This window comes from Terrabacter sp. RAF57, assembly GCF_052113925.1.
In the GTDB taxonomy this organism is placed as follows: domain Bacteria; phylum Actinomycetota; class Actinomycetes; order Actinomycetales; family Dermatophilaceae; genus Terrabacter.
This window is the reverse complement of sequence record NZ_JBFRDT010000002.1, coordinates 620,341-662,080: the sequence shown is the minus strand read 5'-3', so window position 1 is coordinate 662,080 and position 41,740 is coordinate 620,341. Positions and strand designations below refer to the sequence as shown.

Genomic DNA, 41,740 nt, shown 5'->3' with positions numbered 1-41,740 from the left:
CTCCTGCACCCGCGCGCTGGTGGGCTCGCGGGCGGCGAGGAGCCGGGCGCCCTGCAGTTGGATCGCGGCGCCGGACAGGCAGTGGGCCAGCACGTCGTGGAGCTCGGCGGCGATCCGGCTGCGCTCGGCGAGGGCCGCGGCGCGCGCCTGCTCGTCGCGGGCGTCAGCGAGCTGGGCGAGGAGAAGCTCGGTGTGGTCCTGGGCTGCGCGCGCGGCGCGCACCACGTACGCGACCAGTCCCAGCAGGGCGTTGAGGAGGGTGGCCGCCAGCACGGCCGCGGTGGTCGCGCCGCCACGCAGCGCGGCGATGGCCTGGCCTACGGTGATGGTCGCGCCGACTACGACGCCCAGGGCCAGTGGCAGACGGGTCATGGCCATCCACACCGCGGCGCCGACCGCCAGCCCGGTCGCACCGCGCGGCTGGAGGGCGACCAGGGCGACCCCGGCCACCCCCATGACGGCGAGGAGTACGACCTGAACCGTGGGCGGGCGGTCGAGGAACCGGCCGCTGATGGCGACCACGGTCGTGGCGGCATACCCGACCAGGGCCAGCGTCACGCCGCCGGACGCGCCGCGTAGGCCGGGCGTCGGCGTCGTCGTCAGGGCGGTTGCGGCGACCACCGCGATGACGGCCCATCCCAGTGGTCTGAGCAGGTCACGCTGGTGGCGCAGTCGTTGGTGCGCGGCTGCATGGGCCTGCCCGGTCCTGCCACCAGCGCTTGCTGCGCGTGTCGTCATGGTGGTCACCTCGCTGGCCGTGGGCCGTGGCGGTCCTGGGATCGCCTAGGACTCCATGGAACCTCCTCGAGCCCGCGCAAGCGAGCCCGAGGAGAGACACGAATGAGAAAGGGGGACAGCTCAGACCACCCGGTCGCCCGACAGGGTGATACCGGCAGGGTGGCGCGGGGCGAGCCGCTGCCCGCGAACCTGCACGATGACCAGGCGGGCGGTGACCTCGCACAAGGCCATGGAGACCAAGGCCAGTGGCCAGGCAGCCGCACTGATGTGGTGGACGATGCTGAAATCGCGGATGGCCGGGCCCGCGCCGTGCTCGAGGGCGAACACGAAGATCAGTCGAGCGCTGATGCCGATCAGCAGCAGTGTCGCCGCGACCGGGCCGACGCGGGCGAACCGGGAGCCGTCCGCGTCGGCTCGGACGCGCGTGGCGTAACCACACAGGACACCCAGGAACAGGCCGAGCAGGGTCAGGGCGAGGGCCAGGGTGAGGTCGGAGCCGCCGGTGGGGATGGTGTGGACGTAGTGGGTGGCGACGAAGACCACGAGGGCCATCGGCGCAATGATGCTGCGGGCGTCCAGGCGCCGCTCCCGGGCCTGGCGAAGCACGACGAGAAGGAAGATCGCGTTGATGAGGTAGTCGGTGAAAGTCATGCCTCAAGGCTGCGCGGCACGCACGCGCCACGTCGTCGGAGCCAAGGTTGATCCCGGGTTGAATCGCCAGTCAACCCCAGTCCGATGGACACGCCCACAGCGGCAACGTCGGACGTCCACGTTTCCGGATTCGGCTATGACTTCGGGATCACGCGCCGGGATGGCAGAGACGTCACCAGGCTTGCCGGCGACGTGTGTCGGCCTGCCTTCGAAGTGATCGCCGAAGTCTACGGGGCGGTCGGGGGACCCGCCGGGATCGTCCTTCCCGCACCGGGCGCAACGCCGATCCTGTCCACCGCCAGAAGAGTGTTCCACGCCCCATTTGTAGCGAAGGTTGAGGCGACAGGGCAGCGGCTTGCACGGCCCAGTCGGGCTAGTAGTCATGTCGTTCTCTCTCGATCGCATCCACGCAGGCGTTCTCGTCGTCAGGGCGGCGGGCTCACGTGCACTGCTAGGGGCCGGTGCGGCGCCTCCCTCAGCAGACATCCTGTGGCGCAGGAGCCCCCTAGTGACGCTCGCGACCCTGCCGGACGCCCGATCGCGCGCCTCGCGGCTCTATCGAGACGTGGCGTCCCGAGCCCGGCGCGTCAGCGCTTTGCGTAGTCGGCGAAACCCTGCCAGTCGATGAAGACGCAGGGCTCGTCCCCCACGACCCAGGCGTCGTGGCCCGGCGCCATGGCCGCGAAGTCGCCCGGGCCGTAGTCCGTCTCCTCGCCGTCGTCCATGACGACCTTCATGCGGCCGGACACGAAGTAGCCCAGGTGGGCCGCCTGGCAGCTGTCCGTGCCGGCGATCGGTTTGACGTGCTCGGACCATCTCCAGCCGGGCAAGAACGTCGCCCGGCCGACGATCCCTTCTTGCGTGTTCACTAGCTGCAGCTGGCCCGTGTCCCCTTCGAAGGGGCGCGTCTCTTCGGGCGAGTCGAGGCTCTTGCGCACAAGACCTGACATCGTGACCTCCAACGTGACTGCTGGTCGCGGAAACGGTTGCACCTTTCAGGTTGGCATCGCCGCGCAGGGGTGTCAGCGTTTCTGGCCAACCGCACGTGGGCAACGCCTCCCGTTCGGCAAGCGGCGTGACGTCCGTGGCGTAGCGTCCGCGGCCGGGGGTAGCGGCCCAGAGCGGACAGGTGTCTCAGCCATCAGGATCGGTGATCAGCATGAGACGGCATGTCAAGGCTGGCGCCGCGGTTCGACGAGGGGGGCACTCCTTCAGGGCATCATGAGCGATTCCGCTACAGGGCCGAAGGGCAGCCACTAGGCTAATGCGGTCTCAGGGGAGCAACCGATGCGCCGCGTGCCCGGGTGTACAGGGGTCGAGTTCACGCGGCCGGTCCATGGAGGTGGACGCACTGTGAAATCGCCCAAGCACCCCGTTCGGACACTCACCATCGCCTGTGGCGCCGTGGCGCTTCTCCTGTTCGCCCCCGCCGCGGCGAACGCGCAGCCGAACGCCAATGTCATCCGCGTCGCCGGATACCCCGGCGACGTGGAGGACATTGGCGCCTGCGCGTTCCCGGTCGCCAACCATCCGTACCAGGAAGGCACGATCTCGGTTCGACAGACCGCCAACGGCACGCTCTTCGAGGTCAGCCTCCGCGAGGTGGACACGTTCACGGCCAACGGAGTCAGCCTGACGTCGACGCCGTACTCCTTCCACTTCACTGGGGAGCTCGACCTGCAGGGCAACATCGTGCGTGAGACGACCGCAGGCGTGCTTGTGAAGGTCCCGTTGCCTGATGGCTCGACGTTCTTCTCTGCCGGTCGGGTCGATCAGCTTGCGTCCGGGCTCGCGTACGTGGTGCTGCCGGACGTGGGGACGAGCCGGGGTCTAGACGCGTTCTGCGCCGCCCTCGCTGGATGAGTCCTCTAGGACTCAGCAACGGCCGCCTCGAGGCGTTCCGACCAGGGTTCTCTGTGGAACGCAGCAACTCATGGCGGACAGCGTTTGATGCCTACCTGCCCATCGGAGACCACACGACGGTGACCAACTCGGCATGACACGACGCTCATTACCGCCTCGCAAGGAGGGTTAAGAGTCAGGGGAGTCAGGCGGCCAGAGCCGACCGCTAGGAGCCATGAGGGTCTGGTCGGGCTCGGTCGGCGGGAGCAGGAGGTGAGAGTGATGGACGCGCCGAATAGCACGCAGATCGCACGGCGACATCGGGCATGTCGGTCGCGACCTTGTTTTCGCAGGTCGGTGCTTGTTTTCGCCTGGGAGTCCCTCGGCGGCTTGTAAACAGGCGGTTAGGGGTTCGAGTCCCCTCGCCAGCTCCACCGTGACGTGCGAGTCCGGCTGACGGGGCCGCATCTGCGTGCCCACGGCGAGAGGCTCATCCCCGGCGGATGACGCGGCACGGACGAGCGGCTCCTAGCGTTGAGATCGGTCCCCCATCGGACGCACCGACCATCGGACGCACCCCAAGGAGAAGATGACATGACTCTCAACGTCGACGAGCTCGGTCCGGTGGACTGGATCGTCGTGGAGTTCGAGGGCAGCACCCTCAACGGCAAGATCGCCCCGATCCTCAAGGACTACGTGGACCGCGAGCTCATCCGGGTCCTGGACCTGCTGTTCTTCAAGAAGGCGGAGGACGGCAGCTTCGAGGCCTTCGAGGCAACCGACCTGGAGGACTCGGAGATCGGCGAGCTCCGTGCGTACGAGACCGAGCTGGCCATGCTGCTCAGCGAGCAGGACGTCGCCGACCTGGCCGACACCATCGAGCCCGGCAGCTCAGCGGCCGTCCTGGTGTGGGAGAACCTGTGGGCGGCTCCCTTCGGCGCGGCGGTGCGCCACGCCGGCGGCCAGCTCGTGGCCAGCGGGCGCATCCCGATCCAGGCCGTCATCGCCGCCATCGAGTCCGATCAAGAGGAAGGAGCCTGACATGCCACTCGCAGCCAGGCGTAGGAGAAGGACAGTGGCCGCCGTCGGCGGCGCCGTCGTCGTCGCGCACGGGATGCACCGGCGCGGTGAACGCCGTGAGGACCGGCGCGACGATCGCCGCGATCGCCGCTGACGCGTGACCCGGGCCGTGGGGCCCTCTCAGGGCTCCACGGCTCCTTGCGCTGCCCTACGCCGTCGCCGGCTCCGGTCGGAACGACGTGACCAGCAGGTGCAGGCTGAGGAGCAGGACCCACAACGGGAAGAGCAGGACGGCCCAGACCGTCCGCGGTGGTGCGAGGAGCAGGACCAGCGCCACGACGAAACCCACGGCCACGAGCCAGCGCGGCACGATCCCGGTGCGACGGCCGAGGTTCGTGACGACCATCGTGAAGACCGCTGCCATGCGGATGCCGAACGTCGTCAGGAGGGCCGTGCTGACCGCCCCCACCTGCCGGACGTACTCCGGCGAGACGCTGTCGGGCCCGTCGTAGAGGGCGAGCAGCGCTCCGACGTCTGCAGATGCGGCGAAGAGCATGGCGACGAAGAGCAGCCCCGACCCGAGGAAGGCTGTCGCGAACAGCTTGTCCTCGCGGTGCCCGAGACGGGAACGGATCACCCCGATGAACCACAGGAAGGCGATGCCCGCGTACGGGGTGAGCTGCATCGCCAGCGTGACCCTGCCGCGGCGCTCCGCATCGGTGATCCACGTCGAGCGGCCGCCGGTGCCCGGGAGCGCCAGGTACATGAGGATGACGACCGCCCCCAGGAGCACGGCGAAGGCGATCCCGGCGATGGCAGCCGCCCGCGGTGTGCGGATCTCGTCGAGCACCCGCCCCCGTGGTTCGAGGTCGGCCGGTGACTCGTCCCGGCCACGCTCGTCCTCATGCATGCTCATGCTCCAGCCGTGGGCCTGTGCGGCCTTCGTCGGGACCGATCGTGTGACGACCGTGCAGGTCAGTGGCGGTTCACTCACGCATCAACATGCCCTGCGCCTCACGTTCCAGGTCGACGTAGGGCTCGCCGCTCACGTCGACGGCGACGCGCCTGATGGTGCCTCCCGTGAACCGGTACGGGCGCTMGCCGGGGTAGTCCTGCGTGACCGGGTCGCCCATGTCGCGCCCCACCGCCAGTCCCTCCCCGGCGATCATGTAGCTGCCGGGCTGGAGCTTGATCTGGCCTTCTCCGACCACGGTGTCGCCGTGGTAGAGCGACAGGGTGCCGGTGGCGACGGGGGTCTGCTCCGCGCCGTCCTTGACGAACGACGCCGACAGGATGAGGTTCTCGCCCGTGGGCAGGTCCTCGGTCGCGACGACCTTCTGCTCGAACAAGCCCACGAAGCTGTTGACGTAGTGCAGCCGGTTGTCCTTGACGTAGAGGCTGTGTCCGCCGAACCTCGACCCCTGGGCGAAGAGCACGCCCTGGGCGCCCGGCTCGGGGATGTCGACCAGCGCGCCGATGACGAATGACCGGCCGCGCACCACGACGGCCTGGGCCTCGGGCACCTCGGCGTGGTTGGGGTAGTAGACGTACCGGTCGCGCGGGGCCGACAGCTGGGGCCGGGGGGACACGAGGATCTCCAGCGCCGAACGGTCATCGAGCGGGAACCCCTCGTTGGCGCCCGCCTGGGCGTACCAGAGGTTGACCATCTCACGGAGCTTGTCGGGCTGCTCCGCCGCCAGGTTGTGCAGCTCGGAGCGGTCGACCTCGACGTGGTAGAGCTCCCACTCGTCGTCGTTGAAGTGCGACCAACCGCTGATCGTCGGGTGCGTGGTGATGGCCTTCCAGCCGTCGTGCCAGATGCCCCGCGAGCCCAGCATCGAGTAGAACTGCGTCTGCCGCCGCCCGGGTGCCTCGGGGTCGTCGAAGCTGTAGCGCATGCTGACGCCGTCGAAGTGGCTCTGTGTGTGGCCCTTGATGGTCTCCGGGGCCTCGATGCCGAGGGCGTCGAGGACGGTGGGCACCAGGTCGATGGCGTGGTGGTACTGCTCCCGGATCTCACCCTTGGCGGTCATGCCGGCCGGCCACGAGATCACGCACGGGTCGGAGGTGCCACCGTTGAACTCGTAGCGCTTCCACATCTTGAAGGGCGTGTTGAACGCCATCGCCCACCCGTTCGGGTAGTGGTTGTACGTCTTGGGCCCGCCCAGCTCGTCGAGCATGGCGAGGTTGACGTCGATGTCGTCGGGGATGCCGTTCATGAACAACATCTCGTTGACCGACCCGTCCGGGCCGCCCTCACCACTCGCACCGTTGTCCGAGACGAGGATGACCATGGTGTTCTCCCGCTGGCCCGTCTCCTCGAGGTAGTCGAGCAACCGACCGATCTGGGCGTCGGCATGGGACAGGAAACCGGCGTACACCTCCGCCATCCGGGCGAAGAGGCGCTGCTCCTGCTCGGACAGCGAGTCCCACGGCCGCGTGGTGTCGACGGCCGAGAACGGCTGGCCGTCCGGGCCGGTGCGCGTCTCCGGCGTGCCGATCGGGTTCATCGGTGGGAGCTCGGTGTTCGCGGGGACGATGCCCATCTCGACCTGACGGGCCAGGGTGGCCTCACGCATCGCCTCGTAGCCCGCGTCGAAACGCCCGGCGTACTTCTCGATCCACGCCTTGGGCGCGTGGTGCGGCGCGTGCGCGGCACCCGGTGCGTAGTAGAGGAAGAAGGGTTTGTCCGGCGCGACGGCCTTGGCGTCCATGATGAACTCGATGGCCTTGTCGGTGATGTCCTCACCGAAGTGGTAGCCCTCCTCGGGCGACCTCGGCTGGTCGACCGGATGGTTGTCGTAGGTGATCTCCGGGTACCACTGGCTGGTCTCGGCCCCGAGGAACCCGTACCAGCGCTCGAAGCCACGCCCGGTCGGCCAGTTGCGACGCGTCGAGGCGAGGTTCATCTCGACCGTGGGGCACAGGTGCCACTTGCCGACCATGTAGGTGTTCCAGCCCCGCTCGCCGAGGATCTCCGGAAGCATCCCGTTCTCGGGCGGGATGGTGCCGCTGGCGTTGGCGAAGCCACTGGCCCCTTCCGTGATGCACGCCATGGAGTTCCGGGTGTGGTTGCGTCCGGTGAGCAGGCACGACCGGGTGGGCGAGCACAGGGCTGTTGTGTGCCACTGGGTGTAGCGCACCCCGTCGCCGGCGATCTTGTCGATGTTCGGGGTCTCGATGGGGCCGCCGTAGCAGCTCATGGCGGAGAACCCGACATCGTCGAGCACGATGTACACGACGTTGGGCGACCCTTCGGGTGCCTTCGGCGGGGCGAACGGGGCCCAGTCCTCCACCGAGTCCCTGATGTCGACGTTGACCACACCACGAAACGGTTGCGCCATGTCATGACTCCTTGCTCGCGACTGCTCACGATCGTCGGCGCTCGCCGATCCGACGAAGGGACGGGTGCTCCTCAGGCGGGGCTCCGCCCAGCATGTGACGGGGACGGTGCCCTGTGCCTCACCCTCGGCGGATGAAAAGGTCGGCGCTCAGGAGAGCCGTGGTCAGGGGCGCGCGTCATCGCTCGTGCCGGCACCATGGCAGTCCGCCCACACGGCGCCACCGAGGCATGAGCAGGGGTCACCCGGGTGGCGCTCGGCGTCGCGGACGGCATACCACTCCCTCAGCCCCGTGGCGTCCCGGCCTCGACGCAACAGGGACGCCATGACGCGCATGGGTGCGTCGACGTGTCGGAAGAAGAGCTGGTAGCCCTCACAGAGGTAGTGCAGGCCGGCCTCGCCGTCGGGGGCGGTGAGGAAGCGGTCCTTGGGGCAGCCGCCGTTGCAGGCGAACCGGACGTCGCACGAGCGGCAGTAGGCCGGCAGCGTGTCGAGCTTGGCCTGCCCGAAGGCGCGCTGCTGGGGCGAGTCGACGAGCTGGAGCAGCGTTCGTCCCTGCCGGATGTTGCCGAGGAGGTAGCCCGGCTCCACGTAGTGGTCGCACGAGTAGAGGTCGCCGTTGTGCTCGAGCGCGACGGCGTCCCCACACGTGCGGGCATGGACGCACAGGCCGGCTTGGTCCATGCCCATCCAGTGGGCGAGGGCGGTGTCGAACATCGAGACGAAGACGTCGCCGACGTCGTGGCGGGCCCACTCCTCGAAGACGTCGACGAGGAAGCGGCCGTACTGGTGTGCACTGACCGTGCGGTGGGTGACGAGGCTGCCGTCCTGCACGTAGAGCGGCCGGTCACCGGACCGGGCGCCCCATCCCGACTCGGCAAGCGGGAGCAGCTCGGGCGTCACCCGCTCCACGATGGGGATGAGCTGCACGAACGTGGCCCCGAGCTCGTCGCGCAGGAAGCCGTAGACCTCGCGGCCGTGGTCGCCGTTGGCGGCGTTCACCGTGGTGAGGGCGTTCCACTCGACCCCGTTGCGCTTGAGCGCCTCGAGACCCCCGATGACCCGGTCGAAGGTGGGTTTGCCGCCCTTGTCGACACGGTAGGCGTCGTGCATCTCGCGCGGTCCGTCGATCGAGACGCCGACGAGGAAGTGGTGGTCGCGCAGGAAGGCGCACCACTCGTCGTCGAGGAGCGTGGCGTTGGTCTGCAGGGTGTTGAGGATCCGCTGCCCCGGCGCGGCGAGACGTTCCTCCAGCTCGAGCGTTCGTCGGAAGAAGTCGAGGCCCATGAGGGTCGGCTCGCCGCCCTGGAACGCCACCACCACCTCGTCGGCGCCGCGCTGGGCCGCGAGGAGCTGGCCGATGTACGCCTCGTGGACCTGCGGGTCCATCCGGAAGCTGCTGCCCGGGTAGAGCTCGTCCTTGGACAGGAAGAAGCAGTACTCGCAGTCGAGGTTGCAGATGGCGCCGGTGGGCTTGGACATGACGTGGAAGGACCGCGAGGCCGTCAGGGGCGCCGCGGCAGCTGTCCGCCCGTCAGGAGCCGCGGCCGGGGTCACCGTCACCCACCGTCCACGGCGGAGGGGCAGCCATCCCCGGACCTCATCCTCGTCATCGACACTCCCTGAGCGTGACACCGAGCAGGCTGCTGCGGATCATCCGGACGGGGTGAACGCACCCGCGTCCGGTGGCCCGCTCACGGGAGCGGTGGACATCCGTAAGGGCGCATCCCTGACGAGGTCTGGACACGGCGGAGCGTCCGGTGCCACGGTGAGCGGCACAGGCCGGGACCGGCGGCCTGGGGCGTCGACTCGCGAGAGTCCGGGATCCGACCAAGGGAGACACGTGAGCGACAGCGTGTTCGTGCTTCACACCGGTGGGACCATCGGGATGGTCGACACCCCGGACGGCTACGCGCCCGTGGCGGGTGCGCTCGCTCCCTATGTCGACTGGATCGTGGAGAACTCGAGAGGGGAGCTGCCCCCGATCGTCTTCGAGGAGCTCGACCCACCCATCGACTCCGCCAACGCGACGCCCGACGACTGGTGCGCCATCGCTCGAGTCCTCTACGAGCGCCGCAGCCGTCACCGGGGCTTCGTCGTCCTGCACGGGACGGACACGATGGCCTACACGGCGTCCGCGCTCTCGTTCCTGCTCCCGTCGTTCGGCAAGCCGGTCATCGTCACCGGGTCGCAGATCCCGGTCGCCCGCACCCGCAGCGACGGACGGCAGAACCTCATCGGGGCGCTCCAGGTCGCGGCGCGGTCCGACGTCCCGGAGAGCTCGCTCCTCTTCGGCGAGGTGCTGCTGCGGGGCAACCGGGCGACGAAGGTCGACGCCTCGGGCCTCGACGCCTTCGACTCGCCACGCTTCCCACCGCTCGCCGCGATCGGCATCGACATCGACGTCCGGGACTCCCTGGTGCGCCCCGCCGACGGGGAACCCGAGCTGCGGGCCGGGCGGCTGGGGGAGGTGGCAGCGGTGCGGCTCTTTCCCGGGTTCTCGGCCTCCATCCTCGCGAACCTGTGTCGACCGCCGCTGCAGGGACTCGTCATCGAGGCCTACGGGGCGGGCAACGGACCCTCGAACGACCGGGAGTTCATGGCCGTCGTCGAGGCCGCCACGGCCGAGGACATCGTCGTGGTCGTCGTCACCCAGTGCGTCCGCGGATCGGTGCAGCCGGGGGCGTACGCGACCGGGTCGGCACTGATGCGGGCCGGCGCCGTGCCGGGCTACGACATGACGTGCGAGGCAGCGCTCACCAAGCTCGCGGTCCTGCTCGGCCAGGGCCTCGACACCGGTGTCGTCGCCGACATGATGCAACGCGACATCGCCGGTGAGCTGACGAGGAAGGACGACGTCGAGGTTTCGCCGGTGGGTGGGGCGACCTGAAAGCCCTCGGGTCGCCGCTCAGGCGCGCGGCGTCGTCAGGGCGCGGGCAGGCGCGACCGCCGACTGCGGGTCGAGGGCGTCCGCCGGTGCGAGCCGGCGCCGCCTGACCAGCTTGCCGAGCTCGACGACGGCGGGGAGCGCGGCTGCCAGGGCTGCGCAGACGAGCCACTGGCCCGGCGTGAGCTCGGAGGTCAGCAGTGCCTGCTGCAACGTCGGCAGCTGGGTCGCCAGGAGGAGCATCCCGACCGGAATGAGGGCGATCGCCAGCGCCCTGAGGATCGGGGGTGTGAGTCCGCTGGTGGGGTCGCGCCGGTTGACCACCGCGTTGAACGCGGTGCCCAGGCCCATCACCACGAACGTCATCGTCATCGACACGGATGCTCGCGTGGGGCTGGGCTCGTCCGGCCCGAGCACCAACGGCATGAAGGCGGCGACGAACAGCACCGCCGCGTAGGCCAGCCACATGACGACGGCCGACCGGTTCGTGATGGTGAGGCCGGGGTCGCGGGGCGGCCGGCTCATGACGTCGGGGTCACCCGGGTCGACGGCGATGACGATGACACCGACGGCCGTCGCGAAGAACAGCAGGAAGAGCACCATGGTCGGGGTCATCGCGACACCCCGGTTGACGTCGAACACGGTTGCCGCGAGGAAGAGGAACACCAGCGAGAGCAGCTGGGTCATCTGGTAGCGCACGTACGAGACGACCTTGTCGTACGCGCGCCTCCCGATCTCGACGGCGTGGACGAGCGTCCCGAAGTTGTCGTCCGTGAGCACCATGCGTGCGGCCTGCTTGGTCACCTCGCTGCCGCTCCCCATCGCGACGCCGATGTCTGCCTGCTTGAGGGCGGCGGCGTCGTTGACGGCGTCGCCGGTCATCGCGACGATCATCCCCTCCTCCTGCATCGCCCGAGCCAGCCGGAGCTTGTCCTCGGGCGTGACGCGGCCGAACACGTGCAGCATCGGCAGCTGCTGCTTCAGCTCCTCGTCGCTCAGCGCCTGCAGATCGGCGCCGCTGATGGCCCCCGGACCCAGCCCCAGCTCCTGGCCGATCGCCTGAGCCGTGACGGCGTGGTCACCGGTGATCATCCGCACGTCGATCCCGGCCGTCAGGGCCGTCGCGACAGCGCTCCTCGCCTCGGTGCGCAGGGGGTCGATGATCCCGGCGAGCCCGACGAAGGACAGGCCCTGCGTCAGAGCCATGGGGTCGGCGTCCATGGTTGCCACCTCGTCGTCGGTGACGAGGCGAGCCGCGAACGCGAGCACGCGCAGTCCCTTGCCGCCCATCCGCTCGTTGGCCTCCAGGACGCCGTCGAGCGCCTGCCCGATGGGGACCTGCGAGCCACTCAGCGGACCACCCGCCAGGGTGCATCGGGCGATGACCACGTCGGGGGCGCCCTTGACGAGCTCGATGAGGTGCTCGGCCCCCTCGAGGGTCACCCGGTGGAACGTGGCCATGAACTTGTACTCGGAGTCGAAGGGCACCTCGGCCAGGCGCGGGTAGGTTCGGCGGGTCTCCTCGGCGTCGATCCCGAGCTTCGCGGCGAGCACCACCAGCGCCGCCTCGGTGGGGTCCCCGATCACCGAGCCGTCGTCGCCGACCACCGCGTCGCTGTCGAGGCACAACCCGAGGCCCAGGCGCGTGAAGTCGGGGACCGGTGTGCCGGCCACGGCCCGGATCGCCCCGCTCTTGCGGTAGCCCTCGCCGTCGACGGTGAACCACGACCCGCTCGCGTACAGCGTGGACACCATCATCTCGTTGAGGGTCAGCGTGCCCGTCTTGTCGGTGTTGATCGCGCTCGTCGACCCGAGCGTCTCGACGTCGGTGAGGTTCTTGACCACGGCCTTGGACGCAGCCAGCTGCTTGGCGCCCATCGACAGGAGTCCGGAGACGAAGGCCGGCATTCCCGTGGGGATCGCGGAGACGGCCATCGCCGTGCCCAGCAGCAGCAGGTCCTTGGCCGGCGTCCCGCGGACGAGACCGACGACGACGATGACGGCGACCGCTCCCCAGGCGATGACGCCCAGCACCTTGGTGAGGGTGTCGAGCTCCTTCTGCAGCGGTGAACGCTTTCGCGTGACCGAGCTGAGCATGGTCGCGATCTGGCCCATCTGCGTCCGCTGCCCCGTCGCGGTGACCACGATGGTGCCGGTGCCGCGAGTGACGGACGTGTTCTGGAAGAGCATGTTGGTCCGGTCGCCGAGAGCGACGTCCACGGATCCCAGAGCGGAATGGTCCTTTGCTATCGGCACGCTCTCCCCGGTCAGCGCGGCTTCCTGGGCCTCGAGGGTGGCGGAACGGACGATGCGTCCGTCTGCCGGGACGATGTCGCCTGCCTCGACCTGCACCACGTCCCCGGGCACGATCTCGGTGGCGGGGACGAGGGAGAGGGCGCCGTCACGGACGACCCGCGCCTGCGGTGTCTGCATCTTGGCGAGGGCGTCGACGCTGGCTCGGGCCGTCAGCTCCTGCCGGGTGCCGAGGGCGAGGTTGAGGACGATGAGCAGACCGACGATCACGCCRGTCGACACCTGGCCGATGGCCAGGCTCACGACCACGACGGCCACCAGCATGATGTTCATCGGATCGCGCAGCTGGCTCGCGGCGATGGCCCAGACGGACGGCGGTCTCTCGGCGGCGATCGCGTTGGGGCCGACGGCCGCCAGGCGACTCGCGACCTGAGCCCCGGTCAAACCGGAGTCCGTGTCGGAGCCGGCTGCGGCCACGACCTCGTCGGCGTCCAGCGCGAAGGGTGGGGTCTCGGTGTCCGCGCTCGACGCCGACGTGCCGCTCTCGCTCATGGGTCGTCCCCCGCTCCGGCTGCCTCAACCTCAGCGCTTGTCAGGCTAGTACCAACGAGCCCCTGCGTGGCAGGTCTGCGGCGCAACGTCGTCCGATGATCCGCTGAGCGGCCGCCATTTCCGTGCGAGCCTTGTCCGCGTGACGAGTCAAGATCCGCATTCGGTGCGCGTCGCCGGGGTCGACCTGGACCTGGAGCGGCTGACCTACGCGACCATCGTCGTGATGGCCGTGCTGTCCGCCTACTCCGGCTGGTCCGACCTGTCGTTCCCATCCGCTGCTGTCGTCGTCGTCTCACCGATCGTGGCCGTGTGCCTGGCGCACGCGTTCTCGGAGGTCCTCCATGAGCATGCTGCGGAGAAGCGGAGGCTCACCACCGCGGAATGGCTGGCAGTGGCGCGCCGGCAGGTGCACCTCCTGCTGGCGGCCGTGCCCCCGCTCGCCGTCCTGGTCATCGGTCGGGTGACAGCGCTGGGGAACGCCGACACCCTTCCCGCCGTGGAGCTGACCGGGCTGCTCACCCTGGCCTTCCTGTCGGCGGTCGCCAGCAGGCGGGCCGGCCTGCGGGGACCGTGGCTGGTCGCCGGCGCGCTCGCCGGGGGACTGGTCGGGCTCACGGTCATCGCTCTGCAGATCGTCCTGAAGCCGCACTAGTGCGCGGTGCTCCGGATCCCTCGCTGTCGATCGCGCCGGCTCCCGCCGCCGGGCGGGGCGTCCGGCGGAGCCCGATGGGCCACCAGATGCGGTCGCCGAGGTCGTAGGACACCGCCGGGACGAGCAGGCTGCGCACGATGAGCGTGTCGAGCAGGACGCCGAAGGCGACGATGAAGGCGATCTGGACGAGGAAGAGGATCGGCAGCACCGCGAGGGCCGAGAAGGTCGCAGCGAGGACGATGCCCGCACTCGTGATGACACCGCCCGTCACCGCGAGGCCCACGAGGATGCCGGGCCGCGTGCCACGGGTGCGCGACTCCTCACGGACGCGCGTCATGAGGAAGATCGAGTAGTCGATGCCGAGTGCGACGAGGAAGACGAAGCCGTAGAGCGGCGTCGACGGGTCGGAGCCCGGGAACCCGAAGACGTGGTTGAAGGCGATCGCGGAGACGCCCATCGTCGCGGCGAACGACAGGACGTTCGCGGCGACGAGGACGAGCGGCGCCACGATCGAGCGCAATAGCAGCATGAGCACGACGAAGATGACGGCGAGGATCGTCGGGATGATGACCTTGAGGTCGCGCTCGCTGGCGAGGCGCACGTCGAGGTTCGTCGCGGTGGTCCCTCCCACGAGCACGTCGGAGCCGACCCGGTCGAGGGATGCGCGCAGCGTCTCGATGGTGTCCTCGGCCGCGACGCTGTCGGCGGCGGCGTCGAGCGTGGCCTGCACGACGACCTGGCCGTCGACGACCTTCGGCGGCTGGCCGGGGACGAGCCCCACCTGTGGGCTGCTGACCCCGTCGGTCGACTCGAGCACCGCGACCACGGCATCGGCCTTGGCCTCGGGGGCGGCGATCTGGACGGGGGAGCCGGACCCGGCGGGGAAGTGGCGCGCGAGCACCTCCTGCCCGGTGACGGAGTCCACCTGGGTGAGGAAGAGGTCGGACTGGGCGATGCCCCGCGCGTTGAGCGTCGGGAGGAACGCCGCGCAGGTCGCGAGGGCGAGGAGGGTGACCACCCAGGTGCGCCGGGGGTGGCGCCCGACCATGCCGGCGACCCGGCCCCAGATGCCGCGGGTGCCCACCGCGTCCGCGCTGTGCACGTGGTCGACGTGGGGCACCTGCGGCCAGAAGACGCGTCGGCCGATGAGGAGCAGGAGCGCGGGCAGGAAGGTCAGGGACGCGACGAAGGCGCCGACGATGCCCAGCGCGCCGACGGGACCGAGACCCTTGGTGCTGCCGAGATCCGACAGGCGCAGGCAGAGCAGGCCGAGGACGACAGTGGCGGCGCTCGCGGCGATCGGCTCGAGCGAGGCCCGCCACGCGATCTTCATCGCCGCCCACGTCGACTCCTCGTCGTGCAGCTCCTCCTTGAAGCGCGCGACGAGGAGCAGGGCGTAGTCGGTCGCGGCGCCGACGACGAGGATCGACAGGATGCCCTGGCTCTGGCCGCTCAGGCTGATCGTGCCGTTCTTGGCGAGGGGGAAGACGACGAGCGCCGCGAGGGACAGGCCGAACACGGCCGAGATGAGCACGGCGAAGGGCAGGATCGGGCTGCGGTAGACGATGAGCAGGATGAGGAAGACGACGCCGAGGGCGACGAGCAGAAGGATGCCGTCGATGCCGCCGAAGGCGATGATGAAGTCGGCGAAGAAGCCGCCGGCACCCGTGACGTGGACAGTCAGGCCGGACGCACCCAACGTCGACGCAGCGGACTCGCGCAGGGCCTGCGCGACGGCATACAACGCGGTGTTTCCGGCGATGGTGTCCTCGGCCTTGTCGGCAAGGAAGGCGACGGGGACGAGCGCAGCCTGCTTGTCCTGGCTGGGGATCGCGAGGGTCGGGGGCGACTGCAGGAACTCGCCGACCGTGCGCCCGGGGTCGGCGAGCTTCAGGCCGGGGATGCCGTCGACGTAGCGCTGGACGGCCGCGAGGTCCGCCGGGGTCAGCCCGCCCTGCCGCTCGACCACGACGAGGTAGGGGAGTGTCTGGGTGTCGGTCGTGCGGCCCACGAGCTTGCTCACCGACGTCGACTCCGCCGACGGGGGAAGGAAGTTCGCGTTGTCGTTGGTGGCGACCTCGGACAGCCGCCCCACGAGGGGACCACCGACGCCCCCGATGGCGAGCCAGGCCAGCACCGCCAGGGCGGCCACCCACCGGACGGCGGCACGGCCCTTCGGCCTGCTCGACCCGTGCCTGCCCGCGGATGCGTCGCTCATGGACTCATCATGGGGCAGGCGCGCGCCACAAGGTTGGACAGTCGGCGAAGCACGGTCAGGCGGGCACGTCGGCGCCCGTCGGGTCCGTGTCGGTCTTCGAGACGGCCGTCTCGAAGTACGGGGAGGCGAGGGCCGCGATGGCACCGCCGATGAGCGGCGCGACGATGAACATCCACACGTGAGCCAGCGGCTCGCCGCCGTTGAGCAGGGCAGGACCGATGGACCGGGCCGGGTTGACCGAGGTGCCGTCGAGCGGGATGCCGACGATGTGGATCACGGTGAGCACGAGTCCGATCGCGAGTCCGGCGAAGCCCGGTGCCGCGGCCCGGCTCGTCACGAGCAGGACGACGAGGACGAGGAGGAAGGTGAGGACGACCTCGAGCACGAAGGTGCCACCCGCGGTGATCGTCGCGCCCCAGTTGTTGGTCCCGAGGGCGCCGGTCTCGTCCTTGACGCCACCGAAGCTCGAGACCATGAGCTTGAGCAGGGCCGCGCCGACGATCGCACCGACGAGCTGGGCGATCCAGTAGTAGATCGCCTCGGTCGTCGTGATGCCCTTGCGCATGAGCACGCCGAGGGTGACGGCGGGGTTGACGTGGCAGCCCGAGACGGGGCCGATGGCGTACGCCAGTGCGAGCAGCACGAAGCCGAAGGCCACGGCGACGGCGAGCCTGCTCATCGTCTCGAGGCCGACGACGGCGGCGCCCACGGCGAAGAAGACGAGGATGAACGTTCCGACGGCCTCGGCCACGGCCTTGCGCGTGAGGTCAGGAGTCGGGCCGGCAACGGTGCTGGAGTCAGGCATGAAAGTCCTTCCTTAGCAGGGCGAGCGGGCCCGTTCCCCCGGGGCGCTCGTCTTCAGAGTAGGGGTGAGGCGGTGCCGAGTGCAGTCATCTGCGCGCCGCCTCGCGGGGCGCCGGCTGGACCCCGTCGTCGAGCTCTTCGGATTCCCATGGTGCGCCGACCGTTCGGGGAGGACACTCGTGTGGGGACCACAGGGACTCACAGGTCGATGGGGGACTCGCATGAGCGGGTTCGAAGAGACGGGCGACGAGGCGGTCGGGGGTGCCCACCAGCTCGCCGACCGGCTGGCGACGACGCAGGAGCAGCTGCGGGCGACGAGCGACATCCTCAAGGTCCTCACGGCCTCGACGACGGGCGGCGCCGCCAGCCGCGACGAGGTCTTCGACGCGGTCGTCGACAGCGCCCGGCGGCTCCTCGGCGCGCAGGTCGCGCAGATCTACCTCGTGCAGGATGACTCGTTCGTGCTCGCGCGGTCGAGCGGACTGACGCCGGAGTTCGTCGACTTCGTCTCGCAGCACCCGATCGTCCGCGACCGCGCGACGTTGGTCGGACGGGTCACCATCGACCGGAGGGTGCACCAGATCGAGGACGTCCTCGCCGATCCGGACTACCGTCGCACCGACTTCCAGCGGGTCGGTGGCTACCGGACGATGATGGGCGCGCCGATGGTGGTCGGCGACCAGGTCGTCGGCGCCCTCAACGTGTGGCGCACGCAGGTCGCGCCCTTCGACGAGGCCGCCGAGGAGCTCCTGTCGACGTTCGCCGAGCAGGCGGCGCTCGCCCTTCGGCACGTCGAGCTCTTCTCGGCGCTCGAGAGCAGGTCGGCCGAGCTCGCCCGCAAGGTCGACCAGCTCGAGGCGCTCGCCGAGGTGGGGGAGGCGATCAGCTCGACGCTCGTCGCGGACGAGGTGCTGACGACGATCGTCAGCCACGCGGTCGAGCTGTCGGACACCGACGGCGGCTCGCTCATGGAGTTCGACGAGGCGACGGGACTCTTCCGGGTGCGCACGGCCTACGGCACGAGCGAGTACGTCATCGATGCGCTGCGGGCCGCGGAGATCCACATCGACCGCACGTGGGTGGGCCGGGCCGCGCGCGGCCGACGGGTGCTCCAGATCCCCGACCTCGACGCCGCGCCCGGGCCGCTCGACCCGCACCTCGCCGTCCTCCACGGGTCGGGCTGGCGCTCGCTCGTTGCCATCCCGCTCGTGCGTCCCGACCGGGTCGTCGGGGCTCTCGTCGTGCGGCGCAAGTCGACGGGCTCGTTCAGCGACGAGACGTGCGAGCTGCTCGCGGCTTTCGCGAGTCAGTCGGCCGTCGCGCTGACCAACGCCCGCCTCTACCAGCAGCTCGAGCAGCAGAGCGTCGCGCTCGCCGAGGCCAGCCAGCACAAGTCGGAGTTCCTCGCGAGCATGTCGCACGAGCTGCGGACACCGCTCAACGCCGTCATCGGCTTCTCCGAGGTGCTCCTCGAGCGGATGTTCGGCGACCTCAACGAGCGGCAGGAGGACTACCTCCAGGACATCCACTCGGCCGGTCGCCACCTGCTCGCCCTCCTCGGCGACATCCTCGACCTGTCCAAGATCGAAGCCGGACGCATGGAGCTCGACCTCACGACCTTCCCCATCGACGACATCCTCGTCCAGGCGCTCTCGCTCGTGCGCGAGCGTGCGGCGCTGCACGGCATACGCCTGACGCTGGAGGCGTCGAACGAGCTCGGCCTCGTCACGGCGGACGAGCTGCGCCTCAAGCAGGTCCTGCTCAACCTGCTGAGCAACGCCGTGAAGTTCACGCCGGACGGCGGCAGCATCGTCGTCCGGGCCTGGCGCGACGGTGAGGAGGTCGGCGTCACGGTCACCGACACGGGCATCGGCATCGCGCCGGCGGACCAGGAGCGCATCTTCGACTCGTTCCAGCAGGGCGAGCGGACGGCGTCGTCGAGCGAGGGCACCGGCCTCGGTCTCACCCTGAGCCGCCGCATCGTCGAGCTGCACGGCGGGCGACTCTGGCTCACGAGCACACCGGGCGAGGGGAGCACCTTCGGGATCTCGGTCCCGCAGCCCGACGCCGACCGGGAGGCCGGCGGTGACGTGTGGACGGTCGACGGCGACGACGTCGACGGTCCGACCGTCGTCGTCATCGAGGACGACCCGCGCTCGGCCGAGCTCGTCGAGCTGCACCTGCGTGCAGCCGGTCTCCGCCCCGTCGCCGCGTCGACGGGCGAGCAGGGACTCGACCTCGTCCGGGCACAGGACCCGGTGGCGGTCGTCCTCGACATCCACCTGCCCGGGATGGACGGGTGGGAGGTCCTCACCGAGCTCAAGAACGACCCGGCCACGGCCGACGTGCCCGTGGTCGTGGTCAGCGTCGAGCCCGAGCGCGGCCGTGGCTTCGCCCTGGGGGCCACGGAGTACCTCGTGAAGCCCGTGAGCGGCGAGCACCTCCTCGCCGCCGTGACGCGGCTGCTGCCACCGCCGCGCGCGGACGAGCAGAGTCCTCGGCTGCGCGTCGTCGTCGTCGACGACGACCCCCTCGCCCTCAAGCTCGTGCGCAGCACGCTCGAGCCGCTGGGCTGGGAGGTGCACACGTGCGCGGGCGGCCAGCAGGCGGCGGACCTCGTGCGTGCGGTCGCCCCGTCCGTCGTCGTCATCGACCTGCTCATGCCCCACGTCGACGGCTTCGCCGTCATCGACGAGCTGCGGCCGCACCGAGACTCCGATGGGCCGCCGATCGTCGTGCTCACCGCGAAGTCCCTGACACCACAGGACCGCTCGCGTCTCGAGGGGCGCATCGCGTTCGTCGCCGAGAAGGCCGGCATCGACCTGCCGGGGCTCGCGCGCCGGCTCGCGACGGTCGCCGCCGAGCACGTGCGGGAGGGGGAGGGGCCGTGAGCGAGCTGCCCGTCGTGCTCATCGTCGAGGACAACCCGCGCAACCTCAAGCTCGCGCGGGACGTGCTGGAGTATGCCGGCTTCTGCGTCCTCGTGGCCACCACCGGTGAGGATGCGGTCGAGCAGGCGAGGACCAGCCTGCCGGACGTCATCCTCATGGATCTCCAGCTGCCCGGCATCGACGGCTTCGCCGCCCTCGAGCTGATCCGGGACCACGAACCGACGGCGCACATCCCGATCGTCGCGCTCACGGCGTTCGCGATGCACCGCGACCGCGAGCGGGCCCTCGTCTCGGGCTTCGCCGGCTACCTCGAGAAGCCGATCAGCGTCCGTGAGTTCCCGGCACAGGTGCGCCGTCATCTGCCCCGACGGGAGGCGCCGGAGCCGTGACGCCCCTCGACCGCGATGCCAGGGTCCCGCCGCTCACGGGCGTGCGGGTCCTCGTCGTCGACGACCTCGAGCAGAACCGCAAGCTCATGCACGCCGTCCTCGAGCCGCGGGGCTTCGTCGTGCGCTCGGAGGCCTCGGGGCAGGCTGCCCTCGAGGCGCTCGCCGTGTGCGAGGTCGACGTCRTCCTGCTCGACGTGCTCATGCCGGTCATGGACGGCTACGAGACGTGCGAGCGCATCAAGGCCGACCCCCGCACGGCGATGCTGCCCGTCGTCATGGTGACGGCGAGCGGGACCCAGCAGCGGCTGCGCGCCCTCGAGGTGGGCGCCGACGACTTCATCACCAAGCCGTTCGACCAGGCCGAGCTCGTGGCGCGGGTCCGCTCGCTGGCGCGCGTCAAACGACTGCACGACACGGTGCTCGAGCAGACCGTCGCGCTCGAGCGCTGGAACGCCGAGCTCGAGACCCGGGTGGCCGAGCAGGTGGACGACCTCGACCGGCTGGGCCGCCTGCGCCGGTTCCTGTCTCCGCAGATCGCGGGCCTCATCGTCGAGTCCGGCGACGAGTCGTTCCTCGAGAGCCACCGACGCGACATCACCACGGTCTTCACCGACCTGCGGGGTTTCACCGCGTTCGCCGAGACCGCCGAGCCGGAGGAGACGATGTCCGTGCTGCGCGACTACCACGGCGCCCTCGGGGAGCTCGTCTTCGCCTACGAGGGCACGTTGGAGCACTTCGCCGGCGACGGGCTGATGGTGTTCTTCAACGACCCCCCGCCGTGTCCGGACGCACCCGAGCGGGCCGTGCGGATGGCGCTCGACATGCGCGACCGCGTCGACGACCTCGCGTCCGGGTGGTCCCGGCAGGGGCACCAGCTCGGCTTCGGGGTCGGCATCGCGCAGGGCTACGCGACGCTGGGTCGGGTCGGCTTCGAAGGACGCTGGGACTACGCGGCGATCGGGACCGTCACCAACGTCGCGGCCCGCCTCTGCGCGGCCGCTGCCGCCCGCCAGATCCTCATCAGCCCCCGCGTGCGTGCCGGGATCGACGAGCGCTTCGAGACGCGCTCACTCGGGCCGGTGGAGCTGCGCGGCATCTCGCGGCCACTCGAGGTCCACGAGGTCATCGGCACCACCGACCGGGAGGACGACCCATGAATGCGACGACCCAGGCCCCGATCGTCCCGACGGTGGACGGCGGTGGCCTCGACGCGCTCGACGAGGCGGCGCGCGGCAGACTGTTCGACGACCTGCAGGAGGCCCTGCCCGAGGTCTGGCGCCGCTTCGGTCAAGCCGACCCACGGGAGTCGGTGGTCGTCGTGCCGTCGATGAGCGTCGACAACCTCACGCAGTCGGCGGGCGCCATGAACCAGGCCATGGAGGAGCGTTTCCTCTTCATGCTGCTGCTGCTGCGTCAGCCGCGCCTCCGGATGGTCTACGTGACGTCGATGCCGATCAACGAGCACATCGTCGAGTACTACCTGTCGCTGCTCCCCGGCGTCATCCCGAGCCATGCCAGGGCCCGACTCGACCTGGTCTCGGTGGGTGACTCCTCCCCGCGGCCTCTGACCGACAAGCTGCTGGCCCGCCCCCGGGTCCTGTCCCGCATCGCCTCCCTCGTGACGGACCCCGCGAGGTCGCACCTCGTCCCGTACACGAGCACGACGCGCGAGCGTGACCTGGCGCTGATGCTCGGCATCCCCATGTATGCCGCGGACCCGCGCCTCTATCCGCTGGGCACCAAGACCGGCTGCCGACGGATCTTCGCCGAGGCCGGCGTCGACCATCCCTTCGGCGCCGAGGACGTCCACTCCGTCGACGATGTCGTCGACGCCGTGCTCGAGCTGCATGCGTCGCGGCCCGGCGCGCAGTGGGCGATGGTCAAGCTCGACGAGGGTGTCTCGGGCTCCGGCAACGCCCTCGTCGACCTGACCGCCGTGGACGCGGCGGCCGCGGCGGCCGCGGCGGCCGCGGATCCGGGCGGCGAGACAGGCGCGCTGCGTGCGGTCGTCACCGACCGGGTGCTCGGCATGCAGCTCGAGGACGCACGCATCGAGACCGGTGCCTACCTCGGGCGGCTCGACGAGCGCGGTGGCATCGTCGAGGAGCGCATCGTCGGCGACGAGGTGCGCAGTCCGAGCGTGCAGCTGCGCGTGACGCCCCTGGGGGAGCTGGAGATCCTCTCGACCCACGACCAGGTCCTCGGTGGCCCGACGGGCCAGATGTACCTCGGTGCGCGGTTCCCGGCCGACCCGGCCTACGCGACGACGATCACGAGGGAGGCGGAGAAGGTGGGTCGGGTCCTCGCGGACAAAGGGGTGCTCGGGCGGTTCGCCCTCGACTTCGTCGTCGTGCGCCGGGGCGAGCAATGGCAGACCCACGCCATCGAGATCAACCTGCGCAGGGGCGGCACGACGCACCCGTTCCTCACGCTGCAGTTCCTGACCGACGGCACGTACGTCCACGAGGAGGGGCGCTTCGTCACCCCGTCCGGCGCCGAACGCCACCTCGTGGCGACCGACCACCTCGAGGACGAGACGCTCCGGGGCATGGGTGTCGACGACCTCTTCGACCTCGTGGCGCGCGCCGGCCTGCACTTCGACCAGTCGCGCCAGACGGGCGTCGTCTTCCACATGATCAGCTCGATCACCGAGTGCGGTCGCGTCGGCATGACCGCCATCGGGGACACGCCAGACTCCGCCCAGGATGTGTTCGACCGGGCGGAGTCGGCGTTGCTCGCCGAGGCGCGTGCGTCGCTGGCGCCGCTCCCCGTGCCCCTGCCGGGGCGCCTCGGCGAGGGTCTGCGGTGACCAGTCAGGGAGCGATCGAGGCCGAGTGGATGAGGGCACCCACGAACGCCTGGTGCCACGTCAGGCGGGCCACGACGGAGCGGGCCGAGGCGCCGCCGCAGTCGCACTCCCACGTCCACCCACCGCGCGTCAGGCGCGTCACCCGTGGGTGGTGGTGTGCCAGGTCGGGGTGGACCCGGCGTCGTGCCGTTGTCGTCGTCATGGAACTGCCTTCCCTCGGTGAGGGGTTCGCTGCCCCTCGTGCTGCGGATGTCCCGGTGCGGTCACGTTCTGGTGTCGTCTCCCACGACGGTCCCGCCGACGCGGGTTGCTGTCTGTGCGCGCGGCGACACCCCGGGAGTGCTCGCCGGCACCGGGTCCGGACGGCAGGGCGACCGTGACCCTCGACCTCGGGCTGCTGTCCGACCTCGCGCCGGCCGAGCGTCGGGAGGTCGTGGCGTCGATGCACCGTCACACGTACGACGCGGGCGACGTGGTCTTCCACGAGGGGGACGCCGCCGACACCGTGCACTTCGTCGTCGAGGGCCGAGTCGTCGCCCGCCGGTCGTCGGAGCAGGGGGACCGGCTGGCCTATGCCGTCATGGGCCCGGGCCAGGCCTTCGGCGAGCTCGCGATGATCGTGCGCGCCGGCCGGCGGACGGCGACGATCGAGGCGGTCGAGCGGACCGTGACCCTGGCGCTGTCCTTCGCGGACTTCGAGCGGCTGTGCGACCGCCACCCTGAGGTCAACCGTCTCCTCGTGCGCCTCCTCGCCGCCCGGGTCAGCCGACTGACCGACGCGCTCATGGAGGCCTTGCACACGCCCGCCGAGCTCCGTGTGGTGCGCAGCCTCGTGTCCCTGTGTGGGGTGTATGCCGTGGCCGCACCGTCACGCTCACCGGTGACGGTGCACCTCAACCAGTCCGAGCTGGCCGAGCTGGCGGGGGTCACCCGGCCGACGGCCAACCGAGTCCTGCGTCGCCTCGAGTCGGCCGGGGCCGTGGTCCTCGACCGTGGCCGCGTCACCGTCGTCGACCCGCAGGCCCTGCGCCGGTCGGCGACCCAGGCTCTCGGGCCCGGGCCGGCCTGACCTCCGCGCGGGACTCGATGGCGTCTCGGGTCGCGGCCCACGCCGACGTCAGCCGTGGATGAACCGCTCGAGGACGCTCGCGAAGCGGTCCGGCTGCTCGAGGTGCGGGAAGTGGCCGGCGCCCTCGAACAGCACGACCTCGGCGCCGGGGAACACCTCGTGGGCGCGCTCGGCGTGGCCGACGGGGATCATCCCGTCCCGGGTCCCCCAGATGACGAGGGTGCGGATGTGGTCTGCGGTCGTCAGCTGCCCGTGCGCGTTGACCGTCTGGCCGCCGGGGTCGATGACGCCGCGGGTCGTGGCCAGGAAGGCCCGACGGCTCTCGGCGTCCGAGAGGGACGTGAAGCCCTTCCACGCGGCCGAGACGTCGGCGCTCGGTCGCCAGCCGAGGCCGCGGACGGCGCGCCCGACGGTCTCGACGCGGTCGCGCACCCAGGCCGAGGCGATGACCGGCAGCACGAGCTCGGCACCGGGGAGGGTCGCCGAGCGCAGCAGTGGGCTGACAGATCTCCCGAGGCCTCCGCTGGAGACGAGGACGAGGGACTCGACGCGCCCCGGGAAGAGGTAGCAGAACTGCATGGCGATGCCGCCACCGAGGGAGTGGCCCACGAGCGTGACCTTCGCGATGCCGAGCCGGTCGATGAGGTCGCGCAGGATCGCGGCGTGCGACCCGAGCGAGTAGTCGCCGACGGGCTTGGCCGAGGCGCCGTGCCCGAAGAGGTCGGGGATGACGACCCGGTGCTCGGTGTCGAGGCGGTCGACGAGGTGGGTCCAGTTCTCGTGCGAGCCGAGCAGGCCGTGGATGAAGAGGATCGCGGAGCCGTGGCCGGTGTCGACGTAGGAGAGGTCGTGACCGCCGAGGTTCGCCACGCTCGGCGGGTATCTCAGCTCGGCCTCGTCCCGAGGGTCCTGCGTCCTGGTCATGGTGCGCCGTCCTCCCAGCAGGTGCGTGCGGCCAGGGACTGCGGTCGACCGCGATCCACACCTCCAGCCTCTCTCTCCTCAGGGGGCGTGGGCGCTGCCTGAGATACACGTCACCGCCCGCGGGCCGGCTTGGTAGCGTCGCGCCGCATGATCTACCACCTGGCCGAGCAGGCCCACTGGCAGCAGGCTCTCCGGGACGGCACCTATGCGCGTTCGACGCGCGGCCGCTCGCTCGCCGAGGAGGGCTTCGTCCACGCCTCGTCGGCGGAGCAGTGGCCCGTCGTGCGGTCGCGCTTCTACGCCGACGTCACGGAACCCCTCGTGCTGCTGCACATCGACGAGTCGCGGCTGTCGTCGCGCGTGGTCCACGAGGTCGGGGACCCGGCGACGGGTGAGACGTTCCCGCACGTCTACGGCCCCATCGACGTCGACGCCGTCGTCGACACGACGCTGCTCGAGCCTCCGCACGCCTGACGTGTCGAGAAGGCCCCGCCCGGTCGGTTCCCGTACGTCGAGTGCTCCCGTCGTGCGCTCCGTCAGTCGGGTCGGATCCGGCCCCGACCCGACTTGACCTCGGAGCGGCGCTTCTTGCCCTCGATCCGCCGCCGCTGCGAGCCGCGCGTCGGTTTCGTGGCCCGTCGGGCCGGCGGCGGGGGAGCGAGGCCGTCGCGCAGCAGGTCGACGAGACGCTCGCGGGCCGCGGCCCGGTTGCGCAGCTGTGAGCGCTGCTCGGAGGCCACGATCGTGAGCCGTCCGGCGACGAGCCGACCGTCGAGGGCGGCGACGAGGCGCTCGCGCTGGGCCGGCGTCAGGGCGGTCGAGGTCTCCGGGTCGAAGACGAGCTCGACCCGGCTGTCGGTCGTGTTGACGCCCTGACCGCCGGGGCCGGACGACCGGCTGAAGCGCTCGACGAGCTCGCCGGCGGGGATGACGAGACCGCGCCGCAGGCCGGGACCGGCTGCGATCACGAGGTCACTGCCGGGCTCGTTCACACCCCCAGTGTCCCAGCGGTGGCTGGCTCGGCGTCCACACGTGTGAGGTCGTGCCCATTCGAGGGCTCACTCGACTGGGAGGGTGGCGCTCGGGTGGGCGCTTCTCACGGCACCGAGAAGCGCGGATGCCGTCCCTCCGTGACGGGGGGACGGCATCCGGTGGAGCGGCGTGGGCGACTCAGCGCGGCGGCATGCGCAGGGCGCCGTCGAGGCGGATGACCTCACCGTTGAGCATCGGGTTGTCGACGATGTGGCGCACGAGGTTGGCGTACTCCTCGGGGCGGCCGAGGCGCGACGGGTGCGGCACCTGCTTCTCGAGGACCTCCTTGACCTCGCCCGGCAGGCCGGCGAGCATCGGCGTCTCGAAGGTGCCGGGTGCGACGGTCATGACGCGGATCGCCTTGTCCGCGAGGTCTCGAGCCGCCGACAGGGTGAGGCCGACGATGCCGCCCTTGCTCGCGGCGTACGCCGCCTGGCCGATCTGGCCGTCGAAGGCGGCGATGCTCGCCGTGTTGACGATGACGCCTCGGTCGCCGTCGACGGGCTCGTTGCCGAGCATCGCCGCTGCCGCGAGCCGGAGCACGTTGAACGAGCCGACGAGGTTGATGTCGATGACCGTCTTGAACGTGTCCAACGAGAGCGGCCCACCCCGCCCGATGACGCGGCCCGGTGTCGCCACCCCCGCACAGTTGACGGCGATGCGCAGCTCGCCGAGCGCGGTGGCCCGGTCGATCGCGGCCTGCACCTGGGACTCGTCCCGCACGTCGGCCGCGACGAAGACGGCGCTGCCCTCGCGCTGCGCGTTGAGCTCGTCGACGAGCGCCGGAGCCGTGGAGCCCTCGAGGTCGATGATGACGACGGTGGCGCCGTCGGCGACGAGGCGGCGCGCGGTGGCACCGCCGAGGCCGGAGCCGCCACCGGTGACGACGGCGACGGTGGACGAGTTCAGCTGCATGACAGGCCTTTCGGGCGTCGGGAGGTCAGCGGGAGCAGATGCCGGTCGGCGTCAACGGGCGAGGAGCTGGCGCGAGATGACGAGGCGCTGGATCTGGTTGGTGCCCTCGAAGATCTGGGTCACCTTCGCCTCGCGCATGTAGCGCTCGAGCGGGAAGTCCTCGGTGTAGCCGGCGCCGCCGAGCACCTGGACGGCGTCGGTGGTCACCTTCATGGCCGCGTCGGTGGCGATGAGCTTGGCGACGGCGGCCTCCTTGCCGAAGCCGCGGCCGGCGTCCTTGAGGCGGGCCGCGTGGAGGTAGGTGGCGCGGGCCGAGGTGACCGCGGCCTCCATGTCGGCGATGAGGAAGGCGAGTCCCTGGAAGTCGGCGATGCGTCGGCCGAACTGCTGGCGCTCGGTCGCGTAGTCGGCGGCGGCGTCGAGGGCGGCCTGGGCCAGGCCGGTGGCGGCAGCGGCGATGCCGAGGCGTCCCGCGTCGAGGGCCGACAGAGCCATCTTCATGCCGTCGCCCTCGCGGCCGACCAGCCGCGCGCCGTCGACGGGGACGCCGTCGAACATGACCTGGGCGACGGGGTCGCAGTGCAGGCCCATCTTGCGCTCGGGCTCGGCGAAGGTCAGGCCTGCTGCGTCACCGGGGACGATGAAGGTCGACAGGCCCTTGCCGCCGTTGTCGGACGTGCGAGCGAAGGTCGTGTAGTAGTCGGCGTGCCCGGCGTGCGAGATCCACGCCTTGGTGCCCTTGAGTGACCAGCCGTCGTCGGTGCGGGTCGCCCGCGTCGTCATCGAGGCGATGTCGGAGCCGGCCAGGGGCTCGGAGAGGCAGTAGGCACCGAGCTGCTCGCCCGAGAGCATCCCGGGCAGCAGGGCCTCCTGCTGCTCGCGCGTGCCGAAGGTCGCGACGGGGTAGGCCGTGAGGCTGTGCACGCTGACGCCGACGGCCACGCTCATCCAGACGGACGCGATCTCCTCGACGACCTGGAGGTAGACCTCGTAGGGCTGGTCGGCCCCACCGAACTCCTCGGGGTAGGGCAGCGACAGCAGGCCCGCTCGGCCCAGGGTCCGGAAGGTCTCCTCGGGAAAGGTGCGGGCGCGTTCGGCGTCGTCGACCTTCGGCGCGAGGTCCTTGCGGCAGATCTCTCGCGTCAGCTCGATCAGGTCGGTGGCTTCGTCGGTCGGCATCAGCCTCGTCGCTGGCATGGATCGATACTAGGACGTCCGAGCATTTCGTCCAAAGTGTGAGACGGACCCGGTGGTCGAGGGGTTAGCCGCTGGTGAGGCCACGTCGGTTCAGTGGCTCGTACAGGGCACCACCTCACCGCTCGGCAGGACGCGAGATGTTCAGGAGATTCGCAGTCGGACTGGTCGCCGCCGCACTGGTGCTGGGACAGCAAGGTCAACTGCCACCACGACCACAACGCTGCCGACATCTTCGCCGCGACCGGCACCCCTGCTGCGCAACGCCTTCCTCGCGCTCCCCTGAGCGCCCGACCGGTGGCCGGGACCGCTGAGGTCCCGGCCACCGCCCTGCCCGGGTGGCCCGGGTGGCCCGGGTGGCCCGGGGGTCTGGGGAGCCACCACCGACGGAGCCCACGTATGCCGCCCGGCCGGCCGGGCGGCATACGCCCCGGAAACCCCGGCGACGCGGGCACCGCGTGGGCCCTACCGTCGAAGCGTGCTCACGCTCCTGCGGCGTCCGCTGCGCGAGGCGGACGCGACGTCCACCTTCTACGTGCTGACGGCCGTGGCGGCCTTCGCCTTCGCGGCGTGCTTCACCCTCAACCTCGTGTTCCAGTACCGCGTCGTCGGCCTCGACCCGTTCCAGATGGTCCTCGTCGGCACGGTCCTCGAGGCGACGTGCTTCGTCTTCGAGGTGCCGACGGGGATCGTCGCCGACCTGCACAGCCGCCGCGTCTCGGTGATCATCGGCTTCTTCCTCGTCGGGGTCGGCTTCGCCGTCGAGGGCGTCGTCGCGACCTTCGCCGCCGCGATCGTCGGCAACGTCATCTGGGGCATCGGCTACACCTTCACGTCCGGTGCGCTGCAGGCGTGGATCACCGACGAGGTGGGTGAGGAGCACGTCGCGCCCGTCTTCACGCGCGAGACCCAGCTCGACCTCGCTTTCGGCTTCCTCGGCACGCTGGCCGCGGGCGGTCTCGGTCTCATCGCCCTCCGGGTGCCGATCGTCGTGGCCGGCGTGACGCTCGTGCTCCTCGCGGTGGCGATGCCCGAGCGCCACTTCCACCCGACGCCCCGCGGTGACCGTGAGACGTTCGGACACCTCAAGGACCAGTTCGTCGCGGGTCTCGCCGTCGCTCGCGGGCGGCGGGTCGTGCGCGTCTTCCTCCTCGTCAGCGTGCTCGTCGGCCTGTCGAGCGAGGTCTTCGACCGGCTCTGGCAGGTGCGTGTGCTCGACACCTTCGCGATGCCGTCGTTCCTCGGCGGCGATCCCGCCGTGGCGTTCACCGTGTTCGCGCTCGTCGGGTCGGTCATCTCGCTGCTCGCGTCGGGTGCGAGCAGCCGCTGGCTCCCCGCCCGGGTGGTCGAGGAGAACCCGGGACTGCCGGTCGCCCTCGCTGCCGCGGCGCAGGTCGTCGCCGTCGTCGGGGTCGCCCTGCTCGGCAACCTGTGGCTCGTCCTCGCGGCACTGTGGCTGCACAACGCGAGCAGCGCCTTCAGCGCGCCGATCCAGGCGACGTGGCTCAACCGCAACCTCGAGTCGTCGTCGCGGGCGACGGTGCTGTCGATGAACAGCCAGGCCAACGCGATCGGCCAGGTCGCGGGCGGGCCGCCGCTCGGGGCGCTCGCGACGCGGACGTCGATCCCCGTCGCGCTCCTCGTGGCGGCGGTCGTGCAGCTGCCGTCCGTGCTGGCCTTCCTCCGCGTCCGTCACTCCACCACTCGAGTGGAGGTCGGTGGGGCTCAGCGCGGGTAGGTGCGCACCTCGGTGGCCTTGACGGCCGCCCAGACGTCGTGGCCGACCTGCAGCCCGAGCGCCGTGACCGACTCGAGCGTCACCTCGGCGGTGAGCRGCACCTCGCCCACGAGACCGATGCGGGCCGACTGGCCCTGCATGGTCACGGACGCGATGCGCAGCCGCCAGGCGTTGCGCGGCGACCCTTCCGGGTGGTGACGGTGCAGCGACACGGCGCTCGGTGGGACCGTCGCCCACACGGCCCCCTCGGTCGGGCTCGTCGTGATGATGAGCCCACCGTCCGCGGTGTGCACGTGACCGTGCGAATCACCCTGTGCGGCATACAGGTTGAGCCCGACGACGGTGCCGACGTAGGCGCTCCGTGGCTCGCTCAGCACCTCGGCGGGCGTGCCGAACTGGGTCACCCGCCCGTCCTCGACGAAGACGAGGTGGTCGGCGAGCGTCAGCGCGTCGAGCGGGTCGTGGGTGACGAGCACCGTGACGCCGTCGTATGCCGTGAGGCGGGCTGCGAGGTCGCTCCGTGTCCGTGCGCGCGTGTCGGGGTCGAGGGCCGCGAGCGGCTCGTCGAGGAGGAGGAGCGCCGGGTCGGTGGCCAGGGCGCGGGCGAGGGCCACGCGCGCCTGCTGTCCCGACGAGAGCTCGCGCGGGCRCGAGGCGGCTCGGTCGGAGAGGCCGACGCGCTCGAGCTCGGTGCGGGCGCGGTCTCGCGCCTCGTGCCGCCCGACGCCGCGGCTGCGCGGGCCGTAGGCGACGTTGTCGAGGGCGCGCAGGTGGGGGAAGAGCAGGCTGTCGGCGAGCATGAGCCCGACGGCGCGCTGCTCCGGGGCGAGGCGGTGCCGTCCGTCGTCCCACACCTGGCCGCCGACCCGGACGTGGCCCTCGGCGAGGTGCAGCACGCCGGCGAGCGCGAGGACCGTGGTCGTCTTGCCGCCGCCATTGGGGCCGAGGACGCCGATGACCTGGCCGGGCTCGGCGGTCAGGGCCACGTCCACCTCGATCTCGCCGCGGGACAGGCGGATCCGCGCATCGAGGCCGGCGCCGACGCGGCTCGCGGCGCTCATCGGAGCCACCGCCCGCGCAGCACGCCGAGCACGAGCACGCTGACCGCGAGCAGCATGATGCTGATGGAGACGGCCACCTGCGGGTCGCGCTCGAGCTCGACGTAGACGAGCAGTGGCAGGGTCTGGGTGCGACCCTGGAAGTTGCCGGCGAAGGTGATCGTGGCGCCGAACTCGCCGAGCGCTCGCGCCCACGCGAGCGCGAGGCCGCTCGCGATGCCGGGCAGCACGAGCGGGATCCCCACGGTGCGCAGGTAGCGCACGTCGCTCGCCCCGAGCGTCCGGGCCACGGACTCGAGCCGGGGGTCGAGTCCGCGCATCGCCCCCTCGACGGCAAGGACGTAGTAGGGCATCGCCACGAAGGTCTCGGCGAGCACGACGGCCACCGTCGTGAACGGGATCTGGATGCCGAAGGGCGTCAGGTACTGGCCGATGAGGCCGTTGCGCCCCCACGTCATGAGCAGGGCGACGCCGCCGACGACGGGGGGCAGGACCAGGGGCACGGTGAGCAGCGCGCGGACCCAGCTCGTGGCCCGGTGCTCGGAGCGGGCGAGGAACCAGGCCAGGGGAGTGCCGAGCAGCAGGCACAGGACGGCCGTGACCGACGTCGTCGTCAGCGAGAGCCGCAGCGCCGGCAGGACGGTCGGGGTCGCGAGGTCGGACGGGATGCGGGCCCAGTCGGCGCGGAGCAGCAGCGCCACGAGCGGCACGACGAGCAGGAGCAGTGCGAGCGCCGCCGGCACGCCGAGCGCGACGCGCGAACGCCACCGGGCGGCATACCTCATGTCAGGTCATCCTGCCGGTGGCCGGACGGGCCGCCGCTCAGGGCGCGCCGAAGCCGAACGACTGCACGGTGGCCAGGCCCTCGGCGCTCAGCAGGTAGGCGACGAAGGCCTGGGTCGCGGCGTCGTCGGCGAGTGTGATGACGGGGTAGGAGAGGCTCGTGTTGAACTGCGCGGGGATCTCGACGCCCGTGACGGCGTCCTTCGCCGCGACGACGTCGGAGTGGTAGACCACGGCGGCGTCGGCCTCGGCGAGCTTGACCTTGGAGAGGGTCGCCTTGACGTCGACCTCCTTGCTCACGACGTTGGGCACGATCCGGGCCTTGGCGAAGGTGGCCTGCGCGGCTTTGCCGCACGGCACGGTGTCGGCGCAGAGGACGACCTTGACGCTCGGCTTCGCGAGGTCGTTGATCGAGGCGACCGCGCCGGGGTTGCTCGGGGGGACGGCGATCTCGAGGACGTTGGTCGCGAAGGTCTTCGTGTCCTTGACCATGCCCTGGTCCAGCGGCTTGGCCGCGGCCGTGCCGGCGAGGGCGATGACCGAGGCGGGCGCACCGTTGTCGACCTGCTGCACGAGGGTCGCGCTGGAGCCGTAGGAGGTCTCGACGGTGACCCCCGGGTGGGCCGCCTCGAAGTCCTTCTTCAGCTGGTCGAACGACTCGGTCAGGGACGCTGCGGCGAGGACCGTCACGGTGCCCTGGAGGGAGGCCGCCGAGACACCGGACTTCCCCGGTTGCCCGGTGCCGTCGGCGGACGGCGTGGAGCTGCCGCAGCCGGCGAGGAGCACGGCGGTGGCAGCGGCGAGGGCGGCGACGGTGGGCGCGAGGGTGTGGCGGGGGCTTCGGGTGGCTCGCGGGGTTCGGGGGGTTCGGGGGGTTCGGGGGGTTCGGGCAAGCGGCGTGCTCATGCGGGGACCTCCACCACCACGTGGGTCGACTTGACGCTGGCGACGGCGACGGAACCGACCTCGAGCGCGAGGTCGTCGACGGACTCGCTCGAGAGCAGCGAGACGATGCGGAACGGCCCGCACTGGAGCTCGACCTTGGCCATGACGGTGTCCTTCGTGATGGCGGTGACGATGCCGCGCATCCGGTTGCGGGCGGAGGCACCCCCGATGGTGCCGACCGCAGCCGGATGCGCGAGCTCCTGGGCCACGGCTGCGAGCTGGGCGCCGTCCACGGTCCGGCGGCCGGCGTCGTCGGTGGACCCGTCGAGGCGGCCGGAGTCGACCATGCGACGCACGGTGTCGTCGGAGACGCCGAGGAGGGAGGCGGCCTCGGTGATTCGCAGATGCGGCATGAGCTGGACCCTACACCCGCACCTGCGGCACCCGCCGTAGCGGTTTCCGCCGCTGCGGCCTACGCATCGCGCGCTCGTGAACGGAGCGCGCGATCCACGGCTCGAGCGCGCGAGATGCCGCGCGCCTCTGCGAATCTCGCGCGCTCCAGACAGGAGCGCGCGAAACGGTTGACAAGGCGCGGACGGTCGGTCTTTAATCAATGCATTAGTTGATCAAGGAGTTAGTTGACAATGATTCTCTCGCCCGTCTCGGATGCGGACCTCGACCGCGCCTTCGCGGCCCTGGCCGATCCCGTCCGGCGCGCCATCATCGCCCGCCTCAGCCGGGGCGCGGCGACCGTCAACGAGCTCGCCGAACCGTTCGAGATCAGCAAGCAGGCCGTCAGCAAGCACATCCAGGTGCTCGAGCTGGCCGGCCTCGTGAGCCGGACCCGCGACGCCCAGCGCCGCCCGGTCCACCTCGAGGCCGCTCGCCTCGAGGCGATGACGGCCTGGATCGACCGCTACCGGCTCGCCGCCGAGCAGCGGTTCCGGTCGCTGGACGCCGTGCTCGAGCGCAGCACCTCACCCGCAGGGCCCGCAGCGCCTGCGGCAACCACGCAGAACACCGACAAGGAGCAGCAGTCATGACCAACCCACTCACCCTCGACATCCCCGCCGGCGTGCCGTGGATCGACTTCACCCGCGAGTTCGACGCCCCCGTCGAGGCCGTGTTCAACGCCCACCGGGACCCCGAGCTCGTCCGCCAGTGGCTCGGCCCGCGGGGCTACGAGATGCAGATCGAGCGCTGGGACTTCACGTCCGGCGGCGGCTACCGCTACACCCACCGCGACGGCGACAACGTCTACGGCTTCCACGGCACGTTCCACACGGTCCGCGACAACGACTTCGCCGTCCAGACCTTCGAGTTCGAGGGCGCGCCCGACGAGGTCGCCATCGAGTTCATGCACTTCGTCGACCTGGGCGACGGTCGCTGCCGGCTCGAGGGCCGCAGCGTCGGCCGCACGGTCGAGGGTCGCGACCTGATGGTCGAGAGCGGCATGGAGCAGGGAATGGCCCAGGGCTACGAGCGGCTCGAGGAGCTCGTCGCCGCGCCGGCCTCTGCATCCGCATCCGCATCCGCGTCCGCCTCGGCCCAGGGCTGAGCGCCGTGGACTGGACGCTCGAGGTCGTCATCGTGCCGGTCAGCGACCTCGGGGCCGCGATCGCCTTCTACCGCGACCAGGTCGGCTTCGACCTCGACCACGAGACCCAGAACGAGCACATGCACGTCGCCCAGCTGACGCCGCGTGGCTCCGGGTGCTCGATCGTCGTCGGCGACCTGCCGTCGCAGAAGGCGATGGCACCCGGTTCGCTGCACGGCATCCAGCTCGTCGTGTCCGACGCCGCCGCGGCGCACGCGGAGCTCGTCGGCCGGGGCGTCGAGTGCTCCGAGGTCCAGGTCATCGACCCGCGCGACGGGGGCACGTTCTTCGGCTTCTCCGACCCGGACGGCAACTCGTGGGCTGTCCAGGAGCTCAAGGTCCGGGCCGAGAAGCCGCTCATCCCGCACGAGGCCCGCGGCCGTTTCGGCGAGGGCGTCGAGCTCTGACCGCCGGCCGGGGGCACGACGACAGGGTGTGCCGCCGGTCAGCGCAGGACACGTCACGTCACGACACGACACAGACCCGTCACCGAGGAGGAGCCATGAGCAGGACCGTCTTCGACATCAGCCTGTCCCTCGACGGGTTCGTCACCGCCGCCCCGCAGACCGCCGAGGAGCCGCTCGGACCGGGCGGCGAGCGGCTGCACGGCTGGCTGGTGGACCGGGACTACCTCGAGCGTGCCGTCGCCGACCTCGGCGCCGTGGTCGCCGGCCGCACCACCTACGACCACGCGATTGCGGGCTGGGGCGCCGACGGCCCGTCGGGCGACGCCCGACGCCCGGTGTTCGTCGTCACCCATGAGGCCCCGGAGCCCGGCTCGGTACCCGAGGGCGGCGTCTACACGTTCGTCACGGGCGGGATCGAGTCCGCTCTGGACCGGGCCCGCGCAGCGGCCGATGGTCGCACCGTGACCGTCATGGGCGGGGCGGACCTCGGCCGTCAGTGTCTCGCCGCCGGACTCGTCGACGAGGTCTCGTTGCACGTCGCCCCGGTGCTCTTCGGCGGCGGCACGCCGATGTTCGCCGGCCTCGACGTCGGCCACGTCCACCTCGAGCTGCTCGAGGCGGTGGGCACCCCGGAGACCGTCCACCTGCGGTACCGGGTCGTCCGTCCCGTCCACTGACGCCGAACGACGCGTTCGGTCGTGAACTCAGCGTTCTGCCGCTGAGTTCGTGACCGAACGCGTCGTTCGAGTACGGAATGAGCAGGTGCGCGCGCGCCGACCCGGGTTCCGCTCAGAGGCGTCCGGACGGCATACTGACGGGCATGAGCAACGTCCCCCAGCAGCGGCTCCTGCAGACCGCGATCCCCGGCCCCAAGTCGGCCGCGCTCCAGGCCCGCAAGACGGCGGCCGTGTCCGCCGGCGTCTCCACCGGTCTGCCGGTCTACGTCGAGCGCGCCGGCGGCGGCATCCTCGTCGACGTCGACGGCAACCAGCTCATCGACTTCGGCTCCGGCATCGCCGTGACGACCGTCGGCAACGCCGCTCCGCGCGTCGTCGACCGCGTCACCGCGCAGGTGCAGGACTTCACCCACACGTGCTTCATGGTGACCCCCTACGAGGAGTACCTCGAGGTCGCCGAGGCCCTCAACGACCTGACGCCCGGCGACCACGACAAGCGCACCGCGCTCTTCAACTCGGGCGCCGAGGCCGTCGAGAACGCCGTCAAGGTCGCCCGCCACTTCACCGGCCGCAACGCCGTCGTCGCGTTCGACCACGCCTACCACGGGCGCACCAACCTCACGATGGCGCTGACGGCCAAGAACATGCCCTACAAGCACCGGTTCGGACCCTTTGCCGGCGAGGTCTACCGCGCGCCGATGAGCTACCCCTACCGCTGGCCCGGTGGCGCGGCCGACTGCGCCAAGGAGAGCTTCGACGCGTTCGTCACGCAGGTGCACGCGCAGGTGGGGGAGGACAACCTCGCCGCCGTCATCCTCGAGCCGATCCAGGGTGAGGGCGGGTTCATCGTCCCCGCCCCGGGATTCGTCAAGCAGGTCGCCGACTGGTGTGCCGACAACGGCATCCTCTTCATCGCCGACGAGGTGCAGACCGGCTTCTGCCGCACCGGTGACTGGTTCGCGAGCGAGTACGAGGGCGTCGTGCCCGACCTCATCACGACCGCCAAGGGCATGGCAGGCGGCCTCCCGCTCGCCGGCGTCACCGGCCGTGCCGACGTCATGGACTCCATCCACGGAGGCGGCCTCGGGGGCACGTACGGCGGCAACCCGGTCGCCTGCGCGTCCGCGCTCGGCGCCATCGAGACGATGAAGGAGGAGGACCTCTGCGGTCGCGCCAAGCAGGTCGAGGCCCTCTTCGTCCCGCGCCTGCAGGCCCTCGCCGAGAGGCACCCCCAGATCGGCGACATCCGCGGCCGCGGGGCCATGCTCGCCGTCGAGCTCGTCAACGGCCCCGGCGACCTCACGCCCAACGCCGCGCTGACCGGCGCCGTCAACCAGGCCTGCCACGCCGAGGGCCTCGTGACCCTGACGTGCGGCACCTACGGCAACGTCTTCCGCTTCCTCCCGCCGCTCGCCGCGGGCGACGAGCTGCTCTCCGAGGGTCTCGACATCTTCGAGAAGGCGTTCGCAGCCTCCGTCTGATCCCGTGCCGAGGGCGTATGCCGTCCGGTTGCCTTCCAGTGCACCCGAGCCGGACGGCATACCTCCTCCACGACCGTGAGGCCCGCCCCCAGCTGGGGGCGGGCCTCACTGTCTCACAAGGGGATCCGCGTCAGCGGAGCCAGACCTTGACCTGCATCGAGGTGCCGAACTGGTTGTCGATGCCGATGTTGACGCCGTTGTTCGGGACCTTGACGCCGGTGTACGGCGTGCTCGAGTACCAGAACTGCTTGGAGTCGTTGAAGACCGGTCGGGCCGCAGCACCGGCAACCGGGAAGGCCGCCCCGTTCTTGTGGAACGTGAACGAGTCGGACTGCTGCGTCGAGAACGGCGCGTCGTAGCCGGCGATGCGAGCCCGCAGCAGCGTGCCGTCGGACAGCAGGCGGGGCTCCGGGTTGGCGTCGACCGGGAGGATCAGGCCCTCGCCGGGGTGGGCGCCCGTGTTGTTGTCCGCCTGCGAGGTGTCCCAGTAGCTGACGAGCAGACCGTCCTGGTACGGGAAGTGCTCCACCTTGTCACCGTTGGTGTTGAGCCACCCGAAGTTGTACGGGCCGCTCTTGAGGTAGGAGTCGAACGACACGTAGTTGCGGTACGAGGCGATGTAGTAGTTGTCGTACGCCGTGGAGACGCTCGCCCCGGCTGACGACCAGCCGCTCGACGTCCAGCCCTCGAGGCCGCCCTCGGCGCCGGTGTCGACGACCGTCGCCCCGTTGCTCACGACCTTGACGTCGTCGACGAACCAGCCGAGCTCGGTGTAGGCCGGGTCCGTGTGGTAGCGGAAGCGCACCTGCACCGTCTTGCCCGCGTAGGCGGACAGGTCGAAGGACGCGTCCTTCCAGCCCATCTGGCCCTCAGCCGCTCCGCTCCAGCCGGTGATGCCGTTGCCCTCGGTGGCTCGGGTGTCCGTGCCGGGGATGGCAGTCCAGCCGGAGCCGTCGTTGACCTCCACGAATCCGTAGTCGCAGCCGCAGTCCTCGATGGCGTAGTTCGTCGCGAACGTGAGCGTCGACGTGCCGGAGCCGAGTGCCACCGAGCGGGTCAGTGTCGCCTCGGTCGCGTTGGCGCGACCGCCGTAGAAGTCCTTCGAGCCCGTCTTGGGGGTGACGAGCGGCGAGACGACGTTCTTCTTCGGCAGCGGGACGATGACCGCCTGCTTCTTGTCGGTGTTGTACTCGTGCGGACCGACCATGACCTTGGTGCCCTTGGCCGTGGGTGTCACGACCTGGTAGTCGAGCCAGCCGAGGAAGAGCTTCTCCCAGGCGCCGAAGTCGGAGCCGCGCGAGCCGATGGACTGGTCGTTGGGACCGGCCTGGCGGCTCTGGCTCATCATCGACCACCAGTTGACGCCGTTGTCCTGGCCGGTAGCGGAGTCGTAGAGGTCGGGCAGGCCGAGGTCGTGGCCGTACTCGTGCGTGAAGACCGACATGCCGCCGTTCTCGGGCTGGATCGTGTAGTCGCCGACCCACATGCCGGTGTCGGCGATCGGGGTGCCGTTCATGCCGTGGGGCCCACCGGCAGCAGTCGACGCGTACCAGCGGTGCGACCAGATGGCGTCCTCGCCCTGGTAGGGGTCACCGTCGGCCTGGTCGCCGCCGGAGTGCACGATCTGGAAGTGGTCGATGAAGCCGTCGGGCTCGTTGAAGTTGCCGTCGCCGTCGACGTCGTAGCGGTCCCACTGGTCGTACTGCGCCAGGTCGGCCTTGATCTGGTCGAGCGTGCGGCCGGCGGCCTTCTGGTCGGCGACCCACTGGTTGACCGCGTCACGGACGAGCGACCACGTGTTGTTGCAGACGTTGCCCGCGCACGGGTAGCCGTTCGAGCGGCCGTAGCGCGCCTCGTTGTAGCGCACCTTGACCCAGTCGGAGACCTCGCCGTCGATGCTGTAGCGGCCCGAGCTCTGGCGCTCGTACCACTGCTTGACGCTCTCCTGGGTGCCACCCTGGCCGATGGGGCCGCCGGCACCGAAGTAGAGGTTCTGGAAGTACGCGCGGCTGTAGTCCGCGTTCCAGTTCGTCGAGTTGTCGAGGGTCCGGTCGGGCGCCGGGATCGCGTTGTGGAGCGGGCCGTTGAAGACCGCGGGGCCGGGCGTGTTCGGGTCGGTGTCCTGGTCCGGGTAGTTCGCGCTCCGGTCGTTGCCGAACTCGGCGAGGATGACGAAGATCTTGTCGGTGCCCTCGCGGCTCAGCTCGACGTACTCGTCGGTCGGGCCCCGGCCGTTGCTCGCGCCCTTGACCTTGACGACGGTGCTCTTGCCCTTCTTGACGGGCGTGGCGGTGCCGTTCAGGACCTGCTTGATCGCCGTCTCCTTGAGAGCGCGGCGCTTGTCCTCCTTGGGGTTGGGGAGCTCGTCCGACCCCTTCTGGGCGGCGGCGTCGGCCGGCTGGGTAGCGACCCGGGCGACCGTCGGTTGGGCGCCGACCATGGGCGCGCCGACGGCGACCCCCATGCCGGCTGCGAGAGCGAGGCTGAGCAGCCCCCTGGACGTCCTGCGCACTGTTCCTCCTCGACTGGCAGCCGTCGTCGGCCGCCGGTCCGCGCGATGCGCGTGGCCCGATCGGGGTCACGCGCACCAGTGGTGTCGGGTTGGGACTCCCCCGAGCAACCCGAGAAGGAGAATGGCAGTGCGGACCGCTCTGCGCCAGAGGTTGGAGCCATCGAATTTCAGGAGATCTTCAGGTGGCGGGCAGCGCGCTCCGAAGAAGTGGTCGTATGCCGAGTGGCCGGCGGAGGATCCGGAGCCACGCCCCGGGAGCGTCCGCGGACCCGGCCGGAGGTGTTCGTGGTCCGTGGCGCGAGCGGCCTCAGTCGAACGGGGTCACGTCGGGGCGCTTGGCCTGGCGGTGGTCGCCCGAGCTGCGGCCGGTGAGTCGGCGGTGCACCCACGGACCGACGTACTCCTTGGCCCACTGCGCGTTGGCCTGCAGCGCCTCGCGGCGGCCGATCGGGGGAGCGGGCTCGAGCGGTGTGGCCCAGTCGGTCTCGGCCGGGGTGTGGCCGAGGGCCTCGAGGGCCGCGAGGGCGACGCGGCGGTGGCCCTCGGTCGTCATGTGGATGCGGTCCTCGCTCCACATCCGCCAGTCGCGCAGCGCGTGCAGGCCCCACTGGTCGATGACGTGGGCGCCGTTGCGCCGGGCGATGCTCCAGATGTTGGCGGTGTGGATCGCGGCCCGGCCGCGGGTGGCCTTGACGAGCGGGGCGTCCGCGGGGTCGACGGGGGTCGCCATGAGCACGTCGGCGCCGGTCGCCCGGATCCGGGCCACGGCGGCCTCGAGCCGGGCGGCGAGGCCGTCGAGGTCGGCCTTGGGCCGGAGGATGTCGTTGCCGCCACCGACGATGCTGACGAGGTCGGGCTGCAGCGACAGGGCGTCCTCGAGCTGGGGCCCGACGACGTCGGCGAGCTTGCGCCCGCGCACGGCGAGGTTGGCGTAGCCGAAGTCGAGCCCGTCGGCACGGGCGATCTCCGAGAGGTGCGACGCGAGCCGGTCGGCCCAGCCGGCGAACTCGCCGTCGTGGCCGAACGTCGGGTCGTCGTCGCACATGCCTTCGGTGAAGGAGTCGCCGATGGCGACGAAACGGGTCCAGACCGTCGGCCCGGAGACCTCGGGGGTGGGCTGGGTCATGTCAGCCTCCAGTCGATGGGAGCCGCGCCCTGCTGGGCGAGGAGGTCGTTGGTGCGGCTGAAGGGCCGCGAGCCGAAGAAGCCGGAGCGGGCGGAGAGCGGCGACGGGTGGGCCGACTCGATGCGCGGCACGTCGCCGAGCATCGGCGCGAGGGACTGCGCCTGCCGTCCCCAGAGGATGGCGACGAGCGGCCCGCCGCGCGACGCGAGAGCCGAGATCGCCTGTGCCGTCACGGTTTCCCAGCCCTTGCCCTGGTGGCTGGCGCTCGCCCCGGGGCGGACCGTCAGGACCCGGTTGAGCAGCATCACGCCGCGCTCGAACCACGGCGTCAGGTCGCCGTTGCCCGGCGTCGGCAGGCCGAGGTCGGTGCCGAGCTCCTGGTAGATGTTCTGCAGCGACCGGGGGACCGGCCGCACGTCCGGCGCGACGCTGAAGCTGAGCCCCACCGGGTGGCCGGGGGTCGGGTAGGGGTCCTGGCCGACGACGAGCACGCGCACGTCGGGCAGCGGCAGCGAGAAGGCCCGCAGCACGCGGTCGCCTGCAGGCAGGTATCCGCGGCCGGCCGCGACCTCGGCGCGCAGGAACTCGCCCATCGCGGTGATGGTGTCGGCCACCGGTTCGAGCGCCGGGACCCACGTCGGGTGGACGAGGTCGCTGAGGGGCTGGGCTGGCACGGCCTCACGCTACCCCCGCCGGGTGTGCGACAGAATCGACCCCGATGAACCTCACACTCCGCGGACCCGCCCTCGTCGACGACACCGTGCTGCCCGACGTCCTCGTCCACGTCGAGGGCGAGCGCATCACGGCGGTCACCCCCGTCACCGCAGGCGACGGATCCCCACCGGGCGACGGCGCGACCGAGCGGGTGAGTGGGACGATGGTGCCGGCATACGTCGACATCCACTGCCACGGCGGCGGCGGGACGGCGTTCACCGACCTGCGCGACGACGCCGCGGCGGCGGCGGCCGAGCACCACCACGCGCACGGCTCGACGAGCCTGCTCGCGAGCCTCGTCACGATGAGCCCGCGCGACCTCGAGCGGGGCGTCGCGATGCTCGCCGAGCTCGCCGACGACGGGGTCGTCGACGGCATCCACCTCGAGGGTCCGTGGCTGGCCGAGGCCCGCTGCGGCGCGCACGACCCGGCGCTGCTCCGCGACCCGTCGCTCGCCGAGGTGGAGCGGCTCATCGAGCTCGGCCGCGGTCACCTCCGCCAGGTGACGCTCGCCCCGGAGCGCGCCCGTGGCCTCGACCTCGTCCGCTGGCTCACGACGGCCGGCATCCACGCTGCGATCG

At 71.0% G+C, this 41,740-nt stretch carries 38 protein-coding genes (1 of these 38 cut by a window edge); 17 read left to right on the top strand and 21 right to left on the bottom strand.

Going from position 1 to position 41,740, the window contains the following annotated elements:
• From AB4Y83_RS04980 to AB4Y83_RS04970, 3 genes are all read right to left on the bottom strand, one after another.
• On the bottom strand, positions 1-738 hold a 738-nt coding region (locus AB4Y83_RS04980), incomplete at its 3' end, for a histidine kinase (RefSeq protein WP_442296181.1).
• A gap of 120 nt (positions 739-858) precedes the next feature.
• Complete coding sequence (locus tag AB4Y83_RS04975) at positions 859-1,389, bottom strand: hypothetical protein (RefSeq protein ID WP_442296180.1); 531 nt, start codon at positions 1,387-1,389, stop codon at positions 859-861.
• A 587-nt stretch (positions 1,390-1,976) separates the two neighbouring features.
• Complete coding sequence (locus AB4Y83_RS04970; RefSeq protein WP_442296179.1) at positions 1,977-2,258, bottom strand: cupin domain-containing protein; 282 nt, start codon at positions 2,256-2,258, stop codon at positions 1,977-1,979.
• A 535-nt stretch (positions 2,259-2,793) separates the two neighbouring features.
• Between AB4Y83_RS04970 and AB4Y83_RS04965 the strand changes: the two genes are divergently transcribed.
• Positions 2,794-3,252, top strand: coding sequence for a hypothetical protein (locus tag AB4Y83_RS04965; protein ID WP_442296178.1), 459 nt, complete (start codon positions 2,794-2,796; stop codon positions 3,250-3,252).
• Positions 3,253-3,825: 573 nt separating this feature from the next.
• Entirely contained in the window at positions 3,826-4,272 is a 447-nt protein-coding gene (locus tag AB4Y83_RS04960) for a DUF6325 family protein (RefSeq protein ID WP_442275347.1), read from the top strand.
• Between the two features lie 187 nt (positions 4,273-4,459).
• On the opposite strand, the gene AB4Y83_RS04955 is transcribed toward AB4Y83_RS04960, so the two are convergent.
• The 3 genes from AB4Y83_RS04955 to AB4Y83_RS04945 form a co-directional block, all read right to left on the bottom strand.
• The gene (locus tag AB4Y83_RS04955; protein ID WP_442296177.1) at positions 4,460-5,167 is read right to left on the bottom strand and encodes a hypothetical protein; all 708 of its coding nucleotides are present in this window, start codon (positions 5,165-5,167) and stop codon (positions 4,460-4,462) included.
• A 70-nt stretch (positions 5,168-5,237) separates the two neighbouring features.
• Positions 5,238-7,595: an arylsulfatase gene (locus AB4Y83_RS04950; protein ID WP_442296176.1), complete on the bottom strand. Its 2,358-nt coding sequence runs from the start codon at positions 7,593-7,595 to the stop codon at positions 5,238-5,240.
• A 162-nt stretch (positions 7,596-7,757) separates the two neighbouring features.
• The gene (locus AB4Y83_RS04945) at positions 7,758-9,155 is read right to left on the bottom strand and encodes an anaerobic sulfatase maturase (RefSeq protein ID WP_442296175.1); all 1,398 of its coding nucleotides are present in this window, start codon (positions 9,153-9,155) and stop codon (positions 7,758-7,760) included.
• Positions 9,156-9,435: 280 nt separating this feature from the next.
• On the opposite strand from AB4Y83_RS04945, the gene AB4Y83_RS04940 reads away from it, so the two are divergent.
• Positions 9,436-10,482 carry a type I asparaginase gene (locus tag AB4Y83_RS04940; protein WP_442275343.1) on the top strand — a complete coding sequence of 349 codons (1,047 nt, stop codon included), beginning with the start codon at positions 9,436-9,438 and terminating at the stop codon, positions 10,480-10,482.
• Between the two features lie 18 nt (positions 10,483-10,500).
• On the opposite strand, the gene AB4Y83_RS04935 is transcribed toward AB4Y83_RS04940, so the two are convergent.
• On the bottom strand, positions 10,501-13,284 hold the full coding sequence (locus tag AB4Y83_RS04935) for a cation-translocating P-type ATPase (protein ID WP_442296174.1): 2,784 nt from the start codon (positions 13,282-13,284) through the stop codon (positions 10,501-10,503).
• 163 nt (positions 13,285-13,447) lie between these two features.
• Between AB4Y83_RS04935 and AB4Y83_RS04930 the strand changes: the two genes are divergently transcribed.
• On the top strand, positions 13,448-13,936 hold the full coding sequence (locus tag AB4Y83_RS04930) for a hypothetical protein (RefSeq protein WP_442275341.1): 489 nt from the start codon (positions 13,448-13,450) through the stop codon (positions 13,934-13,936).
• On the opposite strand, the gene AB4Y83_RS04925 is transcribed toward AB4Y83_RS04930, so the two are convergent.
• Positions 13,902-16,154 carry an MMPL family transporter gene (locus AB4Y83_RS04925; protein WP_442275340.1) on the bottom strand — a complete coding sequence of 751 codons (2,253 nt, stop codon included), beginning with the start codon at positions 16,152-16,154 and terminating at the stop codon, positions 13,902-13,904. The two genes, AB4Y83_RS04930 and AB4Y83_RS04925, sit on opposite strands and share 35 nt — an antisense overlap.
• A gap of 55 nt (positions 16,155-16,209) precedes the next feature.
• Positions 16,210-16,959 (bottom strand): MIP/aquaporin family protein, encoded by a 750-nt coding sequence (locus tag AB4Y83_RS04920; RefSeq protein ID WP_442275339.1) that lies wholly within the window; start codon positions 16,957-16,959, stop codon positions 16,210-16,212.
• 220 nt (positions 16,960-17,179) lie between these two features.
• Here AB4Y83_RS04920 and AB4Y83_RS04915 point away from each other — a divergent pair, with 220 nt between their 5' ends.
• From AB4Y83_RS04915 to AB4Y83_RS04900, 4 genes are read left to right on the top strand one after another with little or no spacing between them, the layout of a single operon-like run.
• Entirely contained in the window at positions 17,180-19,849 is a 2,670-nt protein-coding gene (locus tag AB4Y83_RS04915; protein WP_442296173.1) for a response regulator, read from the top strand.
• Positions 19,846-20,238 carry a response regulator gene (locus tag AB4Y83_RS04910; protein ID WP_442275337.1) on the top strand — a complete coding sequence of 131 codons (393 nt, stop codon included), beginning with the start codon at positions 19,846-19,848 and terminating at the stop codon, positions 20,236-20,238. The genes AB4Y83_RS04915 and AB4Y83_RS04910 overlap by 4 nt, the downstream gene beginning before the upstream one ends.
• Positions 20,235-21,395 (top strand): response regulator, encoded by a 1,161-nt coding sequence (locus AB4Y83_RS04905; RefSeq protein WP_442296172.1) that lies wholly within the window; start codon positions 20,235-20,237, stop codon positions 21,393-21,395. Before AB4Y83_RS04910 ends, AB4Y83_RS04905 begins: the two co-directional genes overlap by 4 nt.
• Positions 21,392-23,047: a peptide ligase PGM1-related protein gene (locus AB4Y83_RS04900; protein ID WP_442296171.1), complete on the top strand. Its 1,656-nt coding sequence runs from the start codon at positions 21,392-21,394 to the stop codon at positions 23,045-23,047. The genes AB4Y83_RS04905 and AB4Y83_RS04900 overlap by 4 nt, the downstream gene beginning before the upstream one ends.
• A gap of 4 nt (positions 23,048-23,051) precedes the next feature.
• Here the strand turns inward: AB4Y83_RS04900 and AB4Y83_RS04895 are convergent, their stop codons facing one another.
• Positions 23,052-23,249: a hypothetical protein gene (locus AB4Y83_RS04895; RefSeq protein WP_442275334.1), complete on the bottom strand. Its 198-nt coding sequence runs from the start codon at positions 23,247-23,249 to the stop codon at positions 23,052-23,054.
• A gap of 174 nt (positions 23,250-23,423) precedes the next feature.
• Between AB4Y83_RS04895 and AB4Y83_RS04890 the strand changes: the two genes are divergently transcribed.
• Complete coding sequence (locus AB4Y83_RS04890; RefSeq protein ID WP_442275333.1) at positions 23,424-24,116, top strand: Crp/Fnr family transcriptional regulator; 693 nt, start codon at positions 23,424-23,426, stop codon at positions 24,114-24,116.
• 48 nt (positions 24,117-24,164) lie between these two features.
• On the opposite strand, the gene AB4Y83_RS04885 is transcribed toward AB4Y83_RS04890, so the two are convergent.
• The gene (locus AB4Y83_RS04885; protein ID WP_442296170.1) at positions 24,165-25,040 is read right to left on the bottom strand and encodes an alpha/beta fold hydrolase; all 876 of its coding nucleotides are present in this window, start codon (positions 25,038-25,040) and stop codon (positions 24,165-24,167) included.
• 147 nt (positions 25,041-25,187) lie between these two features.
• On the opposite strand from AB4Y83_RS04885, the gene AB4Y83_RS04880 reads away from it, so the two are divergent.
• Positions 25,188-25,514 carry a DUF952 domain-containing protein gene (locus AB4Y83_RS04880; protein WP_442275331.1) on the top strand — a complete coding sequence of 109 codons (327 nt, stop codon included), beginning with the start codon at positions 25,188-25,190 and terminating at the stop codon, positions 25,512-25,514.
• A gap of 62 nt (positions 25,515-25,576) precedes the next feature.
• Here AB4Y83_RS04880 and arfB read toward each other — a convergent pair whose 3' ends face one another.
• The 3 genes from arfB to AB4Y83_RS04865 form a co-directional block, all read right to left on the bottom strand.
• Positions 25,577-26,032, bottom strand: coding sequence for an alternative ribosome rescue aminoacyl-tRNA hydrolase ArfB (gene arfB, locus AB4Y83_RS04875; protein WP_442296169.1), 456 nt, complete (start codon positions 26,030-26,032; stop codon positions 25,577-25,579).
• Positions 26,033-26,210: 178 nt separating this feature from the next.
• Positions 26,211-26,987 carry an SDR family NAD(P)-dependent oxidoreductase gene (locus tag AB4Y83_RS04870; protein WP_442275329.1) on the bottom strand — a complete coding sequence of 259 codons (777 nt, stop codon included), beginning with the start codon at positions 26,985-26,987 and terminating at the stop codon, positions 26,211-26,213.
• A 51-nt stretch (positions 26,988-27,038) separates the two neighbouring features.
• Positions 27,039-28,184, bottom strand: a complete 1,146-nt coding sequence (locus tag AB4Y83_RS04865; RefSeq protein ID WP_442296168.1) for an acyl-CoA dehydrogenase family protein — start codon at positions 28,182-28,184, stop codon at positions 27,039-27,041.
• Between the two features lie 475 nt (positions 28,185-28,659).
• Between AB4Y83_RS04865 and AB4Y83_RS04860 the strand changes: the two genes are divergently transcribed.
• Positions 28,660-29,919: an MFS transporter gene (locus tag AB4Y83_RS04860; protein ID WP_442296167.1), complete on the top strand. Its 1,260-nt coding sequence runs from the start codon at positions 28,660-28,662 to the stop codon at positions 29,917-29,919.
• Here AB4Y83_RS04860 and AB4Y83_RS04855 read toward each other — a convergent pair.
• Genes AB4Y83_RS04855 through AB4Y83_RS04840 form a run of 4 tightly spaced genes read right to left on the bottom strand, consistent with a single transcriptional unit; the run spans position 29,907 to position 33,058 of the window.
• Positions 29,907-30,980: an ABC transporter ATP-binding protein gene (locus AB4Y83_RS04855; RefSeq protein WP_442296166.1), complete on the bottom strand. Its 1,074-nt coding sequence runs from the start codon at positions 30,978-30,980 to the stop codon at positions 29,907-29,909. The two genes, AB4Y83_RS04860 and AB4Y83_RS04855, sit on opposite strands and share 13 nt — an antisense overlap.
• A complete protein-coding gene (locus tag AB4Y83_RS04850; protein WP_056771491.1) occupies positions 30,977-31,762 on the bottom strand; it encodes an ABC transporter permease in 786 nt (261 codons plus the stop codon). Before AB4Y83_RS04850 ends, AB4Y83_RS04855 begins: the two co-directional genes overlap by 4 nt.
• Positions 31,763-31,799: 37 nt before the next feature.
• Positions 31,800-32,666, bottom strand: coding sequence for a molybdate ABC transporter substrate-binding protein (gene modA, locus AB4Y83_RS04845; RefSeq protein WP_442275325.1), 867 nt, complete (start codon positions 32,664-32,666; stop codon positions 31,800-31,802).
• A complete protein-coding gene (locus tag AB4Y83_RS04840; protein WP_020143406.1) occupies positions 32,663-33,058 on the bottom strand; it encodes a TOBE domain-containing protein in 396 nt (131 codons plus the stop codon). The genes modA and AB4Y83_RS04840 overlap by 4 nt, the downstream gene beginning before the upstream one ends.
• Positions 33,059-33,289: 231 nt before the next feature.
• On the opposite strand from AB4Y83_RS04840, the gene AB4Y83_RS04835 reads away from it, so the two are divergent.
• From AB4Y83_RS04835 to gabT, 5 genes are all read left to right on the top strand, one after another.
• The gene (locus AB4Y83_RS04835; RefSeq protein ID WP_442275324.1) at positions 33,290-33,688 is read left to right on the top strand and encodes an ArsR/SmtB family transcription factor; all 399 of its coding nucleotides are present in this window, start codon (positions 33,290-33,292) and stop codon (positions 33,686-33,688) included.
• Entirely contained in the window at positions 33,685-34,203 is a 519-nt protein-coding gene (locus AB4Y83_RS04830) for an SRPBCC family protein (RefSeq protein ID WP_442296165.1), read from the top strand. Before AB4Y83_RS04835 ends, AB4Y83_RS04830 begins: the two co-directional genes overlap by 4 nt.
• Before the next feature lie 5 nt (positions 34,204-34,208).
• Positions 34,209-34,649 carry a VOC family protein gene (locus AB4Y83_RS04825; RefSeq protein WP_442296164.1) on the top strand — a complete coding sequence of 147 codons (441 nt, stop codon included), beginning with the start codon at positions 34,209-34,211 and terminating at the stop codon, positions 34,647-34,649.
• Positions 34,650-34,744: 95 nt separating this feature from the next.
• Positions 34,745-35,326: a dihydrofolate reductase family protein gene (locus AB4Y83_RS04820; RefSeq protein WP_442296163.1), complete on the top strand. Its 582-nt coding sequence runs from the start codon at positions 34,745-34,747 to the stop codon at positions 35,324-35,326.
• Positions 35,327-35,469: 143 nt separating this feature from the next.
• Positions 35,470-36,807 carry a 4-aminobutyrate--2-oxoglutarate transaminase gene (gene gabT / locus AB4Y83_RS04815; protein WP_442296162.1) on the top strand — a complete coding sequence of 446 codons (1,338 nt, stop codon included), beginning with the start codon at positions 35,470-35,472 and terminating at the stop codon, positions 36,805-36,807.
• Between the two features lie 130 nt (positions 36,808-36,937).
• Here gabT and AB4Y83_RS04810 read toward each other — a convergent pair whose 3' ends face one another.
• The 3 genes from AB4Y83_RS04810 to AB4Y83_RS04800 all read right to left on the bottom strand — a co-directional run bounded on the left by AB4Y83_RS04810 (position 36,938) and on the right by AB4Y83_RS04800 (position 41,119).
• Positions 36,938-39,319, bottom strand: coding sequence for an immune inhibitor A domain-containing protein (locus AB4Y83_RS04810; RefSeq protein ID WP_442275319.1), 2,382 nt, complete (start codon positions 39,317-39,319; stop codon positions 36,938-36,940).
• A gap of 307 nt (positions 39,320-39,626) precedes the next feature.
• A complete protein-coding gene (locus AB4Y83_RS04805) occupies positions 39,627-40,445 on the bottom strand; it encodes an SGNH/GDSL hydrolase family protein (RefSeq protein ID WP_056771467.1) in 819 nt (272 codons plus the stop codon).
• On the bottom strand, positions 40,442-41,119 hold the full coding sequence (locus AB4Y83_RS04800; RefSeq protein ID WP_442275318.1) for a uracil-DNA glycosylase: 678 nt from the start codon (positions 41,117-41,119) through the stop codon (positions 40,442-40,444). The genes AB4Y83_RS04805 and AB4Y83_RS04800 overlap by 4 nt, the downstream gene beginning before the upstream one ends.
• A 44-nt stretch (positions 41,120-41,163) precedes the next feature.
• Here AB4Y83_RS04800 and AB4Y83_RS04795 point away from each other — a divergent pair, with 44 nt between their 5' ends.
• On the top strand, positions 41,164-41,740 hold the 5' end (the start) of the coding sequence (locus AB4Y83_RS04795) for an N-acetylglucosamine-6-phosphate deacetylase (RefSeq protein ID WP_442275317.1). It continues 602 nt past the right edge of the window; only the first 577 of its 1,179 coding nucleotides appear in the window; its start codon is at positions 41,164-41,166; its stop codon lies beyond the right edge, outside the window.

What these genes read in the sequence shown, in the direction of transcription:
- AB4Y83_RS04915 (WP_442296173.1), top strand. Translation starts at nt 17,180, where the DNA reads ATGAGCGGGTTCGAAGAGACGGGCGACGAGGCGGTCGGGGGTGCCCAC.
- AB4Y83_RS04850 (WP_056771491.1), bottom strand. Translation starts at nt 31,762, where the DNA reads ATGAGGTATGCCGCCCGGTGGCGTTCGCGCGTCGCGCTCGGCGTGCCG.
- AB4Y83_RS04960 (WP_442275347.1), top strand. Translation starts at nt 3,826, where the DNA reads ATGACTCTCAACGTCGACGAGCTCGGTCCGGTGGACTGGATCGTCGTG.
- AB4Y83_RS04830 (WP_442296165.1), top strand. Translation starts at nt 33,685, where the DNA reads ATGACCAACCCACTCACCCTCGACATCCCCGCCGGCGTGCCGTGGATC.
- AB4Y83_RS04900 (WP_442296171.1), top strand. Translation starts at nt 21,392, where the DNA reads ATGAATGCGACGACCCAGGCCCCGATCGTCCCGACGGTGGACGGCGGT.
- AB4Y83_RS04975 (WP_442296180.1), bottom strand. Translation starts at nt 1,389, where the DNA reads ATGACTTTCACCGACTACCTCATCAACGCGATCTTCCTTCTCGTCGTG.
- AB4Y83_RS04835 (WP_442275324.1), top strand. Translation starts at nt 33,290, where the DNA reads ATGATTCTCTCGCCCGTCTCGGATGCGGACCTCGACCGCGCCTTCGCG.
- AB4Y83_RS04925 (WP_442275340.1), bottom strand. Translation starts at nt 16,154, where the DNA reads ATGAGCGACGCATCCGCGGGCAGGCACGGGTCGAGCAGGCCGAAGGGC.
- AB4Y83_RS04865 (WP_442296168.1), bottom strand. Translation starts at nt 28,184, where the DNA reads ATGCCAGCGACGAGGCTGATGCCGACCGACGAAGCCACCGACCTGATC.
- AB4Y83_RS04885 (WP_442296170.1), bottom strand. Translation starts at nt 25,040, where the DNA reads ATGACCAGGACGCAGGACCCTCGGGACGAGGCCGAGCTGAGATACCCG.
- AB4Y83_RS04955 (WP_442296177.1), bottom strand. Translation starts at nt 5,167, where the DNA reads ATGAGCATGCATGAGGACGAGCGTGGCCGGGACGAGTCACCGGCCGAC.
- AB4Y83_RS04880 (WP_442275331.1), top strand. Translation starts at nt 25,188, where the DNA reads ATGATCTACCACCTGGCCGAGCAGGCCCACTGGCAGCAGGCTCTCCGG.
- AB4Y83_RS04820 (WP_442296163.1), top strand. Translation starts at nt 34,745, where the DNA reads ATGAGCAGGACCGTCTTCGACATCAGCCTGTCCCTCGACGGGTTCGTC.
- AB4Y83_RS04805 (WP_056771467.1), bottom strand. Translation starts at nt 40,445, where the DNA reads ATGACCCAGCCCACCCCCGAGGTCTCCGGGCCGACGGTCTGGACCCGT.
- AB4Y83_RS04870 (WP_442275329.1), bottom strand. Translation starts at nt 26,987, where the DNA reads ATGCAGCTGAACTCGTCCACCGTCGCCGTCGTCACCGGTGGCGGCTCC.
- AB4Y83_RS04920 (WP_442275339.1), bottom strand. Translation starts at nt 16,959, where the DNA reads ATGCCTGACTCCAGCACCGTTGCCGGCCCGACTCCTGACCTCACGCGC.
- AB4Y83_RS04840 (WP_020143406.1), bottom strand. Translation starts at nt 33,058, where the DNA reads ATGCCGCATCTGCGAATCACCGAGGCCGCCTCCCTCCTCGGCGTCTCC.
- modA (WP_442275325.1), bottom strand. Translation starts at nt 32,666, where the DNA reads ATGAGCACGCCGCTTGCCCGAACCCCCCGAACCCCCCGAACCCCCCGA.
- AB4Y83_RS04895 (WP_442275334.1), bottom strand. Translation starts at nt 23,249, where the DNA reads ATGACGACGACAACGGCACGACGCCGGGTCCACCCCGACCTGGCACAC.
- gabT (WP_442296162.1), top strand. Translation starts at nt 35,470, where the DNA reads ATGAGCAACGTCCCCCAGCAGCGGCTCCTGCAGACCGCGATCCCCGGC.